We start from the raw sequence: 57,671 nt of genomic DNA, 5'->3' as shown, positions 1-57,671 counted from the left end.
TAAAATCGGAAAGTTCTATATTAAATAATCTAAAATTAGTTATCGAAATCCAAGCAATCCATAGGAACGCCAACGTTCCGAGAACAACCGCCGAAACTTCGGAATTCCCCGACAAAGATAGTAGAATTGCTAAAAAAGAAGAAATAAGTCCGCAGCAAATCGTCGCTGCAAAGAGATAAACGGAATGAAGCCTTACGAAATAGTTCCCTATGAAGATATTTCGAATCAGTATTGCAAGGCATACAAAGACTGAGCCATAGATGTAAGCGCAGGCAGAGTAATATAGAGGACCCGGTTTAAAAATTCTAAGCGATCCTTCCATTTGATACGAACCGACTAACCCTCTGAACGAATACCAAGAGAAGACTACTATAGCTAGGGCATGAATTAGAGTTAATAATGCTGGTGGAGATACCGGCGAATCCGGTCTGAAATAGTTGAAAATTATATATGTTAATAAAATTGGAATAAAGAGAATCGGAATGGAAATTAGATTTGTGAGATAGGATCGAAAGGTGAACGAAAGCGAAAAGTCGCTTAAAGAATAAAGAATACACGACGCGGACATTAGAAGCGCGATAAGTGAAAAAGATAGGCTCAAATAATTTCGTTCCGAACCACGATAAAAATGCACCGCCGATAGAGATGAAAGGACAAATGTTGCGATTGTCAAAATCAGCTCCAAGTCATTTTTGCGAATAAAGGTACAAATAATCTTGAGCCGGCGCACAGGATATGGTCGTTTTTTAAGTTGCAGAATCGAATTAGAATTGTTCTAATCATCAAAGTGCTCGAAATTGCCGTATATTTCTTCACATAGCTGCATAAATCATTAAATTTTGACAACCTTTTATATAAATTATTTATATGATAAAATCATCAGGAGAGCGGGTAAAATTCGTCCGGACAGAGGGTCGAATCGCGGAAATCAATCAGAAAGATTTTGCCGATGAGATTAAAATCACTCAAGCGATGCTGAGCTTAATCGAATCGAATAAGCAACCCCTGTCTTATGCTATCGCGCTTAAGATCGAAAAGGCGACCGGATATAGGGCCGAATGGCTGATCGATGGGGCTAGGCCTGAAAAACTATCTAAAAATTTGCAGGAAGTAAGAACGCCGAAGGATCAGGAAGAACTTCTAAGATTAATTTCCAAAACGAACGCCAGCGATTACGTCGTACTTCTACTTTCAAAGCTTTCTGCCGCCGATCGGGAAGTTGTTTTTAAACTCATTGAATCGTTAGCTAACAAAAGAAAGACTTAAAATCATTTAAAATAACGGCCAAATTGCTTCACATTCTAGATTTTTCATCGCCTTCAAGCGACGTTTTTGCAAATAATTCATTATTAAACTCGATTAATGAACTTGCGATCCGAGATCTGACATCCAATAATTTCTTATTATAATCGCTCGGATCGGCCAAATGGTATACAAGTAGGGAAACGGGCAAACTTATACGAACCGAAAATGAAATCTTTTGCCTCGATAATAATCTGTCCTTTATTTCAAACGCATCGTATTGCAATGTAGCGATCGCCCAAAGGAAGAAAGATATAATGATTCCGATCGATATCAGAAGTGCATGAAAAATCTGAATCAACGGTAAAAAATAAATGAAAATTAGTATGAAAAGCAAAGAAACGGCGATGCCGCTTAGTAAACCTGACTAGAGAGTTCGTTCGACTCTTTTACTCCTAATCCGAATACACTCGATGTAACCCCTACCCGCGCGGGATTAATCAGCCCGTACGCTATTTCAAAATCCTTCGTGATGCAGTAATTTGCAACAACCGCCGCAATCATTTGATGGAGATCAAAGACATTCGAATCGTTTTTTCGTACAATCGATAAATGAACATGCTATTCGATCCCAAAGCAAGTATTTGGACGTTTTCTTTTCGACCTTTTTTTCTAGGGACTGGACTTCACGCGATGTTCGCCATTTTGGTTTGGATAATATTCCAATTTTATAGTTATTCACCGCCGTACACGACCGTAAGCATCCAATTTCATATGTACGAGATGGTTTTCGGTTTTGCTCGCGCCGCAATTCTTGGCTTTATTTTTACCGCAGCTCAGAATTGGACGAGAACCGTACTGTTAAAGGAAAAAAGTTTAATCCTTCTATTTATGCTCTGGCTCGTCGGAAGATTCGGATTTCTCTCGAATTCATATTTTTCCACGATCGCATTCTCGGTAGACCTGCTTTGCGATATAGTAGCCCTTTACTACCTATTGCCTGCCCTTCTAAAACAGGGGCAGGAACACAATCGGATCGTTGCGTTTATCTTTGGAGTTTTTTGCTTGATTCACGCATCGGCAGTTTTCGCCATCCTAAACGTAATCCATTCCTATTTGAGTCTGCATTTAATACATATTTCCATTTTTGTAATACTATTCATTATCATTTTAATCGCGGGAAGAATTATCCCTTTTTTCACGTCCGTAGCAATTCAGGGCGCCTTTCCTCAAAAATTCCCGAGGTTAGAGCAGACGCTTCAATATTTTGGCTTACTATTGTTATGCGAGGAATTCCTTGTGTTTTGGTTTCCTAATTGGCTTCCACTATCCGGAGGATTTTGTTTTATCTACGCCGTATTGAACGCTGCTCGTTGGTTATATTGGAAACCGTGGAGATCGATATCGACTCCGATTCTATTCATTTTGCATTTAGGCTACTTTTGGATTGTTACAGGACTTTTAATGTACGCATCCTCGCGTTTCGGATTCGTTTCAAGCTCCCCTGCATACCACGTTCTCACGACCGGGGGAATCGGAGTGTTCATATATGGAATGATCACGCGAGTCTCTCTCGGACATACCGGCCGACCGATTCGAGCATCTAAGCTCACGATCCTGGGATATATATTCATAAATTTAACGGTGCTATCTCGGGGATTTTTACCGATATTCGGTCGCAATCAAGAAGCATACATTTTATCCGCTTTATTTTGGATTCTTTCATTCTTGCTATTTTCTTTACAATATACTAATATTTTAATTCAACCTAGGGTAGATGCAAAACCGATGCACCCTAACTAGTTTTCCGTTGATTCTCCGAAGAAAGCGCAATTCATCGGGCTAGTTTTTGAATTTCATATGAAAATTTATCCGGGTTAAACGCAAGAATTTACCGAAGCGTCGAGTAGATTGATTTGAATTATCCAATAGATCTCATTCGCCATTTTGGAAGAATATCCGATCTAAACTTTAGCAAAAATACCGTTCATTTTCAGTTTCTTTCGAATTGAAAACCCGTTTAAAAAAGAATCGAGGGAAATACTATGAAATTTTGAGGTTTTATTCTTGATTTGCATCAATGTTAATAGGAAGTTCTTAAGATGTTTTTAAACACTCACTCTAGCTAAATGGTTTTTTAACATTCGATATGCAACCTTTAACCGAAATCAAATCCCTTAGCCCTAATCATTGGAAGACGATTCGTCAAGAGTATCCTGCCCAGCTCGAATCGTTAGAGATTAAAAGGAAATATAAAAAAGGCGAATTAATCTTTAGCGAGAAAGATCTCTATCGCGGATTTTTTACAGTTTCATCAGGTATTTTTAAAGTGTATTGCCTAAACTCCGATGGGCGAGAGGCAATTCTTCGGATCTTCGCAGCCGGCGAGGTGATAGCTGCCCATCCTATATTTTATATGACGGAAACTTGCAATTACCCTGCATTTTGCGAAGCATTGCAGGACGGCGAATTGCTATATTACCCAAAAGACGAATTTACCTCCTTTTTATTGCAAAATACCCGAGCGCTATTCCTGTTCTCCGCCCTAACCGTCGAACATTTGAATTATTTTAGAAAGAAGATGATGGAGAACCTTTTTTTATCGGTGAAGGATAGGATACTCAGTTTCTTACGCGAATCCGGTGCCGAAGACGAATACGTCTCGCTTCCGATCACTAAACAGCAACTTGCGCTATTATTAGGAACAACCCCCGAGTCGATAAGCAGAGCCTTCCGCTCTCTCCTAGAAGATTGTCTTTTGGAGGAAAAAGGAGATTCCTATCGTGTTAAACGAATAATATTATCTCAAAATTAAGTCCGGTAACTCCGGCCCTTATTCAAAAGGTTTTAATGCTAGTGCTCTTCCCTTTTAATGAGAAAAACGAAGGAAGACCGTTTCCGGTCGTCCTTCGTCTCCCATGCGAAAAGCTTATCGAGTAAGGATCTCTAGCCCGTTTCCGTGGGCCCAAACTCCGTCCAAAACTCGCCCTCCTTCTTTTACGGTATAGATGATGGGACTGTTATCTCCCCAGTCTGCATTAACAGTGTCACCGTCTAACATTGCCGTACCTTCTAATCGAATACCTACGGACCAAACCACATCATAGCTTCCTATATCGTTTTTCTTAAAAACGACCGTTCCTTTGTATCTGGTTCCGTTCGGGTTTATGCCGTTCGCTTTGTAAGTTCCGCTTAGATCGAGTTGAGGATCTGCTTTCATTACGCTTACCGATGTCACTAAAGCAATGACCGCAAGGATTGCTAACATTCTTCGTGCATTCATAAACATAGTACTCACCTCCATCGGCGATGCTAAAGGATACTATACCTCGTAGTAAAATTAACAATAGAGAAATTTCAAAATCATAAAATTATTTCGTTTTTATAACGTAATAATTACATTTTAATTACAATATTCTATGAGTTTTGCTCTCATTTGAAAAAGGAAATCCCCTGCCCTACCGAAAATTGCACTTCCTACGATAAACTCGCAATTCAAGAACGATACTCTGCGGTGCATTTGATTGAATACTTCTAACAGGCCCCGGACTATAATAGCGAAATGAGGTTACCTATCGCAACTTTACTCAAAAATTTATCTTTCGAATCGCTGGAGACCTTACATAAGCTCAGCGCTCCGATTGGAATATTAATCAGTAATCCTTAATGTTTAAAACGATAATAATTTATTGATAACAGATGGATATCTTCGTTTTTCCGCCTCGTCGAAATAAATCGCTTTGCTCATGCTTAAAAAATAGGCACTGAAATTCTAATCGTTTAAAAAATTAGGGAGGAATCTATACGCAGATTTTCAGTCAATTCTTCGTCAATTGAACTGTAGATCGAAACTACTCGTGAGGTCGAAATCCGATGAACTACGAAGAAAAGTCCATTAGAAACCTGGAATTTATTTTAGACCAACATCAGAAATTGCAGGTAATAAAGCAGCATCTTTTGGATCAGAGAATGTTCGTAAAAACTCCTCCTTTTACCCAGGAAGTCAGAATAATAAAAGTGTTGGAAGGCGGAAATCGACTAGTCTTAACTGTGCCGGAGACGTTTAACCCCCATCAAGGAAATCGAATTGCTTTCTTCCGAATGTTGGCGGCTTACATAGAAATAAATTGCATATTCGTAGAGCAACTAAACAACGGAAATTGTATATTCAAACTAGAGAGTTTATGTATAGCGAAAAAAGGGCGAAATCTTGAACGCCTTCCCATGCCTATGGAGATTGCCTACGTCACCAATATCCTTTGTCATAGATCGATTATCGATAAAACTAAGTTCGCGTTACCGAATATCGTATTTGAAAGTTTCGAGAAGTATAAAAGAATTCTCCAAAATACGAACCTCGGGGACGTAGTTATAGATATTTTTAGGGGAGGACAAAATAACAAATTCGAAGCGGTAAAGAAGAATCAAAAACCCTTATTCATTGCAGACACTTCCAATCCTAATTGTTTTCGCTCCGAATACATTTCTCTTAACGTTTGCGGGCCGAATACCGACACCGATATTCTATCAAAAATTCGTGAATATAGAGTAAACGGCGTTCTTTCGGAAATAATCGTTCCGATTCTTTATCCGAATGATAACGGAATCCCCGTCTCAATCGGATTTATACAGATGCGCAGCAAATCGATCCAGTATACTCCCGATGATCTTTCGAATATAGAATCATTGTCTCAAGAGATTACCAATTTAATTTTAAGCGCTAATTCGACAAAAATTACCACCCACTTTAAAATTATGGATATCTCCAATTCAGGTATGCGCTTAAGAATCGACGACCCGGCTATCTCCGAAAAACTTTCGAAAAGAAAAGAACTACAGTTTGATATAGTTTTTCGCGGGCAGGCAGGTATTCCGATAACAGGCGCTGTTAGATGGACAGCCTTCGAAAAACCTAGTACTTTATATTTAGGTCTTGAATTCCAGCTTGAAAGCGGGCAGGACCTGAACAGGAAAAGATTGGAATCTAACTTAATCGCGCTTCGAAAAGAGTATTTAAAAATATTAAATAAGCGTGTTTCGTAGTAGTCGGAATCGGATCATTGTTGCTTCGGCTCAAGCTGCGAATACGCGGGAGAACGCCGATCGATATTCCCGGAGGAATTCTTTGATCGAATACCTCCAATGTTCCGTCTCCTTCTACCAAAGCCTCGCCTAAGTTATATCGGTTTATATATATATATCGGACTTTCCTACGCATAAATCGTAAACTCACATTCATTTTCTAACCTTCCTATCGAAAGCCGGAATCATTTTGAATTTCACTTGCGCACTGACACATTTCCGTTTCATCCTCTTGCGGAAATTCTGTAACCTACTATATATGATGCGCTTTACGGATAGCGAGCAATCGGGAAGCAAATCGGTTAAGTAGTTAAATTCCGACGAAAAAATGAAAAATTAGAAACTTACGCCTGTTAAATGAAATCAGTTGAAATCATTTGTTTAGGAATCTTTTACAAACTATAAATAAGACTTCTAACTACTTTAGCCTATATTCGATTTGGAGGATTCATTTATGGACAGCACATTCCAATTTTTCGTTCAAATTATCGGATTCATTTTCTCGATAGTTGCTCTGCTGTATTTAAAGAGACTATTTTCCTCAAAGCATCTTCATGATGAAAACGAGAAACCTGAAGGATTCTAACCTTCAGACGACGGACCCTTTCGGACAAAGGCGATATCCAAAATAAATGCCGCGCTGCCCCACTCGGTTAGAATTATTCAAAATACGATCCAGCATCGCTTTGAAACTCTTACAGCTTCCCGCTTTTAAGTTTGCCCTTCGAACAACATAAAAATGGCAGATATAGCATAATTCCATAATTTGGATAGCATGCAAACTATCGAGAAAAATAATAGAATATGTATTTTGGAAATAAATTTCTTTTGATAAAAAGGAATTTCAAGATATCATTCAACTATAATCGATATCGATTGCTTCAAAGAGCAATGGAACGAATGATTGAAACCTTTACAAGCCGATCAATACCACATTTCGAGGACTGCAATACTGACATGAAATATAAACGCGAACGTGAACGACTAATTTCGAAAGAGCTGTCGGAGCTTTCCACAACGCTCATTTGCGACGATCTATCAATATCCGGATTAGTCGCGAACATCTCTGAGATTGGAATGGGAATTTTAGTGCAGGATAACTCGAAAGAGCCGCCTCCCGTCGGATCATCGGTCTCTGGCAAAATAACCGGAGAGGTATTCGGCGAGCTAGATTTTGAAGGGGTTATCGTCAGAAATGAAAGATCCAACGATTCCGATTCGATTAATTATATTATTGGAATTAAATTCACGTCCGAAATTTCCTTACCTGATCGAGTCATCGCTTTAAGTTTAACGATAGACGAATAAGAATATGATAAAGAACTTTTAAAGCCGATTGATTAGCTAAAGATTCTAAATAGTCGGCTTTAAATTTTATAAAGTTAATTCTAAAATTGCTAATATATGAATTTTCCGTTCCGAGGAAAAACCCGGATTGAATCGCGCTCGCTTTGGAAAAACAAAGGTCAATTTTACCGTATTATTAGAACGCGTTGCTTTCACCTTGTTTGAACGGTTTGAGTAACTTCGAGACCACAAAATTAACGTAATTCGAATTTTTATCTACTGACTACCGGTAAAATAGCGTTGACCGATTGTTTATAGTATTACATAGATTAGGTGTACTGTAGGAACTTTATATCGAGCGATGCGGCCTCAGGGTCTTAATATTGTAAGAACTATCCATCATTGCATCAATATATTCTAACAAGCGAATGCCAAAAAGGCAATTTCGGGAAACTTTCTTAAATCCCGTTCGCGAATAGGTTAGCGGAAAATTGGAAGAAGACATTAAATATGCTTTGGAATTAGTGGAAGAGATTAAGAGAATTCACCTGCAAAACGAAGATGTAATTCCTTATTCCGATACTTTCATTCGGGAAGCAAGCGCACTAATCTATCAAGATGCTTCTAAAGTACGGAAAATCCTAGAAATTCTGCGTGAAGCGAAGTATATTTTTATAATCAAAGTCGTTTTACCGGATCCTCATACTGGAATTAGAAATCAAGATATGGGCGTGGATGCCTACATTTATGCGGATTCTAAGATAGTGGGCGAAATTAGGTCGTATGCGGAAAAAAAAATTAGAGCAAATATACGAAGCAACATTTTTCAAAAAGAAATCGCCGTTTTTAATTACGAGGGAATTGTTTCCGAAAATTAGAGAACATAATAATACCCTTTTGGGACGATACGTAAATGTCACAGTCATGCTCCAAGAATTCCAAAGAGTTCTCAATTCATTCCCCTTTGACTATGAAGATACTCGTCGGAAAGAGATTCTTACTAGTATTATCGAAAGAGTCGAAGTAAAAGAACCTACGGAAATTGACATTCCCGATCGCATTAGCACGGCAGAATATTCCGAATTTCCTAGCGACGATCACATTCTGGAGAGAATGACGTCCGTCGAATCGCAAATAAATCCGAGCAGTCCGTGGGCTAAACTGATATCCAGAGTTCCGGTAACGTTCTTAATCCAAATCCATTTAAGAAAATTTGAATTTGATACCGTTCGGATATTGATACAATCGGGAAAAATATCCGAGATGAATGATCTTAAATGGATACGAAATAGCTTGCGGAAAATGGAAAAGGATGTTCCATTCGATGCTATTGTCGGACGGGCTTCTTTCAAAATAACGGACCTCCGCAGACTAGTTCAAAAGAAAATTAATACTATTGCCGGAGTCGTTGCCCCCCGACTTAAATGATCCTAGCGCGTATTCGACGGGCATTTTATTCGGCGTTTCCATGTTAACACCGACAGGTCCCACATATACCAAAGCGTGGGCATGCTTGGGAGAAGCGACGACTTTCACCGTACTTGCTTCGCAATCGAAGACCGTGTTAAAGCTCGCATTGATTTCCGCTTCGGTCGAATTGTTTCCGCTGGCAACGCCTTTCCTAAATAATCAATACCGAATTTAAAACCGGCGTTCCGGCTCTTTCGAATCAATACCGAGTAGAGGAAGCTAAATTTCTGCTCGTTGAATTTCCGAGCGAAACTACCGCAAATATCGGCGATAAGGCGGATTTAGCTCTCGTTCGGCATTCTACCTCGAGTTTAAGAAAATGACCGGAAGTAATCGCAAGATGTTCCGACGAGGCAATCTGAGTTAAAGGAAAATTCCGGAGATTAGGCAAAGAAAGTTCGCAGAGAAATTTTTATGATAAAGATATCGGGCTTTCAAGGATCGGTAAAGAATTCGTCGCTAAACTGCGAATTCTCCACGATTCGGCTTTCCAGCAGGTTAAAAGCTACCCGCCTAAAATAAGGACGAATCAGTTTTTCGTAAAAATCCTTACTTCTTTCGTGCGCAAAGGGATCGGAAAAATAAATTTCTTTTTTCATACGCGTATAATCTTTCTTAGTCGGGACCGTGAAATAAAGATATCGAACGATCGAATGAAGTTTTCCGAATACTCCTTTCAGTTCGTCCTTCTCAATGTACTGAACGACCGAATTGCAAATCCCCAGGTCGAAAGGAGCTCCCACAAAATATTTCGGATCCATCTCTTGAATCGTGCTATGTAAAAAGGAAAGGTTATAACCTCGAATCCACTTTTGCGATCCGATTGCGTCGATCATCTCTTCGGACGGATCGATCCCGAAAATTCTGCCGGGTTGAAAGGCTTTTACCATTTCTTTAAGGAGTAGCGCTTTTCCGAAACCAAAGTCGGCCAAACTATAGACCGGGATTTGCATCAACTCCATCAGAGATTTAATATACTTCGCATGCTCTCTCGCATTAAACGAAGCGTCTACGTCCACTCCAGTTCCGTAAATCTCCTTCCAATAAGACCTTTCGAACGGTAGGCCGTTTGCCCCATATGCGATATAATCGCTATCTTTTTTATCCTTCTTTCCGGAGATCATGAACGAGGGATCTTCGACGAAGTTATCGTCCCGGTCAAAAATGCGCGAAGGCGATCATAGCCCGAGTCGCTTTCCAATTCTTGCCTGGCGACTACCGACTTATGCTTCAAGGTTTTCAAACTCGCGTCATTCTGTATTCTCTTCCACAAAAGACCGTTGATCAAAATCCGATCCCCCGAAACGAATAGATACTGAGCGGACTTGGACTTCACTTCGCGCTGCAACAGTTTTCTATCTACAGGCCAAATTTCCGAAATTAGAATATAATCGTGATCGGAAAAACCGTCCCTCTCTTGAAAGGATAATTTTTGCTTCGTATAAAAGTACACATACGCTGCGGTATCACCGTTTACGAATATTCTTTCGTTGGTATCGAGAACTCCCCTTCCCCTTAACGAAACAATATCTTTAGATAAAGAATTCAGTTTTACGGAATCCAATCCGACTACCGGCCGAACCGTAAAGTATCCGGACGCAGCAAGGAGAAAAAACATTGCGATCGATGCCGGGAGCGAATTTAACTCCCTCTCGGAACGAAGCAGAAAAGTCCCCGCCCCCAAAATGAAAACGAAAGTTCCGAAACCTAACAAATAGCTCCAAGCCTGACGGCCCATATAAGCAAACGATTGTTTTCCGTAAAAATCCAAATTACCTAAAAGTATTACCGTAACGACAAAGATCGATAGATAACCGAAAAGAAATAATTTCGGTATATTTCTTCGTTTAAAAAAGACGGACTGGTTTTTCTTTTTTTCTCTCAGCCCGACCGTGCCGGCCTTAATTACGAAAATCGTAAAGCCTACCAAAAAGAAGGTAAAATGAGAGAATAATCCGAGTAAAGTACAGGATACAAGAATGAGTAGATCGACTACGGTTTCCATCCTGAACGATAAAAAAAGCAAAAGTAAAAAACTAAAACTGACTAATTCGGGTAGATGCTGAAACGGAACTCCGTATACCATAGGGTTTATCGCCCCGAGGTAACAGAGCAAATATTGGTTGAGTTTCCAGGTTTCCCTCTCGAGCAAATATGCGCAGAGATGGACGGAGACACTCAGAAAAAAAGCGCCAAAAGATACGTAAGCCGGGATATAATTCAAACTTAGGACGGACTTCCACAGAGAAAGCAAAAGAAACGCCAGAGGTTCGTGAGGGGAAAGGAATCTTCCGTCTTCTTGCAAAGACCGAAGTTCTGCTAAGATCCGATATGATTCTCCGTTGCTGGGCTCTCCGTGCCAAGAATAGAGAATCGTCAAAAGTCCGGTTAGAAAAAGGACCGAGACCAAAATAAGGAAGGGATTTGCTTTTCTGTTTCGTTCCAAGTCCATCTTTGAGGTATTTTCATTCTTCCGGATTTCGGAGCAACGTTAAAAATTTAGGTGAAATTATACCAACACATTTTGAACTAAACTAAGAGGCATATTCCCCGAGGACTCAAAGATGGAAAGAAAAGATCACATCCTTTACGATAAAAGTGGGAACCCTAGCAAGGAACCGGCTTGGATTTTCAGAACCTACGCCGGGCATACGAATGCAAAGGAATCCAACGAGCTCTTCCGCGAAAACCTTTCGAAAGGCCAAACCGGACTATCCATCGCTTTTGACCTCCCCACACAATGCGGCTATAGCTCGGATCATCCGATCGCGAGACCTGAAATCGGCAAAGTTGGAGTTCCCATCAACACTCTAGAAGACTTCCGAATCCTATTCGATAAAATTCCGATCGAAGAGATGAACACTTCGATGACGATCAACGGCACTTCGATGTGGTTATTATCACTTTACGTCGCTTTGGCGGAAGAAAGAGGCGAAGATGTTACCAAACTTCAAGGTACGACACAAAACGACATAATCAAGGAATATCTTGCGAGAGGAACATATATATTTCCGCCCGAACATTCGATTCGGATCATCGTGGATATGTACGAATACTGCCTAAAGAAAATCCCGAAATGGAACCCTTCCAATATTTGTTCGTACCATTTGCAGGAAGCCGGAGCCACTCCGGTTCAAGAACTCGCGTTTGCTCTTGCCACAGCCATCGCGATATTGGACGCAATAAAAGATAGAAATTGTTTTACCCACGAAGAATTCGAACAATGCGTCGGACGAATTTCATTTTTCGTAAACGCCGGAATTCGCTTTATCGAGGAAATGTGCAAAATGCGCGCCTTCACGGAAATGTGGGACCGGATCACGGCGAAAAACTACGACGTGAAGAACGAGAAATTCCGTCGTTTCCGCTATGGGGTGCAAGTGAACTCTTTAGGTTTAACGGAAGAGCAACCGGAAAATAACGCCTGGAGAATTCTGATCGAAGCTCTTGGTGTAACTCTAAGCAAAGACGCTCGTTGTCGAGCTCTCCAACTTCCTGCCTGGAATGAAGCTCTCTCCCTCCCCCGTCCTTGGGATCAACAATGGTCGCTTCGTTTACAGCAAGTGCTCGCGTACGAAACCGATCTTTTAGAATATCCCGACTTGTTCGAAGGATCAACGGTCGTAGCAAGCAAGGTCAAGGAACTGATCGAGAATGCAACGAAGGAAATCGAAAAGATCAAAGAAATGGGCGGCGCAATCAAAGCAATTGACAACGGGTATATGAAAACACAGCTCGTGAAATCGCAGGCGGAAAGATTAGCTAAAATTAATAATAACGAACTCATCATCGTAGGAAAAAACAAATGGCAGGAGGGAACTCCTTCTCCTCTTACGAACGATTCCGACGGAGGCGTCTTCAAAGTAGATCCTAAATCGGCGGAGCAAACTCTCAAAGTACTGGCGGATGTAAAAGCGAAACGCGATCCCAAGAGAGTTGCGGAATCTTTAACAAGATTGGAAGAGGATGCTAAGAACGGCAAAAACCTAATGTACGCCTCCATCGAATGTGCAAAAGCCTTGGTTTCTACGGGAGAATGGTCCGACGTATTGCGTAAAGTGTTCGGAGAATACAGACCGGCAACCGGAGTCGAGGGGCAGAAATTAAATTTGGAAACTGATAAGGTCACACGCGTCCGTTCCAAAGTGGAAAAGTTCCTGAAGGATACCGGCGCTCGTCCGAAAATCGTTGTCGGCAAACCCGGATTAGACGGACATTCCAACGGGGCCGAAATGATCGCCGTTTCCGCGAAGCATGCCGGATTCGATGTTATCTATTCAGGAATTCGTCTGACTCCGGAGGATATCGTTCAGTCTGCAGTGGAGGAAAACGCGAATGTTATCGGCGTATCCATTCTATCAGGATCTCATGTTGAGTTAGCTCGGCAGATCTTTGAAGAATTAAAGCATTATAAGGCGGATATTCCGGTGGTCTTCGGCGGAATCATCCCTCATTCCGATTTTGAAGCGCTCACCAAAATCGGAGTCAAAGCGATATTTACGCCGAAAGATTACGATCTAATGGACGTTATGGAGCGTATCATCGATATTCTTGCCAAGGCCCCCGTCGCCGCCTAAACTATGGCGGTGCGGTACACCTCTACAGAACTCAAAAATTTAATTCAGGAAGCCGCGTTGGGGGAAAAATTTCCCTTAGCGAAGCTGATTACCGAATTAGAAAAGCCGGATTCATTCGAATTTCGTAAAATTCTTTTTCAAGAGTTGAGAGAGCAAGGCTTTACCGAAAAAAAGGCTCTGACCGTAGGTTTAACCGGAACGCCAGGAGCGGGAAAATCCTCCTTATTAGGAGAATTCTCCACGGAATTTCTGAAAGCGTTTCCCGAAAAGAAAATGGCGATCGTCGCGGTAGATCCGTCTAGCCATATCAGTGGCGGGTCTCTCTTAGGAGACAGGACAAGGTTGTCTCTTCCGCCCAGGGAAAAGAGGCTTTATTTCCGATCCCAACCGAGCCAATTAGAATTGGGCGGAGTCAATCCTTATACGTATCACGTTATTCGTCTTTTGCGCTGCTTCTTCGATTTTGTTTTCGTGGAGACGGTAGGCATCGGACAAAATGAGATCGAGGTATCCAAGTTAGCGGATGTCTCTTTTTTAGTCCTCGTCCCTCTCGGCGGAGATCAAATTCAATTTATGAAAAGTGGTATCATGGAGGTCCCGAACGCTTTTATCTTGAATAAATGCGACGAAGAATCCTTAGCGTTGGCCAGCTATCATACGTTGACTAATACACTCGAATTCTTGCGAGACCTTACCCCGGGAGGAGCCATACCTCCCGTCTTTATGACCAGCGTTAAGACAAAGCGTGGCATCCAAGAATTACTGCAATATATCGTATCCCAAACTCCCGGATCCAAAAGAGATCTCGAAACCGCAATGCAAGTACGCAAATGGATCAAAAACGAATTTGGAAATTTCGGCCTACAAGTCCTCTCAAACATTCAATTTCCGGAAAACGGATCCTTTGAACATTGCGAAGTTTTGGCCTTAGCGGAAGTGCGTAAAAAATTGAAGGATTAAATTTCAGTGTCTCTTCTCCGGACATCCCTTTAAACCGTTCCTCGGCTTCTTTGCAGGAAATTCCGCTTTAAAATCCTACTTGCAATTCTCGGATTCCGTGTTTATAAATTATTGATAGGGCGGGAAATTGGAAGAGAGTTTCCGGAAATTCGACGAAATATTATACATAGATTTTACACCGATTTGAAAATTTCGTGAACTTATAGACTCATATCTGAATACCGGAATTTTTCCTTGTCCGTCTTGTAATTTCGATTTTTGGGACCGATCCGCTCGATCTTGCTTATTTTTTTCTACCAAATGAATAATTCGGTTTTTACAACTGTTATTATAATCGTATCTGTTAAGGAATCTCACTTGAAATTGAGAGAAGACTGGGTTGGCGGAAAATCGGCGCTATTCCGCGTAAACACGATCAAAAGAATGTAAGACAGAGATGTATAAAAAAATTATCATTCCGATCTTCTGGATCTCTTTTTTAGGAATGGGATGTTACCAAGGACCCAATTCGGGCCCTCTAGATTTTTTAATCTTTTCCCAATTGAGTTCAAACGTAAATACTCCCCTTCCGATCCAAGTGCAAGTTTCAGGTCTGCCCGCCCTTGCTTCGGTAAGCGTCAGCGATTCCCTAGGGGAAGTTCTTACGTTCAACAGTAACGGCATTCAGTCGTTTCCAACCAAGCAACTTCCCGGTACGAATTACGCTTTAAGCATCACTAGTCAACCTGTCGTAACCCCTCAGATTATTTGCCAAATTGTAAACCCTAATAGCCAGGTCCTTTTTCCTTCAACCGTCGTGCAGGTCCAATGCGGAGTGGCATTCTATCCGATCAGCGTAACTGTGATTGGAATCGCCGCAGGTAATACGGATACTTTGATCCTTTCCAATAACGGAGCGGATCAGTTATCGATCACAAACAATGGAACGCACCAATTCGCGACAACGATCGCAGACCAGCAATCTTTCGCTGTAAATATCTTTCAGGCGTTGCCCGACCAAACTTGCGTTTTTCGCCTGGCACCGTCGAACACCGGAATCGTAAACGGAGTCGCTCCTCCGGCGGCCATCTTAAATTGCTTTAGCCCTACTTTGGTCTCACCCGCGGACAACACCGCGATTCTAGTAACGGATACGATTAACATTACGTTATCCGAAAATCCTGTCGTTGGAAGCTGCGTACTCGATGCGACCGTCGCCGCTAACCCTACCAATTTAGGTCCGTATGCGACGATGTCGGTCCTAGGCAACGTTCTTACGATTACTCCTAATGCGGGAAGTTATAGTCCGACTCTTAATCCGCCTTTAAACGTATACTTAAAAATCACTGGATGTACCGATACGGGGGGAAACGCTTTATTAGAGGGAGCTCCTTTACAGGAAAATTATTCCCTTGTGGGAAACCGATATTACGTTTCCACCACCGGAGTCGATGCGGCCGCACCGGCCTGCTCGACGCCCGCTGCGCCCTGCGCAACGATTCAGCAGGGAGTCACTAATTGCGCAGCGACTTCCTGCCATGTTTTCGTATCGCAAGGTACATACACTGTCGCAGCTCCGATCGCTCTTTCTCAAAAAACTTCAATTATGGGGGGATACGCGCCGGGCTTCGGAAAGAGATCGCCTTCAAAATACCAAACGATCATCAATGATGGAACCGGAGCTTGCGGTTTCGCATATGCGACGCCCTGCGCGCCGATCACCGTTTCGCTAGGAGTTTTAACCGCGAACGAAGTCGTAAAAATTTCCGGCTTCGGCATCATCGGATCTGCGGATCCGACAAAAGCGTATACGACGGGTATTTTCATAAACGGCTCGATTCCTAGCCCAGGTTTATTATATATCTTTGAAAACACGATCGTCGGGGGGCAACCTGGATCGGCGGGAGGACTTTTATCCGGGATTCAGATGGTAAACAGTAATAATACGATCGTCGAATACAATACGATTTACGGTGGTGGCGGAGGCGCTTCATCCGCTGGACTAGTAGCCGACGCCTCGTCCGGAATCGTATCTTGGAATCAGATCAGCGGATATAATTCGGTAGGCGCGGTCTTTCCGACCAACTATTCGGCTGGAATCGAAATGCGCAATATGACTGCAGCAAACACGTTGGTGATCAATTCCAATACGATTAATCCTCTTGCATACATCGACCCGAGCGTCAGCGCTTCCAATTTTTTAGGAATTTTCATCCAAGCAAGCAACACTTCCACGAATAACGTTTCCATTCTTGGAAACAGCATCTATGCCGGGAACGGAACTTCGACCAACTCGAATGCGATTCGTTACGGTATGATATCTTCCCAAGTGCGGTTACTAAATAATCAATTGCTTACTCCTAGCCCGGGATTCACCTGTCTATATCATACGACCACCGCGAGCGCTACGTCTTCCATTCAAGGAAATAATTTTTACGGATGCTCCACCTTAGCTTATGAGGCGGGGACGGTGAGTTCATATTCATCTATTTGTCCCGGAGGAATTATCGGAGGTCTTAGCTCTACCGCATGCGGCGTCCCGACATATCTATCCGGAGCCGGGGCAGCGTCGCAAAACTACGCGCAACCTCCCAGCTTTGTCGCGGCGACGGACATATATCATACTTTTATGCTGAGTTCCAATTCCTCCTGCTACTCCGTATACGGAGGAATCAATGATAATGTACTTCCGCCGTTTACTACTTCGGACATAGACGCACATCCTCGAACCCAAAATGTCGTCGTCGCTGCCCCGTCCTTTATTCCGGCAGGCGCATACGGTTATTCGATCGGGGCTTTCGAGTTTAACGGTTCTTGCAAGTAATAGATTCGCTTACCGACATCCCGAATCGATATCGAGACTCTTAATTAGGGCGGCCCCCTTCTCTTCGTTCAGGGTCACGCTGCTCCGGGCTCCGCTATCGCTTCGGTCGCTGCGACGTTTTCTTTCGATGATCCTTAAAAAGGGGTGAATTGTCGCTGCGACTGCTTTGCACCCTACGCATCGTTGCCGCATAAGCAACGCGAATAATTCTTACTCGGTTCCTAATATAACATAAAAGTAAAGTTTCCCCTGCTTATACCCCGCTCCAACGCCTATATCGTTTGCAAATCCAGTCTTCGCAAAGCTCGGATCTTTGACTAATCGATCCGCGTTTACGGAGATTGTATCCGGTCCGATATCTTCCACGATCCAAGCTTCCAATAGCAGGCCTTTGGCCGAATAACCCTGATCCTTTAGGGAAGTATTATAGTCTTTCTTGTCTCCGGAAACCATTCCGATCGCAAGATCTTGCGCAGCTTTCTCAAGCTTAACTGATTTTGCGAGCAATGGAAGTCCAGATTCGAGCCTAACTCCGTTAATCCTTTCCAAAAAGGAGTTCCGAATCCGATTTAAAAAAGAATCCGAGCCGTAATAAGAATCTTCAGGCGCCTCGTCAAGGACCTCCACCTTTACATCCATATCATAACGAATTCCGCGACCATCGTAAGAGGAATAGTAATAAAGATAATTTTGAAGACCGGAATTAACGGCTATCTTGCGATTTCCAGGAAGGGGAACTTCTTCTTTTTCACCGCGATTGAATGATATATGATTTTTATCCATAGAACCGACCGTAGGAACGGCTCCGAACATTGCAGGATCGGCAGGTACCCAACCTTTTTCTGAGATGTAAAATTCAGTCCAAACATGCCAATTCCAGTCGGTACCATTCTTAAGAATTCCCCCGGAAACGAATCTAGTCGGGATACCCTGGCTACGAAGCATGGATTGCAAAACGCGACTTAAAGCGCCGCAATCCCCTCCTCCGTTCGCAAACGTCTGACTGATCGTGGCATATTTTCCGGTATTTTTCCATATTAGTTTTTTCTGAATTTCTTTGATCGATTCCCGGGCAAAATCGAACGGCTTAGACGTTCTTTTCGCCGCGGAAGCCACCAAAGGTCTTATATTGGGATGACTCGGATCCAGTTGTTCGTGTTTACCCGTATAACGCATCACTAAATCGGAAGTCGGATCGTATTTTACATCCGCGCCGAAAAAATCCGGATCCCAGTCCGCCCGATATGCTTTTACTAAATGAGTAATTTCAACTTCGGGAGCGGAATCCTGGGAAGTAATATACAGAAATTTTTGCTGAGAATCGGGCGAAATTACGATATCGCCCGCATTGTATTTTATACCGGAAATTTCTCTAGACTCGTCGTCTTGCGGAATCGGAATTAGAATTTCTATCTTAAACTCGCTCCCGACCGGAATGGAGGGCTGACCGCTCGCAATCCTAAGTTTACGAGTGATTTTAAACCGCTGGGGAAATCGTTTTAATATCGGCTCTCCCGAAAAAACATCTTTGATGCCAGTCCTTCTTGCAGAGGGACCTCCAATTGCGGAGCCGGTATTCAAAAATAAGAATAGATAGACAAGCGAGATTGCAGAAACGAGCCTATCAATCATATATTATGAAATACGTATAAAGCGAATTAGAATCGGAGAAACCTATAAAGCAAACTTCTAAAAAAGCTCAAAATAGTCCCGAGTAGCATTTGCTTTCCGGCCTCGGCATAGATCTGTCCTTGGGTCGGAGCTGCGGGTGCTTGGCCGTAGCCCTGACCGGCGGTTTGCGCGGTAGCGTTCAGATATTGTTTCTTTTGTTCCGGCGTTAGGGCATTCCAAGATTCAGTAGAGAATCCGGTGGGTATTTGTTCGTTTTGCGAATCCATGGAGGGATGTTATCGATCGATTCAAGTTAGTCAACATTTTATCTACAAACTTACGCGATTAAAAATCCCGAAATTTTTTTTCGAACGCGTTAGAACTCGAAAAAAGATACGTCATATCGTACATGAAATTGGTACAGATTTTCATCTATATCTTTTTATTCGGGCTTGCTGTAGCGTTCATACCATCCAATGAATTTTCCGGAGAAAAAGAAAAATTGGAAAGTTCCCACACATCGCAACTTCCTTGAATCTCCGCAACGCTCTCTTGACGGAATTCCTCGATACAGAAGGCTTCTTAAGGTTTTTAATCCCTAAGATTAATCCATTCTATCTATCCCTCCGATAAAATCCCGAAAAAGGGAATTTCAACGAGAGCTGGCGATATCGTTACGCTTCTAAGCGAATTCTAAAAATCAAAAAGGGACATATATTTTTCCCATTCATCGTATTGTAATATTTAAGACGTGTTATAGGCGATTCCGTCGGGCGATTCTATAAATCCTGTCGAAATTGCCGGCCATTGAATCGAAAATTTTTTCAAAAAGTTCCCTCCTTTTTCGCAACAAACCTTAAATCTCGGGCTCGTATAAAGAAAAAGGTACAACCGAGAGGAGCCCTTCATGGCAATCATTCTAAGCTTTTTCGCAGGACATTGGTTTTTAGCGGCCTTTGTGCAGTCTTTTTTCCTGCACCGCTATTCAGCCCATCAAATGTTCAAGCTAAACCGTTTCTGGGAAAAGTTCTTTTATTTCTTTACGTTCTTCGTTCAAGGGTCTTCTTATTTAAATCCTCGCGCATATGCCATACTACATCGTCAACATCATGCATATAGCGATACCGCTAAAGACCCGCATTCACCTATCGCTTCTACCGGCTTCTTGGATATGATGTGGACTACCGCAGTGACGTACGAAAACATTCTAAATCATAAAACGGATGTCGAAAAGGAATTCAGAGGAAACTATCCCGAGATGCCGTTCTTTGATCGATTTGCGGATTCTTGGTTCGTTCGTTTATTCTTCGGAACTTCTTACACTCTATTTTATATAGCGTTTGTTCCGGGAGACGCTCTCTGGCTTTATGCGCTTCTTCCCATTCATTATTTAATGAGTCCGGTTCATGGCGCGATCGTTAACTGGTGCGGTCATATGTACGGATATCGGAATCATGCAAAGAATCCGGATAATTCAAAAAATACCCTGCCGATCGATATTCTGATTCTCGGAGAGTTGTACCAAAACAATCACCATGCTCATCCGAATTCTCCGAACTTCGCGTTTCGTTGGTTTGAAATCGACTTTACTTATCAAGTTATGAAAGCTCTGCATTTCCTAAGAATCATCAAAATTCAAAGAGCCGTTTGGACCGAAAAAGGAAGGCAAGAACTTCCCGGAACTCCTCGCTCTCCCCTTGCCGACGTTGCATAAAAGTTTTTAGGAAATTCCCTCGCGTAAATTTACGCGAGGGAATTTCTTGACTAACGTTTTAGTCGTGATTTTCCTTCCGAAGCTTTCCTAAATCTCCCAACATTTCTTTTTCGTATTCTTCTTTGAGCACCGAGTAAAATTCCGGCTTCAATTCTACTTTTCCGTTTAGAACCAACTTGAAAAGCCTGCGCACCAGATCTTCCTTTTCGAATCCGGTAAAAATCCATTCGATAAGCTCCAGAGCCAGATCCAATCGACCTTCGACGGCGATGGTTTTATGCAAAACCTCCAAGAGCTCTAATTCTTTTCCAAGTTCCAAAAAAGAACGAAACTGACTAGGCATACTCTGTAAAAGCACCTGTTTTTTAGAGTTCGGAGTAAATTGAAATTCTTTGATACCCTGATTTAAATGGGAAAGTATTGCCGCTTCCGTTTCCTGGATAGGAGTTCCTAGCCTCTCCAAAGTTCTACCTAGGACTTCCCCGAGAACAAAGTCCTGCAGTGGGCGAAACGGGTACCCTTGTTTTTGAGATTCCTGCGATTCCATCTTTCTTCCCTCGATATCAGGCGGAAGAAGATATTCCGCTCCGAATTTTTGAAAAGGTTGAAAACCTCGACATCTTATGTCAACTGCATCGACCTTCGCCTAAACGCCAAAATGCGATTCCGACCCGTATTTGTAACGGTATTTTCACGATTCCTTAGTACCGTTGGGATCATTAAAGCGTAAATTTTAGATCTCGTTGACTAAACGAGGAATTACTAGGCTGAAAATTCTAAGCGTTCTCATTCAATTTCTGCAAAGTCAGTTTCAAGTTTCCGGGTAACTTTATGAGTTTTAGACAAAAAATCTTCATTATTTTAGGAGCTAGTCAGCTCCTTCTCGTTCTCATACTGGCTTTTACGTTCATTCAAATGATCGATCGAGTCAAAAACGAGCCGCAGAACAAGAGAGCTCTGGATCGAGCTTTTGAGTTTCGCAAAGAACTACAACATAAAGACGAGGTGATTCGTCTCTTATTAAAAGAAATAGAAAGAAATCAAAAGACTAGATCCATTCTGGAAAGCGGACTAAATAATAATCGGCCTTTGCTCTTAGCCAATTTCGACTATATCAAAGGTATCATGGCGCAATACGATCTATCGATTTTCGAACTCCTGGATACCAAGGGAGTCGTCTTTTTTCGATTTCATCGCCCCAAAGATTTCGGCGACGATAAATCCAAACAAAAAATCGTGCAAGAGGCATTGCAGGGAGGTGGAGCGTCTACTTTGGAAATCGGCCATAGCGGCTTAGGTCTTCGCATCACCGCTCCGCTCCGTGGGGGGTTGATGCTTGTAGGGCAGGTGGTAAACGAAAAATTTCTCAAATCGATCGTCGGATCCGAAGACGTTCATATGGCGATCTTCGAAAAGGGAAAGCTTGTAGCATCCTCCGACACTCTCATCGCAAAATATTTGGAACAAAAAACGCTGGCCTCCCTGAACGACGGAACTCGACTAAAGTTCGAGGATAAGCACCTCTATCTCACGAAAATACCGTACGAAGGCCTAAGCAATTTGAAATTGGAATTCGTATTGATGATCGACGAAACCGATCTATATGAATCTACTCGGAACCTTTGGATCTATTGCGGATTGATCGCGCTCTTCGTGTTCGGAGGAATCCTAATCACTTCTTATTTCTTCTCACGCGATATTATTCATGCCGTCAAAGCGTTGAACTTTGCCATGAAAAACCCCGCGGAAGACGAGTCAAAAATCGTGGATCTAGAAAGGTCGGACGAACTGGGTGAAATGGCGGAAGTCTTCGTGGGAATGAAAAAAGACCTACTAGATCACCAACTCTTTTTGGAAAAGAAAGTCGAGGAAAAGACTCACGAACTTCAGGAAACCTTAACCGATCTACGTGCTCTGAAGGAAAAGCAGGACGGAGATTATTATCTCACTTCCCTACTTCTTCGGCCATTAGCGACGCTAGATTACAACGGGCCGTCCACTAAAATCCAATCTATCTTAAGACAAAAGAAAACCTTTACTTTTAGAAAAAGAGATTCGGACATCGGCGGCGATTTGGTTTCGATAAGCGAAATCACTCTTTACGGAAAAAAATATCTGGTGCTGATGAACTCCGACGCGATGGGCAAGTCGATTCAAGGCGCCGGAGGTGCTTTAGTTATGGGCACCGTATTCAAGGCGATTCTGACTAGAACTCAGCTTTCCAGGACAAACCAACGGAAAACTCCGGAAAAATGGCTGAAAGACTGTTATACTGAATTGCAAAACGTATTCGTAACATTCGACGGGACCATGTTAGTTTCCGCTTTAATTTGTCTACTGGACGAAGAGACCGGCGCCCTTTATTCCCTGAATGCGGAACATCCAAATATGGTGCTATATCGCGACGGCAAAGCGACCTTCCTGGATCCGGAGTTAGCGCTACGAAAATTAGGATTTTCGGAGAACTCTACCGAGCCGTTGGTCAGAGTTTATAAGTTGGAAAAAGGGGATGTGGTTTTTATCGGATCCGACGGTCGAGACGATATTTTAATTACTGATCCTAATAAGGAAGAACCTTCTATGAACGAAGATGAGTTCTTATTTCTTCGATTCGTGGAACTTGCCAACGGAAATTTGCAAGATCTTGAACGATTAATTTCGGCGGCGGGAGAGATTTCGGATGATTTAAGTCTAATGAGGGTCGGATTTAAAGAAGCAACCGTGCCCTCCGAGCCGAAAATCGTACCTGAAGAATACAATCAGCTTTTGCAGGAAGGAATTCGGGAATACAAGAAAGGAAGTTACGAAAAAACTAAAGCGCTATTCAAAAAAGCCCTAACACTGGACGACTCCGACCCGGCGCTTCATAAGCAGCTTGCACGAATTTGCATTAATGCGAAGGATTACGAGGAAGGCGCGAGTTATTGCGAAGCCTACCTCTCCAAGGTACCGTTCGATAACGAATATATCTTTTACACTTCGTATTGCTTAAGAAAAACCAAGGATTATTGGAAGTCATTGGAGTATTCCGAAAAATTACGTTCCCGAGAACCCGAGAACGTTCGCAACCTAAAACATCTAGTGGCCTTATATCGACTGACAGGAAGCCGGACAAAATTCAGGACGACCATAGCCGTTTTAAAGCAAATCGTCTCTCGGAAGGACCCCGAACGCAGCGATAGTACGGAGCCGGCTCTAGTCTAAAAGCGCCGGAGTTTTCTGCCCAAAAGACTTTTTTTCGTTTCCGACCGGCGGAAACCGATTTGATATTGGTAAACGATGCCGCTCGAAACGCTACAACGTTTGCGATCCGTTTTGGTCGTGATTAAACGGACTAAATACGAATTGGATGTGGAAACTTACGGTTCGCTCGAAGAATACAAACGGATCGCCTCGCTCCAAAATAATTCCTTTGATAGAGTTTACGAATCTCACATTAGGCAAGTTAAAAGTCGGGAAGATATAAAGAGGCTATTCCCGAATGCGACTCTGATTTTTCGGGAAGGTTTGGATACGATAGATATCTCGGCATTCGAACTCGTAATCGCGTTAGGAGGAGACAATCATTTCACGTACGTGGCGCACCACACCGTGGAGAACTTAGTCTTAGGTTGTAATTCCGACCCGGCGACTTCCGTCGGAGCCCTGCTTTCTTTCCATGTAAACGATATCGAAGAATCTTTAAGGCAGAACTGGACGGATGTAAAAATCGAACAATGGCCTTTAATTAACGTTAGGATCGAATATCCGGACGGAAGAACCGTTAAAACCTTCCAAGGAATCAGCGAAATTTCGATTCGAAATAATAGCCCGGATTTAACCAGCCGATTCCTAATTTCCCACGAAGGGTCGGTAGAAGAGCAGAAATGTTCCGGTTTGTTGGTTTACACTGGAGCGGGTTCTACGGGCTGGGTTATGTCTTGCGAAAATAGAGACGTAAGTTTTGACAAGCAGAAGCCATATTTCAAAGTGTACTGTAGGGAACTTCGAAAGAAGGAAAACGTAAAATACAAATTGGATCATTTTACGGTAAAGGAATCATTTCGTCTTATTTCCGAAATGTGGGGCGGGATTTCGATCGACTCCTTAGCCGAGCGAATTTATGATTTTCCGCCAGGCGCGAAAGCCGACTTTTCCGTATCTCCCAAACGATTGCAAGTGGTTGTGAAAAAAAATGGATAGTTTAACCATCCTAGAACAAGACGCAGGAAGTTCGATTAAGGTGTACTTAGTTTCCGGTCGTCTGGACGAATCTACCTTTCCCCAATTCAAGGAAAAGGTATTGGAAGTCACACACGCCCATAATACGATATTAAATCTGTCCGATTTGAAATATATTTCCAGTTCAGGAATCCGCGCGATTTTCGAATTAAAGAACCGATTAACTCAGGAAGGCAAAAAATTGATTCTTACGGAAGCGGGAGAAAAGGTGATCCAAATCTTTAATCTCTTAGGGCTATGGAAACCGTTTGCTCACTTCGAAAAAGAAGAAGACGCTATTGCCGCCTGCCTGAAATAATTTAGACAGCTTCACGAACATTTTTTACTTTCCACATACCGGGAAACTTTGTTGTAATAATCGCGATCGTATCCAATCTTACTCTGAACCCGAAATCGATTTTTTTCCGGAATGAATAAAACCTCCTCCACTCCATTTTTCAGGATTCTCTTCGTTTTAGGTTGGGGTTCTTTCGCATTTTTTCTCCCTCTTTTCGGAATCGTTTACTGGGAGAATCAGAATATGGAAGCGGTCTATGCTTCCCTATCTTCGTCCGGACCGAGAGAGTTCGGAGTATTAATGGAAAATACCCGATTGGAGAAATTGGGAAGAACGGTACATCTCTATACGTATCTGGTTCCGGATGAAATAGGTAAAAAACACGAAGTAACGGAAGAAGTCGACGAGATGACTAATCGAAGAATGCGAGTCGGAGATACCATAACGGTACGAAGACAAACCTGGTTCAGTCTAGGAAAGCCCAAGGTAATATCTCGGATTGTCGGGAATAAGGCTCCGATACCGAGCTTTCATTTTTTAGAGGAATTATTCCTGGGCGGAATCCTATATTCTCTAGTTCTGATCGGACTAGGACTTTATTATCGAGCTTTTAAGGCGCAGGCAGAATAGTATTGAACGGATTTTCCTTCTGGAATATCAATTGAACCTGAAACGGCTCTTGTATGTATCTGGACGGATTCATTTCGTACGAAATAAAACAATAATATTTTTCATAAATGATTACATACATATAATCTTTGAATTTTATGTATTTCATTTGATTCCGAATTCCGCGCATCCAGATGGAATCTTCGAAAACCCTTTCGTACCGAACCGCAGCCGAGGTCACTTTCTTTAATTCCTCGGGAGTCATTTTCACGGCGTCACGCTTGCGCAATTCCAACTTTAAATGCCTGATTAAATTGTACTCTAACTTGGCTTTTTCGACAATGTCGGTATTGGGAAGAGTCTTAAAATAATATTCGTAATATTCCCGGTCTAACGATTTGCCGTCCTGATGAATCTCCGCCCCTTCTTCCGCCCCGGAAATTGCTTCCTTGGGATTTTGAGTTTGCGCAAAGATAGGGAACAATCCCAGAACTGCAAATAGAGTAATGATCGATAAAAGCGGTGTCGGCATACCGGTACCAATAAAGATATCGGACAGGGGGGCGTTTTTCCCCCCATTTTTTCCCGCTTTTTATCCTGCGGAAAGTTCTTCCAAAAGAGTACGTTCCCTACGAAGCATCTCGGAAACTTCCTCTTCGCCTAACAACTTGGCCCCTAAAAGAGCCATGTCATAGACCGATCTGGCTAGCAGTTCCGCGCGCTCCGGGCAAACGCCCTTACTCGTACTCAGAATATTACGTATCAGTCTGGACTTGCGGTTGATCAGAAGAGTATGGCTCTTTAATAAATCGGTGGATTTCTGACCGTAAATTTGGCCCATTTCCGCCAATCTACGCAGATGCTCGGGTAATAAAATCACTGCAGGAACATCCTCGGATTTTAGGGCTTCGGTACGGATCTCCACGCCTCCGCGAGCGATCGCTTTATCGAAGATCTCCTTTAATCGCTCCTCTTCGGTTTTGTTTTCCGAATCGGCCAAACTAGGACTGGCATCCTTGTCCAATGTTTGTTCCGCTAGCTCAGAATCGACCCTCTGAAATTTCCAATCCTGATTTTTACTCTCTAAAAACTGTAGGAAGTGATTGTCGATTCTCGAATCCACTAAAATCGCTTCGAGCCCCTGGGATTTTAGAAGATCCATATAAACCGACGATAATTCGGTTTCATTGGCATAATACACCGTTCCAGAATTTTTCTCTTTGTTTCTAGAAACGTAGTCTTCTAATTTCGTGAGTTCTCCGTTTGAAGAACGAAAGAACACCAGATCCTTGGCGGCTTCGTAGAATTTTTCGTCGGTCATTAAACCGTATTTTACAAAAAGGGAAATCTCATCCCAATTCTTTTGAAAATTCTCCGAATCTCTCTTAAATTCCTCCTGGAGTTTATCAGCCACTTTCTTGACGATATGAGCGGATATTTTTTTAACCAAAGGATCGTTTTGTAGATAAGAACGGGATACGTTCAGAGGAAGATCCGGTACGTCTAAAGTTCCTTGCAATACGGTCAAAAATTGAGGAACCAATTCTTTCGCCTCGTCGCTAACGAATACGTGATTACAATAGAGTTTTATCCCCATTCGATTCGCATCCAGCTCATGCTTAAGCTTTGGAAAATATAAAATTCCTTGGAGGCGGAAGGTTGTTCGCTCCAGAGAGGGGTCTTTTTATTGGCCTGCTCCCCTTTTACGAAAATCGAGACCGGTAGGAAGTCACAATATTTTCGGACCAGTTCCTTTAACTTCCACGCATCTAGGAATTCCCCGGAATCACCGTCCAAGAATAAAGTAATCTTGGTGCCTCGACCGGTTTTCTCGTTCGTTTTAAGAGTAAAGTCCGTACCGGATTCGCTTTCCCAAGTAACGCCGACGCTACCCTTCCGATACGATTTGGTTTCTATTCTCACTTTTGCGGATACCATGAAACTGGAATAGAAACCTAGCCCGAAATGACCTATGATTTCAGGTTTGTCGCCTTCACTTTGGTACTTTTTAACGAACTCTTCCGCTCCGGAAAAAGCGATTTGATTGATATACTTGCTGACCTCTTCGTCGGTCATTCCGATTCCGTTGTCTTCGATCGTTACGGTTCTTTCATGTTGATCGAAGTCTATATCGATTTTGTAATCCGTGCCACCGTCGAACTCTTCGCTTAAAGACACTTTTTTAAGTTTGGCGATCGCGTCGCACGCATTGGAAACCAATTCTCGTAAAAAAATATCTTTTTCCGAATACAACCATTTCTTAATGATCGGAAAAATGTTTTCCGTCTCTACGGAGATTCTGCCTTTAATTTCTTCGCTCATAAGGGTTCCTTTTGTTGTACATCGCCAAGGATCAGCTCTGCCGACCGGAGCAGATAGATTTTTGAAACGGAGTCGAGCTTCGGATATAGAGCGACCAAAGAGCTCGATTCGGATTTCCAACCTATCAATAAAGAAGCCTCGTCTTCCGAGATGCCCTTGGCAAGAATCGAATGCTTCAATACCAAACCTCTTTTAGAACCGATCCAGTCGTCAAGCCGTTTCAATAATTCTTCATGCCCCCGAACTTTACGCAAACGGAAAAACCAGACAGTGACCGCTCCGGCAATCCCTAAGAAAAGAGCTACCAGAATTACCGTTTTTACTTTTATAATTTCGGAAGTTTCATGAATAGGTTCCGCAGCCTTCAAAGAAGGCGGGCCTATTTTTACCGCGGGTAACCGAATTGAAACTTCCGAATAGCGGCTCGAGTAAGGATCAAAAAAAACGAAAGGGAGTTTTCCCGGATTCCAAAGTCCTTGTTTACTCGGCAAGGCCGAATATACATAAGAATAGTTTAAGCTAAATCCGTACTCGCCGGGATCTAATTCCTTAAATTCTCTCTGCGGAGAAGATTGAACCAACGTAATTTCCGGAAAACAATCGATCCGACCACACCCTTCTCGAATCGGATCCTGGACAGGCGCGAGGTTTCCCTTCCCCTTGATGACTATTTTGAAAAGAAAAGGCTCCCCTTCCGGCGCTTCTTCGGGTGCATCTTTCGTTTCGATTTGAAATTTTCCGACAGCTCCTCCGAAGTTTGCAAACGACGGACTCGGCAAGGGCCTAACGTGAATCTTACCGGGAATGCTACGCAACGTTCTCATATGAAAATAGGATTGAAGTTGGCCTTCCAAATGAAACGAGGTCGAACCCAAGGAATATTCTCCCGACTTTAAAGGCGTTAATATGAAGAATTCTTTATTGTAAGGGAAAGTCTCGTAAACTAAGCCTTCGTATACCACGGCTTCGGGAATGTTCAAACTCATCCCGGACAGAATCTCGCTTCTGAAATAAGGAAATTCGATCGAACTGGAAGGGTCCCTATCGAAATAGGGACGCACTATATCTCTATAATATAATGTAAAAAATCCTAATACTGGTTGACCTGTCCAGACCTCTTTCTTATCCAATTGGAAGACGACTTTTAGATTTTCATCCGCCGGTCCTTGATCGCTTTCATTCGAGAAAAACCGACTCCAAATGGAACCGGGACCCCGAGGAGACGAACGTTTAGTTCCGAATTCCACCGCAAGGACGCCGGAATGAACTTTTTTCCCGTCCACTTCCAACCCTATTTCCGGTACTTCGTACCTTCCCGGAGCTGAAACGACTAGTCTGTATTTGAGTAATTTCTTCCGGTACGCTTTATAGTTCAAGATGGTCGTATTATCTTCCATCCCCCAATAAACCGCTTTGATTCCCTTTCCTTGAAATTCTTTTTCTAGGATCCGAACCTGTGCGCCTCCCTCCAATTCAAAGACGGCAAACACCGGATCTCCCAACTCTGCGCGCGATTGGCTAAGATAAAATCTAGGTTCTCCCGCAAGTACGGGAAAGGAAAAGAAAATGAACAATAAAATGATACGATATCGGTTCACCAAAAAACCTCCCGATTTCTGGAACCGATGCTTTTTCGTTTCACCGCGTCCAAATCCAAGGAATCCATCATTCTCTCCAGATCCGACTCCGATTTGGATTTTTGATCCCTCTTTTTATCTTTTCTCTTCGCCGATTGACCGCCCGCTCCGTTCTCTTCCGGTTCTTGTTGTCTGCTTTCGCTTTTTGGTTTCCCTTGATTATTTTGATTTCCGGAATTCGAAGACTCTTTCTTTTGCGGAGGAGGAAGCTTCCGCAGCCACTCTAAATTTTTTCTAGCAGCCTCCTGTTTAGGATTTTCCTTCAAGGATCTTAAAAAACTTTCCGCGGCTTTTTTTCGATCACCTAATCGGAGATAGGTGTTGCCTAAATTAAAATAAGCTTTGGATCTAAGTTGAGTGTCTTTCGATTCTAACGCTTTTTCAAAATGTCGTAAAGCAGTATCCAAATCGCCGGTCTTATACTTCGAAGTTCCTCGATTGAATTCTAATCTAGGATCGCCGGGAAAATAAGATTCCGCCTCGTTGTACCTTTCGATGGCTCCCGGAAAATTTCCCTCTTCGTAGGCTTCGTTTCCTTCCTGAATCCTATTACCTCCGGGATCCAATTCCACCGCGCCTAAAGTTCCCGTACCCATCATAAAACCGTAAAGTATCAGAACGACTGACAAAAATTTCCAACGAAGTAATTTGGAATATTTACCCCACGCTTCCAAAACGATAAAATCGAATAATAATAGCAAAAAAGCCGGTAAAAGGAAATTTCTATACCCCTCCGCTCTCCTTAAATCTTTCACTCTCTTACTGGCGTTCTTATCCATGAAACGGACTCTTTCAATCAGATCGGCAGAGCTAGGACTTGTTCTATTCAAGGAAAGAAATTCTCCGCCGTTCGCTTCCGCCAGAGATCTCAGAAACGATTCGTTTGCCTTTGTGCGAACTACTCCGGGAGAATTTTCGTAGGGCGCTAATGAACCGTCTCGGGTTAGATACCCGTTTAAAACGGCCCCCTCTTCCTTATATGCGATCGGACCTCCCTCCAAAGTTCCCACAGACCAAACGATTAAATCGGCCGGGAACCGAAAGACTCCAGGATTTTGAATATCTTCCCCGTCGGTAATCAAAACAACGGCTCGACTACGAAAGACTCGATTGGATTGTAAGACTTCTTCTGCCTTCCGAAAAGCTGCGTCTAAATCCGTTCCTCGATCTCCGACCATATCCACATCCAATCCGCGGACGTAATCGGCAAAGGCGTTTACGTCCGAAGTCATCGGGCAATATACGAACGGGGTTGCAGCAAAGACGATCATGCCGAACCGATTCCCGGACAACCCGGGAAGAATTCTCAAAATCGTTTCCTTTGCCCTAACGAGTCGCGTGGGCGATGTATCTATTGCCTGCATCGAAAGGCTTACATCCACCAGAAAGAGAAAATCCACGCCGTACAATGTCTCCTCTTCCTTAGACTTGGGTCCCGCATTCTGTTGAAAGCTCATAGCGCAAAGAATCAATGCCAAGCCGATACAAATCAGTCTCGATACGATAAGAAATACGGGAGGAAGACTAGCTTCTCTACGTAGTCCCGGATATTTAGATACCCAGTTCCGCCAAAAGAAATAAAATACGACTCTTGCAAGAACGTATATAAAGTAGATAACCCCGATACCGATTAGGAGCCCGCGTAGAATTTCATCGGTCATACGTAATACCTCAGAAACCAAGTTCTTACGAACAAATCCGCGGCCAAAAGCAATAATGAAACGATTAAATAATACAACGCGTCCGTCTCCCTTACCTCTTCCGGAGGAAGTGCCAGAGGATCTTTTTCCAAAGTATCGATGGCGGCAAGGACCTCACGGAGCTGACTCGTATCCTCCGCTCGATAAAACATACCGCCTGTTTTGGCGGACAGCTCCGAAAGAATATCGAAATTAATTTCGTAGGATTGGTCTTCCTTTCCGATTCCGATGCTATAAATTTTTATTCCGATTTCGTCCGCAATTTCGGTTGCCGTGACAGGATCGATCCTTCCCGTGTTGGAAACTCCGTCCGTAATCAGAACGATAATTCTGGATCGAGCAGGAGAACGTCTTAACCGATATGAGGAAAGTATGACTGCATCTCCGATCGCAGTACCTTGCTCGGGAACCGTTTCCTCTTCTACGACCCCGAGGATCTCCTCCAAAGTGGCACGGTCGCTTGTCAAAGGAGATTGCAAGTATGCCCCGCCGGCAAACACGACCAAGCCGATTCGATCGGTCTGTCTTTTTCGGATAAATTCGCGCAGCAATTTTTTCGAAACTCCTAAACGAGTATCCGGAAGAAAATCCCGGCTTCTTGACATCGAACCGGACACATCCAAGGCGAGCATGATATCGACGCCTTTTGTTTCATTCGGGAGAAAGCGATAATATTGGCCCGGACCCGCCAATGAAATCGTCATCAAACTTAGCGAAATAGGTCGAAGTAGAGGGAACCATTTCGAAATCGTTTCACGTAAAAAATTTCGCCTTACCGAATCCATTCCGGGAATTCGCAGTTCCATACTTAGTGCAGGTTTCTTTTCCCAATAGGAGAACGCCGTCCAGAGCCAGATCGGGAAAAGTAGAAAAAGGTAATATGGCGCCTCCCATTCGTTCATTTATCGAGGGCTCCTTTCCAAAAATCCAGAGCCGCGATCGCCTCCCCCTTTGTGAGAGATGATTCTTCAGCGGAATATTGCGTTTTCCGCAAGCGGTTTTCCCAAACACGAATTACTTCCTCGTCCAGTAAAAAAGAATCGAATATCCTTGCGAATAATTCCGTTTCCGTAAGATGCCCTGTAGGCAAACCGAGCTTTTTAGAGACCACTTCCCGAATGTATCCCGAAAGAAGCCTGTAAAACTCTCTTGCGGGAATCGGCGGAGATTCGATCAATTCGCTTAATCGATTTTCGTACCGAAGGATTTTTTGAATCCAAGGATCGGTTTGTAGGATAGCGTCCATCGGATCTTTCGTTCTAGTCTTATGGAGATAATAGGAATAAAGTGCTCCTAAAATTAAGGCGGTGAGTCCGGCCAGCAGACCGATCAATCTCCAGCCGTACGGTCCCGAAAACGAATCCGGAGGGAGGACGTCCTCCGGCGATTTATCTTTTTCTTGTATGGAAGTTTCGACCTGGAGTCCGACTTTAGACGAATTTTCCCTGCCTTCCGAATCCTTCCAGGTGATCGGCAGAGTAAAAGTTCCGCTGGCATAATAGGCCACCTCCAAACGAATCCTACTCTGCCCGATATCGGAGGAGAAAACTTCGAATAAAGGTAGGTCTGGAGCTTCGGGATCGGCATGCATTCCGAGCGCAGGAACCTCGGGTGAAGTAACCTCCCCCTCTATGAAGGTTAGAACGTAAACGGAAGTTTGCCCGATGACTACTTTTTGCGGGTTCCATTCTTCCGAGACAGCAAAGGCGGAGTCGATCGCGAGGAATAGCAGGAGCCAACCCAGAACGACTCTCATTTTTCTCTCCACCAGTAAGAAAGAATTCTGGACGGATCGTCATCGGAGCCTTCAAGATCTAAAATTCTTTCCCGAAATAATTGCTCCAGATTGGAACGACGATGCCTCTCTCCGTTCTCATTCCAAAATGAACCGCCGGTCTCGGGATCTTTTTTTAAGAAAAAAGAAAACAATCCTCGCGGCGGTTCCGACTCCAAAGGATCGATAAACCGAATGGCATGCAAAATATGAAATTTCCGCAATCCGACAAGCTTCCGCAGAGGAGGAATATTATTAAAATCCGATAGAATGTACGAATCGGTATGACGTCTGATTCTATCCTTGAGTAGGACGAACGGAAGATTCGGGTCCGTTTTGCGACTACGAGACGTTCTCTTTCGAATCCGCTCTAAAACCGGAAGTGCTTCTTCCACAGTGCGAACATATCCGGTCTCGTGCTCCAGTTGGTCCGAATACAACAGAATTTTCGCCAAGTTTCCCTTACGAACATACAATAATACTAATAAAGCCAAAACTTGAAATGCGTTTTCCGCCTTTGTCCAATCTCCCGAACTCCAGTTCATCGATTCGGAAACATCCAGAAAAAAAACGCCCAGCCTTTCCTTCTCTTCGTAAAATTCGCGGACGTGAAGTTCTCCTAAACGAGAGGTCACGTTCCAATCGATGAGACGAGTATCGTCTCCGACCGAGTAAGGACGGACGTCCTTAAAATCGAGTCCCCTACCCTTCCTCTGACTGGCCGCGGATCCTTGTCTTTCTCTTTGAGAAAACCCTTTCTCCTTAAATTCCAGGAGTCGAACCAGACTTTGATACTCCTTTCGAAGCATCTTATAAGACCTGGGTGGCCTCCGAAACCGTTTGGATCACGGACTCGATTCCGACCTCTTCGGAAATGGCTTCGAATGTGAGAAGAATTCTATGGCGAAGAATCTCAGGCAAAGACGCCTTCACATCCTCCGGAATTACGTAATCACGGCCTTCCCAAAGTGCGCGTGCCTTTGCAGCCTTTAATAAACTGAGACTAGCCCTCGGAGACGCTCCGTGTTTTACGTATGGAAGCAGATCGGGAATCGTTTTTTCCTCAGGACGGGTATTACGAACCAATCTTACGATATAACTTTTTAATTTCGGCTCTATATGAACTTTATCGACTAAAGAGGAGAGTTTAAGAATTTCGCGAGAACCGGCAACTTTCCGAATTCGTCTTTCACCTGGTGATAAGCGACCATGTTGGTCCAAGATAGCCAGCTCTTCGTTCATCGCGGGATAATCCACAAGAACCTTCATGAAGAATCGATCCGTCTGAGCTTCCGGCAACGGATAGGTTCCGTCCTGATCGATCGGATTTTCCGTAGCGAGAACTAGAAAAGGGCGCTCTAATGGAAACGTATTTTCTCCGATCGTTACGGTCCGTTCTTCCATACATTCCAATAAGGCCGATTGTACTTTCGCGGGTGCTCGGTTAATCTCGTCCGCTAAGAGAATCCCGGTAAAGATCGGGCCCTTTCGGGTTCTAAAATCCCCGTCTTTCGGATTGAATACTACTGTACCCACTAGATCGGCCGGAAGCAAGTCCGGAGTGAATTGCACTCTCTTAAAATCCAAGTCCAAGGCGGCGGACAAGGATTTGGCCAAGAGCGTCTTTGCAAGACCGGGCATCCCCTCCAAGAGCACATGGCCTTGACAGGTTAGAGAAAGCAGTAAACTGCGGACGACCGCATCTTGTCCTGTGATCTCGCGCGAAAGCTCGTCTCGAATTTTATCCAGCGTGTCTTTCGCAAAAACTAAGTCCGCTTCGGTTAAGGAATTATTTTCCATTGGCAGGGATTTTGGCTCCATATGATCTCGTCGGTTCTATCCGAATTTAACGTTCCGCAGTCCAGCGACCAGAACTATTGGTGCCTTGGTAGGCTCCCTGGATTTTTTTGCCCTCGAGCTCTCCCATATACGTTTGGTTAAACGGAACGTTACTGCCTATCTCCGAACAGCGAGCCCCCGTGCAGGATCTAATATATCGAATGGATTTTCCGGTCACTTTAATTTGACCTAAGGACTCGTTTACACCTTTCCCCCAATTGGAAAAACGCATAGTACCTCCGATCCCTCCCGTCTTTCTCGGGAATAAAACCAGCACACCCTTGTGCATTCCCACTTGAAGCTTATAAGTACCGATAAAGCTTTTTTCCGCGTCGCTTAACGGAACTTGGCCGGCTTTTAAGGATTGGGCGTCTTCCAAAAATTCGATCTTTTCGATCGTTTCCAAAGGGATAGTAAAGTCCGGGTCTTTTAAGACTAGTCTCTTTTCATCCAAGGAAATCAGCGTCCCTTCCGTAAAAGATCCGCTGTATGTAACTTTCGCCTGACGGCCGATGGAACCGCAGCCTTTACTCCAATAGCCGAGCAAAAAGAAAATCGATGCGGTAAATAGAAATCCCAAGGCAATTGCCTTGGGACCCGAAATTTCAAACTTAGGTTTTGTTTCGTTCATCTTTCTCCGGGAAAGCAGGATTATTTACAATTCTGCATTTCTCCCATTTTGGAATTTTCCTTTCCGTTGATGAAGTATTTCTTTCCTTGGGGAGTGGACCAACATCCGTTCTTGGCATTTGTCCCGACCATGATAGGCCCTTCTCCCAATTTAGTTCCTGACTCATCATATTCGACGGCCTTATTTTCATCAATGATATCGAAACTCTTCTTGCCGTTTTTATAATATGTAAACGGAAGATCCGGGCGAAACTTCGCGTTCAATTCGTCGTTCTTATCGTCGATGAGAAGGATGGAAAAACTCATCTTTCCTTTCCCAATAATTTGGCCTTCTTTATCGTATGCTTCGGCAGAAGACATCATGAATTCGTTCGACATCGCTCCTTTGTACGCGATGTTTCCGTTACTCCAATAGAATTTCCAATCGCCTTTGCGAGTATGATCCCTCTGGCCTTCCGCAAAAACCTTTCCATTTTTGTAATATTCTTTCCAAGGACCTGTTCTAAGCGATTTTCTATCCGCGCCAGTGCCCTTCGGCGCATAGGCACCGTCCGCCTGAACTTGTCCGTTGTCGTAATAATTCTTCCAATTACCGATCTTCAAATCTTCGGTATAATTACCTTCGGAAGAGAGAGTGTTACCGTCCTTTTGATAATTGATTTCGTGGCCGCTCTTTTGTCCATTCTTGTAATCCGTCACGGACTTTTTAGCCCCGTCTTCCGCATAATACTCCTTCCAGGTGCCTACCTTCTTATCGTCGGCGTACGTGCCCTCTTCTAAAAGAAATCCTTTATCCGATTTAGACCAGTATGGTCCGTTCTTCTTATCGGCTTTGTACGCCGTGCTTTCGGTTTGAGTACCGTCTTTCGTCAGCTTCTTTTCTTCTCCCTCTTTTAAACTGGCAACGTAAGAGGTTTCCCGCAATGTTTCCCCGGTTTCGTAGAGAGTTTTCCAAATTCCTTCCCGCTTATCGTCCTTATAGTCGCCTACGCGAGCGAGCACGCTGAATTTCTTTTTATTTGCGTCTTCCTTCTCCGCGTATTCTTTCCAAGTCCCGTTTCGTTTCAGTTTCTTAATCTGATCCGGAGTCAAGGCCGAGACCAGATCAGGCGTGCAGGGCTTGCCGGAACAATCGAGAGTAACGGGGCCTTCGGCTTTTAAGTTGAATGTTTCTTTAAACTTTTCTACTCGCAGATTCGGATCCAAAATCTGGAACTCCTGGTCTTTGCCTTTATTTTCCGCAATGTTAAGTGAAGAGCACCGAGCGAGAATCGCCGCGGCGAAAAAGAGAATTACAATACGTTTCATGGAATTGCCTTATGAAAAATCTAACTCCCTAACCTAAGGTGTCGCCGGAAACCCGTCAACCTCCTTTCCCGAAGGAGAATGTCGAATCTGCCGCATACGGAGGGAGAAAAAATTTTGCGCCGGATCATTATACCCCGCCCTCGTGGGCGGGGGCCGGAGCGAAGCGGTGGAATTGCCGTATTTCACAAAATCGACAATTCTTCAATTCTTTTTCCTTCTGGCGTGTCGCGGGGAGCTCCCACAAAGAAAGAATCAACTCGATGGAAAATTCGAAAGAGAAGAAAAAATTTATTGAGACGAATTCGGATCATGCAATCGAATAAATCTCAAAAAAGGACGATAGCAATCGATGGCCATGTGACCGCTGTCCGCAAATGCGTTGCAATCGTAATCTTTGGCCTCCGCCATATCGATAAAAGGAATTCCGTAGGACTTATTGATCGGCAGAATTCTTTCCCACCAAGGGGCCGGAATTTTTAGTTCGTCTAAAAGTTTTTCCAAAGGAAGGGACACTTCAGGACGAACGACAAGTGTGGGGATTCGATTTTCTCTTACGAGAGAAAGAATATTCTCATAAAACTTAAATTGCATTTCGGACGGAGCATACTTCGGGTAAATCCAGCCGATCGTACGGATGGAGCTATCCTCCAACTTTCCGAAATCCCGCTCCACAAAAGCTCCCGCAGGAGAAAAAGCGTTCCCCTTGTCCTTGTACAAGGAATCGATCGTCATTTTCTTAATAAGCTCGGCCATTTCGAACTTTTGATTCGTAAGCCGATTCACTACATTAGAGAGATAGGGCTTGTTTTTACTCACACCGAAGAAAGTATTTCCGAGATAATAATTTACGTTTTCTCGGCCTAGGTCCCAGGCGTGAGACAGAATAAATCTCAGGTCGAAGCTATTGGCAAGATTCGATTTTTTGAATGTAGTGCTATTCGCATTAAACTGGAAAGGGTCCGCTTCCATTACTAGAAAGTCGGGCTTAACGCCGGCCTCCGTCATTCTCTCCAAAAAATACAGATAATAAGCGGGAGTCGTTACCGCCGAAGAAAAATTGTAAACGTCCCAGTCCGGATAAAAATCCAAAATTTCCTGGTTTTTAAAATAAAGCATCCGGGAAGAACCCATCAGCACGACTAGCTTCTTCTTAGGTTTTTCGCGGGCTTGATTCCCGTATTCGCGGATCAGTTCTTTTAATAGATCCTGTTTAACGTCGTAGTAAATATATGTGAATTCGGTTTTAAGGTAATCCCGGACCTTTTCCAAAAAGAAAAGCTTATCCACTAAGAATATGAAAAGAAAAAGGAGTACGGGATAGAATAGATACGGTTTCGTGAGAAAATTCTGGATTTCCTCGGATTCAATCTTCCGTTCGGACACGGACTCAAGACTCCCCGATCAAGCCGGGGTGTCAATCCTAAACGGAAAGTCGATTATGCCGTAGCTAAAGTCTCGGAAGACTTTCTACGTCTTTGAACATCGGCCAGCCAATCCTGAGCGCCCTTTTGGTAGGAAACCAAACGCTTAACATACACTCTTCTCTCTGGATCCAGAATTTCTCTGGCTTCGCGAATGATCTCTTCCACGATTTTAATGTGAAAGGAGAAATGGCTCGCAAATAGATTAAAGTGTTCCCTCTCCTGAGACAGCCAATCCTTGGATTGGATATCTTTGAAAAAATCTTCCATGCGACTGATGTCGGCATCGAAGTCGGAGTCGTAAGGGGAGTTCAGGATGGCGATCGTGTCCGTTATGTCAGTAAGACTTTGAAAATAGGAGTCTAAATCTTGATATTCCACCGGCACTACCACCTCAGAAAAGAAATCCTTCACGGACTTTCCTAGGACGGGGTAAAACCCTAAGATCGATTGGAGAGAACCGCGAAGCCCTGTTCACAACAGGTTCAATTGTCATTTTTTTTTAGGGGGTCAAGGCATCAATCGCTTTTTTGCATCCATCGAAAAGAAGAACTCGAAAGACGATCTAAGAAGTCGTTTGGATCTGGGCGGCTCCCTCGCAGGCTCGGGCCACGCTGCTTCAGGCTCCGCTTCGCTTCGGTCCCGGCATGATTTAAACTGAAATACGATCAATCTCGGAAAGGTGCCGTGACTGGTTCCCACCTTTCGCATCGTTGCCGCAGAACAAATACGGTTAAAACACCGGAACCATTTTATGGGAAAATGCGAAGACGTAAAGCCTCGGAAAAAATCGGGAATAACCGCTTCCAAGATACCCCGACAAATTAAGAAAGTACGGGATTCTTCCGTAATCTTCATTTTCGGACTTTATCGAAAAATCAGAAATGTATCGATATGTACCGGGCAAACAGAAACGATCAATCGGCTATTTTGCCATCGATTCGACGGAAACGTAATCCATTCCGAACGCTTCGGAAACGGCTTTGTAAGTAATATTTCCTTGAATGATATTCGCTCCCAGCGATATTTCGTGATTTTCAAGGACGGCTTGTCTCCATCCTTTATTCGCAATTTCTAATATATATGGGAGTGTGGCATTTGTAAGAGCCAACGTGGATGTTTTCGGGACGGCGCCCGGCATGTTCGCCACGGAATAATGCACGATGGAATCGATTATGTAAGTCGGGTTCTCGTGAGTGGTAGGCTTTGAAGTTTCAAAACAACCGCCTTGGTCTATAGAAACGTCCAGAAGCACGGCTCCGGCTTTCATCGTCGAAAGCATATCTTTCGTGACCAATCTCGGAGCCTTCGCACCGGGTAATAGAACGGCTCCGATAACCACATCCGCAATTCGAATCAACTTTCGAATTTCCGAAGGAGTCGATTTTACCGTAATGCAATTCTTCGGCATGATTTCGGATAAATGACGCAATCGCTCGACATTCGTATCCAATATATAAACTCTCGCTCCCAATCCTGCTGCGATCTTAGCGGCATTGGACCCGACAACCCCGGCTCCCATGATGACTACGACGCCGGGTTCCACCCCCGGGACACCCCCAAGAAGAACTCCGTTTCCTCCGTAAGTCATTTCCAGATATTTTGCTCCTTCTTGAGCCGCCATCCTCCCCGCAATTTCACTCATCGGGGTAAGTAAAGGAAGAGAACCGTCGAGCTTTTGAACGGTCTCGTAGGCGAAACAGATTGATTTAGTTTTTATGAGGGCCTTTGTCAGTTCTTCGGAAGCGGCCAAATGCAAAAACGTAAATAATATTTGGTCTTTTCTGATTAGATCGTATTCGGAAGGCTGCGGCTCCTTCACATGCAATAAAATATCCGCTTCCTTAAAAATCTCTTCCCTCTTTCGCACGATCCTTGATCCGTGCTCGGAATATTCCAAATCCGTAAAACCGCTTTCCTGCCCCGCTCCTTCCTCCACGAGGACCTCGTGTCCGTTATGCCCAAGGATCTCCGCGCCCGCGGGCGTCATGCAGACTCGATTTTCGGCGACTTTGAGTTCTTTCAAAATTCCTATTTTCATACTGGCGGGAAAGACACCTTTATCAGAATATTTTCAATCGCAGAACAGAAGATGATAAACGAATAATTAATTGCAATCAATCTTAACTAGGAAAGTGACTGCCGACCGGGATCCTTTCTCACTTTCTTCGTTCGAATTAATTTTATAGCAACCGCTAATAAATCACTCAGATCTCAAAATTCGGAACTTACCGAATTTCCGATGCGCTCAACAATCGAGTGCCCTTGTTTACCGCCGTCGCTTACCTGAACATTTAGCGATAATGGAAAAAAGTTTAGTGCCTCAGTTGCGGCTCAAATACTCCAGCAAATGCATACTTTCCTCGTCCCATCCTTCGGAGGCAGCTTCGATCCAGTGTTCGAATTTTTCCCCTGCAGGATATCCGGAATTCGTTAAGCGAAGAATGGTCGCAGTTTCGCCATCGCGCTGAAATTCCAGTTTCAACTCGATTGCGCCCGCGGGATGATCCTGCCATTCCAAAACTAATTCTTGGAACGGAACGATTTTTTTGTATATACCGTTAGACGTCACCTCCCCTTCCGGACCTAAATTCCAAGTCCAGGAAAACGCAGCGCCTATCTTGGGTCGACCCGTCACCTTATCGGCAAGCCAATGAATGAGTTCTTCGTTCACTGTAACGGCACTCCAAACTTTCTCTAAAGGATATTCGTATCGGAATTCCTTAATTATGCTTCTTGTATCCATACTCAAAGAGGGTTTTCCTTCAATGGAAATCTTTATATAACTTCTTAAACAATACTTTCTCTAAAAAAGAGGGAGAAATATTTCTCATCCACTTTAAAAAAAATCCGCTTCTATCCATGATCACCAACTTTGATTTAGGATTTTCCACCGCAGAGATCATCTTACGCGCAACTTCTGTCGGAGATTTACTCTTCCCTTGATAATGAGATTCGCCCAGACGATTGCCATCGCCGTCCAAACCGTTCGCTCTTAAATTCGTTTTAGTATAAGGAGGGCAGAAAATGATAAACCTTAATCCTTCTTCCCCTAATTCGATCCGAGCAGATTCCATCACTGCGTGCAACGCCGCTTTAGAAGAAGAATATGCGCTTCTCCCGGGAATTCCGTATAACCCGCTCACCGTAGATGTGGCAAGGACTGTTCCCTTCTTTTTTTTAATATACGGCAACAATCGAAGAGTCAAAAGCACCGGTCCGAAAAAATTAACTTCGAAAGCTTTACGAAATGCTTCCATTTGAGTTTGATCAAATCGTGAATGAGCGGTTATGCCGGCGTTATTAAATAGTACGTCGATTCCGTCGGTTATCTTTGCAAGCTTACTCGCTGCTTTGTTGATTTCTTTTTCGGAACTGAGATCCACCGGAATGTGAAAGAGTTCCGCAGCACGACGCTCATGCCCTTTTGCAACCTTTTTGATTAGCTCAGGTTCGGTACGCGAAAGATTAATGATTTTGCACGGAATTTTAGATAGCAATTCCAGGAGAGAAGCTCCGATCCCCGAAGATCCTCCCGTAATCACGATTGTTTTGCCTTTCCAGGCATCCGTCTGCATTGGCGTTTATTTTTCCACTGTCAAAGGTAGATTCAAGGATTTTTTCTTACTTGATCCGTTACGATCTCTTCTCTTTCGCAGTCGGGTTGGAAATCCCGTCTGAACCAACTTCGTCTTGGATCAGCCTCGCTTCCGCTCGGAAAGTGAGATAGGACCAAAACCAAGTAATTAATATTGAGACCTTATTTTTAAAACCGACTTGATAAAATAAATGCACGAACAACCAAGCTGCCCATCCGAAAAAGCCTTTCAATCTCCAAAGCCCGACTTGTGCGACCGCGTCCTGTCTGCCGATGGTAGCCATACTTCCCTTATCAACATATTTAAAGATAGATCGTTTCTTACCTTTCAAATCCCCGAAGATCAAGGAAGCCGCATAACGTCCCTGCTGCATCGCAACGGGAGAGACTCCCGGCAAAGGTCTCTCCAAATTTTTGGTAAAATTGGCGATATCGCCTATAACGAATACTTCCGGATGGCCCTCGATATTACAGTATTCGTCCACCATCACGCGCCCGGTCCGATCCAACGGAACTCCTAACGCTTGACTGATCGCGTTCGCTTGAACACCGGCAGCCCAAATGATATTCGAAGAACGAATCGTACACCCGTCCAAATGAACGCCTTCCTCGTCAATATTAATCACTTTCGTCCCAACTAGAACTTCCACTCCCCTCTTTTCTAAGCGGGTCTTGGCGAACTCGCTCAGATTCGGATGGAACGCCATCAACAACCTGGGTGAAGCTTCGATTAAGGTAATTTTAGATAATGCCGGGTCTATCGTATGAAACTCGTTTCGAACTATCTCGTGGGATAGTTCGGCAATGGATCCTGCAAGTTCCACACCGGTCGGGCCGCCGCCGATGATTACGTAATTGAGTAGAGACTTAGCGATCTCCTTATTCTCTTCCAATTCCGCACGCTCGAAGGAAAGAAGCAATTTTGTCCGAATCTCAAGCGCGTCCTTTAGGTTTTTCAAGCCGGTGGTATATTTTTTCCAATGATCGTTTCCGAAGTAGCTAGTGCGGGCGCCTGCGGCAAGTATCAGAAAATCATAATTTTCTGAATGATCCTGGAAATAAACTTTTCGCTCTTTAAGATCGACTTTGTCGACCTCTCCTAGATAGACGGTAACGTTTTCCTTATCTCCGACCAAGGAGCGCGTCGGAATTGCGATATCGGCTGGACTTAAAACCGCGGTCGCAACCTGATAAAGCAACGGTTGAAATAAATGGTGGTTTTTTTTATCGATTACTGTGATATCCAGATCTTCATCTCTGGAAAGTTTTTTTATGGCCTGTAAGCCTCCGAATCCGGCTCCGATAACGACTACTTTCTTTTTTGACTTTCTATTAAGGGGCATTCTTCGCTCCGTTTTTATCCAAGATAAATTCCAGAAACCCTTCGGAGGCCTCCGAAACGATATTCAAGACTTCTTCGAAGTCTTTTAAAGTTCCATAATATGGATCCGGCACTTCAAGATCTCTTACTTCCCCTTTTTGAAATTTACGAAAAAGATGAACCTTCTTTCTGTCCTCATCTCCGGAGGTTAAGCTTAATAAATCTCTAAGGTTAGATCGATCCATAGCTAAAACAAAATCAAAATCCTCGAAATCGGATTTCCTAAACTGTCTTGCTCGATGAGTAAGTTCGACCCCTCGCTTTCTTGCCGTCTGGCGGGTCCTCAAATCCGGCAATTCGCCGATATGATATTGCGACGTCCCACAGGAATCGATTTCAAAGAATTCCCGCATTCCCCTCCTTTGGACCAAATTTTGGAACATTCCTTCAGCCGCAGGAGAACGGCAGATATTTCCTAGACATACGAATAAAACCCGAATTTTATTTTCAAAGCCCAGTTCTTCTGAAGACGCCATCGCGTTCCCCTATTTATATCCGATTTTCTCCCAGAGAAATTCAGGTACAATCTTCATTAACACACCTACCGGCGCCCATGGAAACCAAGGCACCGTTGCCGAACGGGCGCCTGACTCGATTCTATTATAAATTTTTTGTGCGCCTATCGAGACCGGAATCACAAAGGGCCTAGATTCCATTTGTTGATTGATGGGCGTATCGATAAAGCCCGGATGAATCACGGTCACTTTGATTCCGTATTTTCTGACTTCTCCGCGTAACGCTTCCAAATAAATGGAAACTCCCGCCTTGGATGCGCAGTAGCTGGAAGACCCGGGCAATCCTCTGAAAGACGCTACCGATGAGATCCCTACGATCTGGCCGCTCTTCTGTTTTTTAAAAGTACCGATCAGCGCCGAAGCCCCGGCCATTAAGCCGATCAGATTCGTTTCGATGACTTTCTTGTCGGCCTGAAAGCTTTTCTCGCCGAAAGAGGACGTCGTTGAAATGCCTGCATTAGCGATAAAAAGATCCACGCCGCCCAGCTCTTTGACCAAAGTCGGCAGGACCTTGAAGTTCTGTTCCGAGTCGGATACGTCAAGCGCCTTAACAACGACCTTGCCGCCCGAACTCCAGGCTTTAATTTCCTTCGCAAGATCGTCCAAAGCTTTCTTTCTGCGAGAGGTTATAGCCAAATCGTGCCCCGATTTTCCGTAAAGAAGAGCCAGTTCACGCCCGATACCGGAACTTGCTCCGGTAATAATAACTTTTTTACGAGTACGGCTTTCCGACATTTTTAGAAACGCCCTTTTTCTTCATTTAATTGGTTTACCAGCTAGATGGGAAAGGAATTATTTTACCAGTAAAATACCCCGAAAAAAATAGGCATAGGAGCTCCCCCCGTTGCCTGGGACTAAAGCAACGGATCGGTTGCGTATCCAAGAATGCGAAATTCAGAAGATGAAATAAACTCGAAAGACCAAGAGATCGAACGACTCAAAAAGCTTGTCGAGTTATACGAACGAATCTCCAAGCTCGGCGAGCAAGAGCTCAAGGAAGCCGAGAATATTCTAAACGCGCAGGAAAACGCGGCGAGCCTCGCTAGGACCGAACTCCTGGAAATGCGGGATCGATTTAAAGGCCTCGGCCCGCTTTCTTCGGAACGCAAATCGGCTATCCTGGAAATCGTAAACGACAAGCAAACTCCATTATCCGGATTGGCGAGTAAATTCGAGGAAATGGGGAGGAAGCACGATTTCTTCTATTCCGATTTCTTTAGAATCGTCGCAAACTTAGATCTACCCGAATCGGAAGCCCGCGTTTTATGGAAGGAAATTTATTCCCATGCGGAAGATATCAGCCGCAAGTTAGGGCGAAGTATGAATTTCGTTGTAGCCTTGCTCGATTATATTTATCTCAAAAATCGCCTCATCGAGAATCCCAAAATCGTGGACATGTATTCCTTCGAGGAAATCATCCTAAACGCGGTGATCGACGAAGGCACGGGCATTTACAATCGACGTTACTTTAATCTCGTCCTAAATAAGGAAATAACTCGAAGTAAACGCTACAAACGTAGTTTTTGTCTTTTTCTATTCGACCTCGATGATTTTAAAAAGATCAACGATTCGAAAGGTCATGCATTTGGAGACGATATCCTAAAGCTTGTTGCGGGAACCCTTATGTATTCGTTCCGGACGGAGGATATCAGTTGTAGGGTCGGAGGTGAGGAGTTTGCAGTCATCCTTCCCGAAACGACTCGGGAAAATTCCAGCGTTGCTATAGAAAGGTTCAGAACTTATCTTCGAAATTCTTCCAAAAATGATTTCGGGATAGAAGTCACCGTCTCCGGGGGCGTATCGGAATACCCCGCAGATACGGAAGAAAGCAATCGACTTTACTCGATTGCCGACTCTCGATTGTACGAAGCGAAGGCCGCCGGCAAAAACCGAATCACTTACTAGTTAATTATAGTTAGGCGGCCCCATGCCGATCCACCTAAGGAAAAAATTTCCTGATAGTTTCTTCAATCCTGGATTTGGTACTCTATTTCTTTAGTAGTAATTTCGTTTAGTTTCGAGATTAAAAGCTCGTTCGTGTTCGCCAAGCGATCCGCCAGAATACGCACCATTTTAGCGGCAAATTCCGGATTTGAAAGAAGATACTTTTCCAATTGCTGTTTACTCTCGATAGCGGCTAATTCAGTGGCTAAAACTGCTCTCGCAGTAGCTGTCCGCGGCTTGGCACGGAACAAAGCCATCTCCCCGAAAAAATCCCCTTTTTTCATAAGCGCTAGCCGAGTTGCTGTGTTTTTGTGCGTAAAGAAAATTTCTACCGTACCGGAGAGTACGATATACATCGCATTGTTGTTTTCTCCTTCCCGAAAGATCACTTGTCCTGCTTGCACGGCGATTTTATTCATTCGATTCCTGCTTTCTCTCCCTAACTTTTCCGATCTAGCTTGCCAACTCTCTATTAGAATAGACTATTCGTTTCGATGAATTCTATCCTTTCCTTAAGCTTAGAGGGTCTCGGATTGCTATTCCTAGCGATCCTTCTCCTTTTTATTCCTTCTTTCCGTTCCCTATTCGATCACCGCGCCAATCAACCCCATACAAAACCAAAATCCAGGAGTGCAGTCGTCGATTTTATCCGGGGAGTTTCCATCTCCGGCATCGTTGCTATCCATCTAGCATCCTATTACAAATATTTCGGTCCGAACGAACCTTTTTCGACTTGGGCATTGTCCGTGTCCAATTTAGCTCGGTTTTCCGTTCCCGCCTTTCTAATATCATCGGGAATCTACCTCTCGTACTCGAGTCCTTCCTCATACTGGAAACCCAAGTTTTCCGGTCTTATTTTACCCTACACCTGTGTATTTCTCCTCGGAGCTACCGTAAAATTCGGATTTCCTCCGGACTGGAGGGAATGGATTTTAGCCTACCTAAAAGGCTCTCTATTTGCCCCGTTTTATTTCGTTCCCTTGATGGTACAAGCGTACGTACTCTTTCCATTTATCCTTCGATCTCTTCATCGGACTTCTTGGGTGGTAATCTTCGTTTCCTCGCTAACGATTAACATAATCTCGAATCATATTTTCGATTATGTCGACCTCGGATTTAAAACCTGGGAACCCGTTTTATTGACCCACTTTATATTCTTTTTTATGGCGGGAATACTTTCCGCAGCAAAATTTCGTCATCCGCCAATACTAGAAACCATACTCGGAGCTATTCCGAAGGGAAATCCGTTTTGGAAATTGCTCTGCTTCCTCCTATTCGCTTACGCTTTCGCTAGCATCGCATTAACGTTCGGATTCGGTTTCGAGATTTCAAATCATCTGATTTTTTACCCATTGGGAATGTTTTTGATTCTATTTCATTGGGGGACGAATATAGAAACAAAAGGACCACCTCCCCTACCCTATCGTATTTTTTGTTCTTTAGGAAAAGGAAGTTTAGGAATCTTTCTTTTGCATCCTGTGCTGATTCATTTTTTTCATTCCCAAAACCCGTTCGATCCTTGGTGGATCCAAGTCCCCTTCTACTTCTTCACATGGATCGTAAATTTAGCCTTACCATGGTTAATTTGGGATGGAGGGGCAAGGATATTACGTCTCTTTAAAAAACCATAAGCGCCGGAGTAACTCTAAGACATCCCGTTCTTAAATCGAGGGTCTTCCGTGACTCCCGATTCCCGGACTTCGGACAGGGCTTCCGCATACGCGATCAAAACCTTAAGTGCAAAGGTGCTTCTTTCACGTATATACGAATCTTCTTGAGAAATCGGATCACCGGGATTGACCAGGTGTTCGGCCTCGCGGAATAGTAATTGTTCGGGAATATAGCAAAGTTTGCTATTCTTATAACTGCTTGAGCGAAGCTCATCCACCGGAAAAGCTCCTCCGCGACCGGCCGAGACACCGGCCAATAGCGCAGGCTTATGGCCGAGCTGAGGCAGCCCTGCATATAAAAAGAAATTCTTTAGAGCCGGACTTGCCATCCCGGCGTATTCGGGAGTCACTACTACAAAACCGTCGCAGCTCCTAAGTTCCGTATCGATCGGTTTCCAGAGAGAATCCCATTCTAAGCCGCCGTCCCAAAAACTTTCATCCCAAATCGGTAGCCTCGTCTTTCCTAAATCGAAAGTCCAAGTTTGAACCGACATCTCCTTCAATTTCGAAGCAAGGAACCCTCCCACTTTTGCGGATTGAGATTCTTTACGATGCGATCCTACGATAATTCCTATTTTCATTTTATCCCTAAGCGAACGGATTCTGCTTTAGGGGAATGCTTTTTTGTGCCGCAATTTATCCAATTAGAAAATTTATTCTACGAGGGCCAAAATCATCAAAACTGAAATTACTGTTTCTCAACTCAGTCCGTATTTTTTCTTTAAAACTGCGAGATCTCGCAAAAAAGAATCTCGAGTTTTGGCCGGGAGGGACTTTAAATCCAAGGTTACCCTCTCGACTGTTTTCCGGGGTGAAATCATTTCACCCCCTCGGCCTTCCTTACGTTTTAACAGACTTTCCAAATTCTTTATCGAAGCGTCCTTTCCGCTACGTAATAGATCACCGACGGATTTTTGATCCAGCCTTGCGATAGAGCTCAGTTGTTTTACATACCGCTCCGTATAACCCAACAATTTTGCGACCTCGTCTGCGGTTTTCTTTTTTTCTTTTCGAAGGTATTGAATCGCGCGCCCGACTTCCCAGGGATTCAAGCTTTTACGTTTTTCATTTTCCGCCAAAGCCATCTCGTAGCATCGATCTTCCGAAGCATCCGTTTCCACCGCAGCAATGGATTTCCATCCCAAGATTTTGGCCGCCTGATAGCGCCTTTCTCCCGCTACGATTTGAAACTTCTTCCCGACCTTTCTAACTACAATCGGCTCGATCAATCCAAGTCTTCGCATCGATTCGGTCAAATCGCCCACCTCTTCTTTTCCGAAAACCCTCGGCTGCTCGGGGTTAGGAAGAATATCTTGAATCGTGATTTCCTTTCGAGAGGAATCTTCCCCGCCAAAAGCCGTCAAAAGATCCATTCCTGCAAATTCAGCTCTCTTTGCCATTTGCCCTCCTTACCACCTCTTCGGCTAGAGCCGAAAACATCTGCATCGCCTTGGGGTCATATTCCGAAAGCAGTTTCCTCTTGGCTTGCGATTGCGGAATTGCTTCTCGACGGTAAACTACCGAATCGAAGACGGGAAAATATTTACGAATAGCATCAGCTAATCCCGATAAGGCCCGCGAATCTTCGTACTGATTCAATACGGCCCCTAGTAATCCAAGATCCGGATTTGCCTTTTTGCGAATTTTTTCGATCGTACCGTGCAGATCTTTTAGGCCTTGCACGCTAAAAGCACGAGTTTGAATCGGAACCAGTACCAGATCGGACGCTATCAAAGCATTTTCCAAAATCAATCCCAGAGACGGCGGGCAATCTATTATAATATATTCATAGGAGGATCGAATTGGTAAAAGCGCGTCCTTGAGCAGTTCGAAGTCGTCCCTTTCGTAGGGCGTTGTGAAATTTGCAAGGTGAATGGAGGATGGAACTAAATCCAAATTCGGAGCGAGACTGACGATAATCTCCGACATCGACAGGGTTGCGTCCCCCCGATAACCCAAGGTATGATATACTGACTTTTCAACCTGGCCGACGTATAACTGAGTTATATTTGCCTGGGCATCCCAATCTATCAAAAGCACAGGACGACCGGACTTTGCCAATGCTTCCGCTAGGCATATAGATACTGTAGTTTTACCCTCTCCGCCTTTCTGGTTTGAAACGGCAATCACCACCGATTCAAACCCTTTTGTCTTTTTCTTGCGAAAGTATTTATCCAACACTTCTTCCTTGTATTTTCCTTTTCCCTGAACGGGGATTCCCCAAGCTTCCGCCTTTTTTTGAAACTCTTCTCCGGAGCTTATCGCGTATTCCGAAAGAATTTCATGAACTTCTAACAACCTCGCTTTCATTTCAATCGAGACCTTTGCTTCTTGTTCCCCCTTTCGACTTGTTTTGTCAACCAAACCTATGTCTCATTATTAGCTTAAGCCCGAAAAAACGAGATTGCTCGAGGGCGGGGAGGGGAGGATCCTAGTATTTCCATTTCCCGGGTTCGTACCGGGGTGAAATCGTTTCACCCTCCCGGATTCGGACACAAAATGAAAAAACGACATTTTTCGACAGCCGGACTCTTACTCCTCTCGCTGTTACTGTTCCCGCAATCGGCTATATACTCACAGAAAATCGAAAAAAAAGGCTCAATCCAATCAACGGAAAACTCTGAGGTCGGAGCGCCTTCACAAAAAGAACAGGCCATTTCACGGAAAGTCGGATTTTGGGAAACATTTTGGGCAAGGTCTTCCGCGACTTTACTAATGGGGGAAAACGGAGGAGAGCATATCTTCGAATCAGGAACAAAATATCCGAATCTTTCCGGAGCAAAGGCGGGATCCAGAATTTCCTATAATCGAAATTTCGCATACGGAGGAATCGAGCTCAGGCATTGGTGGCAGAAATGGGAAATCAGCTTCGGATACAGAAGTAACGGCCGGTACCAGAGGGTGGGGCAGGGCAAGGATGAGGATTTTGCTCTGGCGGATTTTTCTATCGAGAGGGGGGCTAAGTTTGGATTTCGGGAATGGAGTTTTTACGACACTCCGTATACGTTCAGCGGCTCTAAAAACTTTGCCGACGGGCGGGGAAAACTAAAAATGAAACAAGATCGCCTGAGCCTATCCGTCCGAAGATATTTAGGCTCCAGCGATCCTGACGCGCGCAAAAATGGCCAAGGTTTTTTTGTGACGGGGGGAATTCATTACACTTATTTTAAATATTATCTTTACGATGTAAATCAATGGATCGCGTCCGATCCTATCTTTTACGGACCTATCGGGATGGGGCTAAGTTTCACCAACACTACTTGGGAACTCCCGATAGGAATCGGATATAGATACTCCGACGGAAAATGGATGTTTGAAGGAGCGTTCTTGGGAAGCACATGGTATTCTCATTTCAGAGATTATCATTATCAACGAAGTTTGAATTTCATTGGAGACGCAGCAGGCTACGGGATAGAGGCGAATATCGGGGGAGGGGTGATCGTAGATTCTTGGCTATTCTTTCTACGATTGACCGAAAATAGGCTGTACGGATCGGGAAGCTTCCAAACCAGGGGTGGAATCAGCTCGAATGATATTTTATCAAATGCGGCAGGTCATTATAGAAATTATCTGAATACGAAACAGTATAATATAGAATTCTCTGTAACGAACTACTTGGAATGGATCGCAACAAAATAGCGCTATCGGAGGCCACTTGAAAAACAGACTCCTTCTTTTAAATTTAGGCGGACCTAGAAGCGCCGCGGAAATCCCGAAATTTTTATTGGACCTTTTCGAAGACCCGTTCGTTTTCGATCTCTCCCTTCCGGAGTTTTTAAGAAAATGGATAGCCAAGAAAATCGCAGTCTCTAGAGCCAAAACAGTCGCAGAGACATACGCCTCGATGGGTTTCGGAGGAGGATCCCCTCTAGTATCCGAAACGGAAAACCAAGCAAACGAATTGCGTAAGCTTCTGGAAGAATCCGGAGAAAAATGGGAAGTCCGGATAGCGATGAGTTGCGGCTTCCCGGACCTGAGGGATCTAGGAGAAGATTGGACCGACCCAAGAAAAGGTGTTATTATTTTACCTTTATATCCGCAGTATTCGCGATCGACCGTCCTTTCAACCGCGATGTTGTTAAAGAAAAAATTAGGATTTTGTCCATCCGGTCACCCGGGTTGGGTGCCTCCGTTCTCCACTCGCCCTGAATATCTAGAATCGGTAAAGAATCTGATCCTAGATTATTTCAAAGGAAATTTGAAGCCCGAGACGTTTCTTCACTTGCAAAGCGGCGGTGTACAAAATTGGCAAGAAATAGATCTTGTTTTCAGCGCTCACGGAATTCCCGTTAAATTAATTCAAAAAGGAGACGTATACGTTCGAGAAATTGAGCAAAACGTTTCGGATTTAGAATCTCTATTACGGGCTGACGGGTTTCACGGTAAGATTCATCTTTCGTTTCAAAGCAGAGTCGGGCCGGCAAAATGGACGAGTCCTAATACCCTAGACAAAATTGCTGAACTCGCCGCAAAAAATGTTAAGAGAATTGCTATCTACCCGATTAGTTTTGTCAGCGATCATTTAGAAACTCTGGAGGAAATCGGAGTACAAATAAGGGACCATGCCCTTGCCCGGGGCGTGATGGAATATTACCGAATTCCCGCCCCCGGAACTTACCCCGCCTTTTTAGAAGCATTAAGTAAATTCGTTTTCGAGGCAAAAATCGCAGTAGAGAGGGGAGGGCAGGGCGCCTGTCTATGCAAATCTTGCGGCGGGTTCGATCCTAAGCGCCAAGCGACCGTTTGCTTAGCACGTTGATTCGCAATCGAGAATATTCTTTCCTATTGAGATTGTTCTTTTTTTAAAAAATGCAGACTTAAAGGGTATTCCCATTTGATACCGCTATTCGCTTTCACCGCCCCGATAATCGGGAACAAAGCATAGCATACGCCCAATATAAGAATAAATGGAATTCCTATCAGAACGATACATAGAACTCCAAAAATTACTCCATATATCAGCGAGCTGATAAGCCAGTTAACGACGATCTTTCCGTGGGCATCGACCTCCGGGTCCGAATCTTTTTCGATCAACCAGAGAACTAACGGCACCAACATACCGACGACCGGAAATACGAATACGGAGTATAAAGACAAATGCAGTAGCATGCAATATTGATTCACTGTCATTCCCAAGCGATCATTCTGATTCGAATAAGGAGTCTCTAAAATCTTCTTTTTCTCTGCCTCATATTCTTCTTGAGAAATCGCACCTTTTTCTTTCAGACCGTTTAATTTTTCTAAGTCTTCGTATTTCATCGCCAACCTCTTTTATGAGACATCTAATTACCTGCAAAAGCCCTTTCCAAAATGGACTTTAAACCGATACCTTGTCTAAAGTTCCCTTCGACTTTGATATCCGGAGGAAGAATCCTATCCAAATCCTTATTAAACGCGTAAAGTTGCGGACCATATACCGGCAACGCTTCCTTCCACACAGTAACATAATGATTGATCGGATCGAGACCGTCGGGAATCAATTTTTTTCTATCATCCTCGACGATATTAATGATTTCATCCTCCGATTTAGTTGCGATTTCCCGATCTCCGGCTCCGCCGTAGATGTAGGTTTCGGAGTGAATTCCTTTTTCCGCCCGAGTAGGCCAGATAAAATCGTTGAATAAAATTCCCCTGACTCGCAAGCCCAATTCAGAAGAAAAAGATTTATGATCTTTAGGAAAAAGTATTCCAAATCCTTTCTTCCCCTTCAGAACGGAATCCTTACCGAATCTAGTAACGCTTACGATCGGCAATAACTCCAGCACTCCTTGATATGTTTTTAGTTCAGGGAATTCGCTCTTTAAAATTCTCAAACTCGATGCGAGACCAGTAGCAATCGTAATCTTGGCCCCCGGGAATCTTTTTTTAAGTTCACGTAAGCTGGATATATCTTCATCATACAGAATCTTTCCGTCTTGAGTCACTCTCGCTTCCAACGCACGGACTAAAGTACCGATTCCGCCCCTAAAGCTTACCGTGCCTCGTCGCGCAGGCGAAAGCCTCGGTCTATTCTTTAAGGATTTTGAATATGCTCTTAAATTTTTCCAGAGAGTTTGATCTTCCGGCAAAAACTTACCGAAAACAAATTCGGCGGACATCAGATCCAAATCTCCGGCGTAAATTCCACCTAACGCCGGTTCGACGATTTTGGATACCGTACCTTCTCCTAAAATCCGCTTTCCCCAACGGAGTACGGACTCTCCCGGTTCCGGCTTGGACGGTTTCGAGACTGCACCGTAAACTAATCTAATAATTTCTCCCAACTTCAGCGGTAATCGTCTCGGCTTTCCATCGGAGAATATATATCTTCTTCGAGACGCAGAATCCGGAAGTAAAACGTCTAAGCCCAGTCGAGAAGCAAGCCTCTCCAATTCCCAACAATTTAGAATTCCGTTTGCGGCTGTTTCCACGATTCCGTACTCGGTACGAACCGAACGTATTAATCCTCCGGTCCCGTCCCTTTTTTCTAAAACTAAGACGGATTCTCCTTTCTCGATTGCGAGAAATGCATGGACGAGGCCCGTAAATCCGGCACCAATAATAACTCGATCTGGAATGGGTTTTGCCACGGTTACATCGTAGAACCCCCGATCGTTCTGGCAATAAAATACCCTAAATGAAAAGTTGAAAGGTAGTTTATTCGAGGATAAGAAAAATCAAGTTTTCTTGTTTAAAAACTGAATCTATAACCGAACGAATATTTGGTTTCCAAAAAAGAAGCTGAGGAAGATCCGGTGGAGCTTAAATTCGCTTGGCCGACATTCGAAGGTAACACCGATAAGACGAGACCGGAATTTGTGCCGTCGGAAACTTTCACTAAATTCCTACCAAAGTTGGCAAAGAAATAAGCATCGACTAAATTAAGTAAATAAATAGCGCCCAAAGCGTATAGAGCTTCTTGATAATGCTGAAAATCCCGATCGGCCTCCGCCCTTTTTTGGCGGATTAAATTGTAGTTCTTATCCAGAATGTATTGAGTCAACGGGTCCGAAGATGTCGGAGGCGTGTATACCGCATTAATACCTAGAGCAGTTCCTATGATCGCAGTTTGTGAATAAGGATTTCCTAATGTCCCGTAATCTCGAACCGCATTACGGTAGACCCTATATTTATCATAAGAAGCAAAGCCCGCAGCTGCTATCAGAGTCGGCCACAGTACTCCGAAAACTTTTCGATCGCTATAAAACTGTCCCCACCCGGGTAATATTGCGGAACGAAACAACGCTTTTCCAGGCTCTATCGCGTCCTGCTTAGGGACTATTGGAACGACTTTGCGCTGCTCTTCCTCTCTTCGAAGTCGATCGGCTTCATCCTGTTGCAGTTGCAATTGCCGTGCCTGCTCTTTTTCGACGACTTCTCGCTTGGTATTGGCGATCTTCTTCTCTTCGGCAGAGCGAATTTTCTCTTCTTCGTCGTCGCTGACGTCCTTATACAAGACTTTTAAGACTAACTTTTTATTGATTGCTCGTTTGCCTGATTCGGTCTGGATCACTATCGATGATTGATTCTGCGTGACTAGATCGCCTTTTACTTTGCCACCTTCGCGCAATAGAATGGTTACCGGAAATATCGCCGCCGGTAATAAAAACAGGATGAGAACCATTATAATCGATCGAAACGCTGATGAAACCATTCTATAACTTTAACAATTCTTAGTACTAAATCCTAAAAAATGAGAAGTTCCCCCGATAATATTAGACGAGAAGTAATTTATTTCCAAAACGTTCATTTTGTCGCTTTCACACCATTTTATCAAACAATCGAGTCGTTTCGTTTGTTCAAATAGATTGCGAGAAAACCTTACTTTCGGGACTTTTTCTTCTCAATCGTAGGTCCAGACCTGTACAGGCGTTTCGAAGAAATGGCTTACCGAGGTCCGTAAGAACAAGGGTATGGCCGTCCCACCTAATTAAAGTATCGTCCTCCATGGAGGCTAAATAGAGCCTGACTTCCTCGAAAATCTCAGCGGGAACGTCCACTCTACCCGTAGTGGAAAGCCTTAGAAGCAATTCGCGCTGACGTAAATCCTCGCCGGTAAGTTTATGTCCTCTAAGCAAAGCATGGCCGTCTTCCTGAATTCTTCTCTGATATTTCTTCAGAATTTTTTCATTCTGATAAAAGCAATCCCAACTATCCGAAATAGCCGAAACTCCCATACCTAAGAGTAGATCCGTAGAGCGAGTGGTGTACCCCATAAAATTACGATGAAGAGTTCCGTCCAAAGAAGCCGTATAAAGTGAATCGGTTTCCAGAGCAAAATGATCCATGCCGATCTCTTTGTAACCTGCGTTTAGGAACATTTCTCGCCCGATTTCATATAGCTCCCTTTTTTCCGATCCTTTCGGAAGATCATCCTCGGTAAACAATCTCTGAGCGGCCTTAATCCAAGGGACGTGGGCATAACTATAAAACGCGATCCTATCCGGACGTAATTGCAACGTTTTTAATATAGTATCCCGTATACTCTCTTTAGTTTGTCTAGGCAGGCCGTATATAAGGTCGAAATTTACTGAAGTGTAGCCTAATTTCCTGGCACCCTCCGTAATACCGGCAGTAAGTTCATAGGGCTGAATTCGATTTACTAGTCTCTGCACTTCGGCATCGAAATCCTGAACCCCTAAACTGATTCTCGTAAACCCGAAATCCTTTAAAACTTCTAGCTGGGTCAACCTGGTTCTTCTAGGATCCACTTCCAACGAAAACTCGGGCCTTTCCGCAGTTTTCCAGGAGCTAAGAATCGGAGTCAGTAGAGCTTTTAAATTGGATTCGGAGAGGTAAGTGGGAGAGCCTCCTCCTAGATGCAATTCTCTCAATTCGCGTTTAGGTAATTCCGGGATAGACTTAACGTAGTTCGCAAACTCTTCCAACAGAGTTTCGATATACGGTTCTTCCACCGTATGATTTTTGGTAATCGAAGTATTGCATCCGCAAAAAGAACAAAGCGTTTCACAAAAAGGAATGTGCAAATACAAAGCAACCGAAGAATCTTCAGGAAGAATTCTGTTTCGAACCGCATTCAGCCATTCCGAACGTGTCGGATTATCCTCCCAATAAGGAACAGTAGGATAACTAGTATAACGCGGAGCGGGAACATCATATTTTTCTATCAGATTTATTTGTGATTTCATGCAAATACATCCCTCACAGTTTTTACAAAATTGCGCACATTCGCTTCGGGAGTTTTAGGAAGAACTCCGTGCCCTAATCCGCAGACCCAACCGGACCGTTGATCGGGTGTCAGTCTTAAAAAAGGATCCAACCATTTCATTAAATAACTTCGGAATTCGTCAGGCTCCAAAAAAAGCATGGCCTGATCGAAATTCCCTTGGATAAACTGCTTTCGTTTTCCGAAGAGTTCCGTAAGTTCTACTCGGTGATCCACTCCGAAACCCGCAAGTCCGACTAGGGACCGGATCGATTCCAAACTTTGAGAGGGGATTCCTTTCGCATAATAGCCTATCTTTTCCGGAAACGCTTCCACCAGCTCCCGCAGCGGGGGAAATATCGCATCCATAAAGAAACCGGGAGAAGCGTCTCCGCCTGCAGTATCGAAAATCATGACGATCTCGGCGCCGCCTTCCAATTGAAGTCGAATGTTCTCACGCAATAAAGGTAAAAGTTTTTTATAAAACCCTTCCCTTAATACTGGTGAAACTTTCGGCAAAATCAGATTTCCATCATGTTTTCCTAATGTCGCGTAACAAAATAAGGTCCACGGGCCTCCGATAAACCCGATCAAGGATCGATCTTCGGGAATCCTTTTACGCGTCAAGGCCACCGCGTTCTTCTGGAAACTCATAAAATCGACGGCATGCTCCAAAGAATGCATTCTTCCCAAATCGCTATACTCGGCCAATTGCCAGCCGAGTTTGGGTCCGTCGTCTCCAAACTTTAGACCCATCCCGAGCGCTTCTAGGGGAAATAGAATATCAGAAAACAGAATTGCAGTATCGAATCCGAAATCGTTTACAGGGCCGTACGCGACTTCCGCAGCCAGTTCGGGAATTTTACATAGTTCCTCGAATGTATGTTTTTTCCGTAAATTTTGGTAATGAGAATGATATCGACCCGCTTGGCGC

The 57,671-nt window shown here is 43.9% G+C and carries 53 protein-coding genes and 2 pseudogenes (2 of these 55 cut by a window edge); 19 read left to right on the top strand and 36 right to left on the bottom strand.

Annotated elements, in window-relative coordinates:
- Positions 1–730 carry the 5' portion of a histidine kinase N-terminal 7TM domain-containing protein gene (locus LEP1GSC050_RS04960; RefSeq protein WP_269571998.1) on the bottom strand. 242 nt of this gene lie to the left of the window's left edge, so the window shows 730 of its 972 coding nt (coding positions 1–730); it begins with the start codon at positions 728–730; its stop codon lies off the left edge, out of view.
- Positions 731–867: 137 nt separating this feature from the next.
- On the opposite strand from LEP1GSC050_RS04960, the gene LEP1GSC050_RS04955 reads away from it, so the two are divergent.
- Positions 868–1,266 carry a helix-turn-helix transcriptional regulator gene (locus LEP1GSC050_RS04955; protein ID WP_010568311.1) on the top strand — a complete coding sequence of 133 codons (399 nt, stop codon included), beginning with the start codon at positions 868–870 and terminating at the stop codon, positions 1,264–1,266.
- A 28-nt stretch (positions 1,267–1,294) separates the two neighbouring features.
- Here the strand turns inward: LEP1GSC050_RS04955 and LEP1GSC050_RS04950 are convergent, their stop codons facing one another.
- Positions 1,295–1,639 carry a hypothetical protein gene (locus LEP1GSC050_RS04950; RefSeq protein WP_010568312.1) on the bottom strand — a complete coding sequence of 115 codons (345 nt, stop codon included), beginning with the start codon at positions 1,637–1,639 and terminating at the stop codon, positions 1,295–1,297.
- A 221-nt stretch (positions 1,640–1,860) separates the two neighbouring features.
- Here LEP1GSC050_RS04950 and LEP1GSC050_RS04945 point away from each other — a divergent pair, with 221 nt between their 5' ends.
- Positions 1,861–3,045: an NnrS family protein gene (locus LEP1GSC050_RS04945; RefSeq protein ID WP_010568313.1), complete on the top strand. Its 1,185-nt coding sequence runs from the start codon at positions 1,861–1,863 to the stop codon at positions 3,043–3,045.
- 346 nt (positions 3,046–3,391) lie between these two features.
- Positions 3,392–4,057, top strand: a complete 666-nt coding sequence (locus LEP1GSC050_RS04940; RefSeq protein WP_010568314.1) for a Crp/Fnr family transcriptional regulator — start codon at positions 3,392–3,394, stop codon at positions 4,055–4,057.
- Positions 4,058–4,171: 114 nt separating this feature from the next.
- Here LEP1GSC050_RS04940 and lfb1 read toward each other — a convergent pair whose 3' ends face one another.
- On the bottom strand, positions 4,172–4,525 hold the full coding sequence (lfb1, locus tag LEP1GSC050_RS04935; protein ID WP_232225655.1) for an LIC10280 family protein: 354 nt from the start codon (positions 4,523–4,525) through the stop codon (positions 4,172–4,174).
- Positions 4,526–5,115: 590 nt separating this feature from the next.
- Here lfb1 and LEP1GSC050_RS04930 point away from each other — a divergent pair.
- From LEP1GSC050_RS04930 to LEP1GSC050_RS21075, 4 genes are all read left to right on the top strand, one after another.
- Positions 5,116–6,285, top strand: a complete 1,170-nt coding sequence (locus LEP1GSC050_RS04930; protein ID WP_010568316.1) for a DUF1577 domain-containing protein — start codon at positions 5,116–5,118, stop codon at positions 6,283–6,285.
- Positions 6,286–7,281: 996 nt separating this feature from the next.
- Positions 7,282–7,632, top strand: a complete 351-nt coding sequence (locus tag LEP1GSC050_RS04920) for a PilZ domain-containing protein (RefSeq protein WP_020987149.1) — start codon at positions 7,282–7,284, stop codon at positions 7,630–7,632.
- 470 nt (positions 7,633–8,102) lie between these two features.
- Positions 8,103–8,489, top strand: coding sequence for a hypothetical protein (locus tag LEP1GSC050_RS21080; RefSeq protein ID WP_020987093.1), 387 nt, complete (start codon positions 8,103–8,105; stop codon positions 8,487–8,489).
- Entirely contained in the window at positions 8,473–9,039 is a 567-nt protein-coding gene (locus LEP1GSC050_RS21075) for a hypothetical protein (RefSeq protein WP_232225654.1), read from the top strand. Before LEP1GSC050_RS21080 ends, LEP1GSC050_RS21075 begins: the two co-directional genes overlap by 17 nt.
- Positions 9,040–9,069: 30 nt before the next feature.
- Here the strand turns inward: LEP1GSC050_RS21075 and LEP1GSC050_RS21290 are convergent.
- The 3 genes and pseudogenes from LEP1GSC050_RS21290 to LEP1GSC050_RS04895 form a co-directional block, all read right to left on the bottom strand.
- Positions 9,070–9,237: pseudogene (locus LEP1GSC050_RS21290) on the bottom strand (hydrogenase-4 subunit G); the annotation flags it as partial.
- Positions 9,238–9,515: 278 nt separating this feature from the next.
- Positions 9,516–10,205, bottom strand: a complete 690-nt coding sequence (locus LEP1GSC050_RS04900; protein ID WP_010568320.1) for a class I SAM-dependent methyltransferase — start codon at positions 10,203–10,205, stop codon at positions 9,516–9,518.
- A complete protein-coding gene (locus LEP1GSC050_RS04895; protein ID WP_010568321.1) occupies positions 10,202–11,533 on the bottom strand; it encodes a hypothetical protein in 1,332 nt (443 codons plus the stop codon). The genes LEP1GSC050_RS04900 and LEP1GSC050_RS04895 overlap by 4 nt, the downstream gene beginning before the upstream one ends.
- A gap of 112 nt (positions 11,534–11,645) precedes the next feature.
- Between LEP1GSC050_RS04895 and LEP1GSC050_RS04890 the strand changes: the two genes are divergently transcribed.
- The 3 genes from LEP1GSC050_RS04890 to LEP1GSC050_RS04875 all read left to right on the top strand — a co-directional run bounded on the left by LEP1GSC050_RS04890 (position 11,646) and on the right by LEP1GSC050_RS04875 (position 17,421).
- The gene (locus LEP1GSC050_RS04890) at positions 11,646–13,658 is read left to right on the top strand and encodes a protein meaA (protein WP_010568322.1); all 2,013 of its coding nucleotides are present in this window, start codon (positions 11,646–11,648) and stop codon (positions 13,656–13,658) included.
- 9 nt (positions 13,659–13,667) lie between these two features.
- Positions 13,668–14,618 (top strand): P-loop NTPase family protein, encoded by a 951-nt coding sequence (locus LEP1GSC050_RS04885; protein ID WP_040911134.1) that lies wholly within the window; start codon positions 13,668–13,670, stop codon positions 14,616–14,618.
- Between the two features lie 436 nt (positions 14,619–15,054).
- Positions 15,055–17,421 carry a right-handed parallel beta-helix repeat-containing protein gene (locus LEP1GSC050_RS04875; protein WP_010568325.1) on the top strand — a complete coding sequence of 789 codons (2,367 nt, stop codon included), beginning with the start codon at positions 15,055–15,057 and terminating at the stop codon, positions 17,419–17,421.
- A 210-nt stretch (positions 17,422–17,631) separates the two neighbouring features.
- Here LEP1GSC050_RS04875 and LEP1GSC050_RS04870 read toward each other — a convergent pair whose 3' ends face one another.
- Entirely contained in the window at positions 17,632–19,053 is a 1,422-nt protein-coding gene (locus LEP1GSC050_RS04870) for a transglutaminase-like domain-containing protein (protein WP_010568326.1), read from the bottom strand.
- A 26-nt stretch (positions 19,054–19,079) separates the two neighbouring features.
- Entirely contained in the window at positions 19,080–19,319 is a 240-nt protein-coding gene (locus LEP1GSC050_RS04865; protein ID WP_010568327.1) for a hypothetical protein, read from the bottom strand.
- 620 nt (positions 19,320–19,939) lie between these two features.
- On the opposite strand from LEP1GSC050_RS04865, the gene LEP1GSC050_RS04860 reads away from it, so the two are divergent.
- Positions 19,940–20,746, top strand: a complete 807-nt coding sequence (locus LEP1GSC050_RS04860; RefSeq protein WP_010568328.1) for an acyl-CoA desaturase — start codon at positions 19,940–19,942, stop codon at positions 20,744–20,746.
- A 58-nt stretch (positions 20,747–20,804) separates the two neighbouring features.
- Here the strand turns inward: LEP1GSC050_RS04860 and LEP1GSC050_RS04855 are convergent, their stop codons facing one another.
- Positions 20,805–21,293, bottom strand: a complete 489-nt coding sequence (locus LEP1GSC050_RS04855; protein WP_010568329.1) for a hypothetical protein — start codon at positions 21,291–21,293, stop codon at positions 20,805–20,807.
- A 284-nt stretch (positions 21,294–21,577) separates the two neighbouring features.
- On the opposite strand from LEP1GSC050_RS04855, the gene LEP1GSC050_RS04850 reads away from it, so the two are divergent.
- The 4 genes from LEP1GSC050_RS04850 (at position 21,578) to LEP1GSC050_RS04835 (ending at position 25,874) form a co-directional block, all read left to right on the top strand.
- Positions 21,578–23,950 carry a SpoIIE family protein phosphatase gene (locus LEP1GSC050_RS04850; RefSeq protein ID WP_010568330.1) on the top strand — a complete coding sequence of 791 codons (2,373 nt, stop codon included), beginning with the start codon at positions 21,578–21,580 and terminating at the stop codon, positions 23,948–23,950.
- Between the two features lie 75 nt (positions 23,951–24,025).
- On the top strand, positions 24,026–24,928 hold the full coding sequence (locus LEP1GSC050_RS04845) for an NAD(+)/NADH kinase (RefSeq protein WP_010568331.1): 903 nt from the start codon (positions 24,026–24,028) through the stop codon (positions 24,926–24,928).
- Positions 24,921–25,265 carry an STAS domain-containing protein gene (locus LEP1GSC050_RS04840; RefSeq protein ID WP_010410078.1) on the top strand — a complete coding sequence of 115 codons (345 nt, stop codon included), beginning with the start codon at positions 24,921–24,923 and terminating at the stop codon, positions 25,263–25,265. The genes LEP1GSC050_RS04845 and LEP1GSC050_RS04840 overlap by 8 nt, the downstream gene beginning before the upstream one ends.
- Before the next feature lie 111 nt (positions 25,266–25,376).
- The gene (locus tag LEP1GSC050_RS04835; RefSeq protein ID WP_010568332.1) at positions 25,377–25,874 is read left to right on the top strand and encodes a hypothetical protein; all 498 of its coding nucleotides are present in this window, start codon (positions 25,377–25,379) and stop codon (positions 25,872–25,874) included.
- On the opposite strand, the gene LEP1GSC050_RS04830 is transcribed toward LEP1GSC050_RS04835, so the two are convergent.
- From LEP1GSC050_RS04830 to LEP1GSC050_RS04735, 18 genes and pseudogenes are all read right to left on the bottom strand, one after another.
- The gene (locus LEP1GSC050_RS04830; protein WP_010568333.1) at positions 25,855–26,385 is read right to left on the bottom strand and encodes a hypothetical protein; all 531 of its coding nucleotides are present in this window, start codon (positions 26,383–26,385) and stop codon (positions 25,855–25,857) included. The genes LEP1GSC050_RS04835 and LEP1GSC050_RS04830 overlap by 20 nt on opposite strands.
- A gap of 60 nt (positions 26,386–26,445) precedes the next feature.
- Positions 26,446–28,175 (bottom strand): annotated as a pseudogene (locus tag LEP1GSC050_RS04825) (Hsp90 family chaperone protein).
- Positions 28,172–29,773, bottom strand: coding sequence for a BatD family protein (locus LEP1GSC050_RS04820; protein WP_010568334.1), 1,602 nt, complete (start codon positions 29,771–29,773; stop codon positions 28,172–28,174). The pseudogene LEP1GSC050_RS04825 and the gene LEP1GSC050_RS04820 overlap by 4 nt, the downstream one beginning before the upstream one ends.
- On the bottom strand, positions 29,770–31,473 hold the full coding sequence (batB, locus tag LEP1GSC050_RS04815) for a VWA domain-containing protein BatB (RefSeq protein WP_010568335.1): 1,704 nt from the start codon (positions 31,471–31,473) through the stop codon (positions 29,770–29,772). Before batB ends, LEP1GSC050_RS04820 begins: the two co-directional genes overlap by 4 nt.
- On the bottom strand, positions 31,470–32,414 hold the full coding sequence (gene batA, locus LEP1GSC050_RS04810; RefSeq protein WP_010568336.1) for a VWA domain-containing protein BatA: 945 nt from the start codon (positions 32,412–32,414) through the stop codon (positions 31,470–31,472). Before batA ends, batB begins: the two co-directional genes overlap by 4 nt.
- Entirely contained in the window at positions 32,411–33,268 is an 858-nt protein-coding gene (locus tag LEP1GSC050_RS04805) for an LB_053 family protein (RefSeq protein ID WP_010568337.1), read from the bottom strand. The genes batA and LEP1GSC050_RS04805 overlap by 4 nt, the downstream gene beginning before the upstream one ends.
- Positions 33,265–34,095: a DUF58 domain-containing protein gene (locus LEP1GSC050_RS04800; RefSeq protein ID WP_010568338.1), complete on the bottom strand. Its 831-nt coding sequence runs from the start codon at positions 34,093–34,095 to the stop codon at positions 33,265–33,267. Before LEP1GSC050_RS04800 ends, LEP1GSC050_RS04805 begins: the two co-directional genes overlap by 4 nt.
- 1 nt (position 34,096) lies before the next feature.
- Positions 34,097–35,107, bottom strand: coding sequence for an AAA family ATPase (locus LEP1GSC050_RS04795; RefSeq protein ID WP_010568339.1), 1,011 nt, complete (start codon positions 35,105–35,107; stop codon positions 34,097–34,099).
- A 25-nt stretch (positions 35,108–35,132) separates the two neighbouring features.
- Positions 35,133–35,756, bottom strand: coding sequence for an LIC20036 family protein (locus LEP1GSC050_RS04790; RefSeq protein WP_010568340.1), 624 nt, complete (start codon positions 35,754–35,756; stop codon positions 35,133–35,135).
- 20 nt (positions 35,757–35,776) lie between these two features.
- On the bottom strand, positions 35,777–37,063 hold the full coding sequence (locus tag LEP1GSC050_RS04785; protein ID WP_010568341.1) for an LIC20035 family adhesin: 1,287 nt from the start codon (positions 37,061–37,063) through the stop codon (positions 35,777–35,779).
- A 288-nt stretch (positions 37,064–37,351) separates the two neighbouring features.
- The gene (locus tag LEP1GSC050_RS04775) at positions 37,352–38,446 is read right to left on the bottom strand and encodes a DUF1574 domain-containing protein (RefSeq protein ID WP_010568342.1); all 1,095 of its coding nucleotides are present in this window, start codon (positions 38,444–38,446) and stop codon (positions 37,352–37,354) included.
- 53 nt (positions 38,447–38,499) lie between these two features.
- Positions 38,500–38,865, bottom strand: coding sequence for a hypothetical protein (locus tag LEP1GSC050_RS04770; protein WP_040911130.1), 366 nt, complete (start codon positions 38,863–38,865; stop codon positions 38,500–38,502).
- A gap of 544 nt (positions 38,866–39,409) precedes the next feature.
- The gene (ald, locus tag LEP1GSC050_RS04760; RefSeq protein ID WP_010568345.1) at positions 39,410–40,525 is read right to left on the bottom strand and encodes an alanine dehydrogenase; all 1,116 of its coding nucleotides are present in this window, start codon (positions 40,523–40,525) and stop codon (positions 39,410–39,412) included.
- A 282-nt stretch (positions 40,526–40,807) separates the two neighbouring features.
- Positions 40,808–41,230 carry an SRPBCC family protein gene (locus LEP1GSC050_RS04755; protein WP_010568346.1) on the bottom strand — a complete coding sequence of 141 codons (423 nt, stop codon included), beginning with the start codon at positions 41,228–41,230 and terminating at the stop codon, positions 40,808–40,810.
- 19 nt (positions 41,231–41,249) lie between these two features.
- Positions 41,250–42,062, bottom strand: a complete 813-nt coding sequence (locus LEP1GSC050_RS04750) for an SDR family NAD(P)-dependent oxidoreductase (protein WP_010568347.1) — start codon at positions 42,060–42,062, stop codon at positions 41,250–41,252.
- 58 nt (positions 42,063–42,120) lie between these two features.
- Positions 42,121–43,425 carry an NAD(P)/FAD-dependent oxidoreductase gene (locus LEP1GSC050_RS04745; protein ID WP_010568348.1) on the bottom strand — a complete coding sequence of 435 codons (1,305 nt, stop codon included), beginning with the start codon at positions 43,423–43,425 and terminating at the stop codon, positions 42,121–42,123.
- On the bottom strand, positions 43,415–43,939 hold the full coding sequence (locus LEP1GSC050_RS04740; RefSeq protein ID WP_010568349.1) for a low molecular weight protein-tyrosine-phosphatase: 525 nt from the start codon (positions 43,937–43,939) through the stop codon (positions 43,415–43,417). Before LEP1GSC050_RS04740 ends, LEP1GSC050_RS04745 begins: the two co-directional genes overlap by 11 nt.
- A gap of 9 nt (positions 43,940–43,948) precedes the next feature.
- Positions 43,949–44,713, bottom strand: a complete 765-nt coding sequence (locus LEP1GSC050_RS04735; protein ID WP_010568350.1) for an SDR family NAD(P)-dependent oxidoreductase — start codon at positions 44,711–44,713, stop codon at positions 43,949–43,951.
- Positions 44,714–44,863: 150 nt separating this feature from the next.
- Here LEP1GSC050_RS04735 and LEP1GSC050_RS04730 point away from each other — a divergent pair, with 150 nt between their 5' ends.
- A complete protein-coding gene (locus LEP1GSC050_RS04730; RefSeq protein ID WP_010568351.1) occupies positions 44,864–45,883 on the top strand; it encodes a GGDEF domain-containing protein in 1,020 nt (339 codons plus the stop codon).
- 62 nt (positions 45,884–45,945) lie between these two features.
- Here the strand turns inward: LEP1GSC050_RS04730 and LEP1GSC050_RS04725 are convergent, their stop codons facing one another.
- Positions 45,946–46,341, bottom strand: a complete 396-nt coding sequence (locus LEP1GSC050_RS04725; protein WP_010568352.1) for a Crp/Fnr family transcriptional regulator — start codon at positions 46,339–46,341, stop codon at positions 45,946–45,948.
- A 75-nt stretch (positions 46,342–46,416) separates the two neighbouring features.
- Between LEP1GSC050_RS04725 and LEP1GSC050_RS04720 the strand changes: the two genes are divergently transcribed.
- Complete coding sequence (locus tag LEP1GSC050_RS04720; RefSeq protein WP_010568353.1) at positions 46,417–47,553, top strand: acyltransferase family protein; 1,137 nt, start codon at positions 46,417–46,419, stop codon at positions 47,551–47,553.
- A 14-nt stretch (positions 47,554–47,567) separates the two neighbouring features.
- Here LEP1GSC050_RS04720 and LEP1GSC050_RS04715 read toward each other — a convergent pair whose 3' ends face one another.
- The 3 genes from LEP1GSC050_RS04715 to LEP1GSC050_RS04705 all read right to left on the bottom strand — a co-directional run bounded on the left by LEP1GSC050_RS04715 (position 47,568) and on the right by LEP1GSC050_RS04705 (position 49,902).
- Entirely contained in the window at positions 47,568–48,173 is a 606-nt protein-coding gene (locus LEP1GSC050_RS04715) for an NADPH-dependent FMN reductase (RefSeq protein ID WP_010568354.1), read from the bottom strand.
- A 117-nt stretch (positions 48,174–48,290) separates the two neighbouring features.
- Positions 48,291–48,992 carry a ParB/RepB/Spo0J family partition protein gene (locus LEP1GSC050_RS04710; protein WP_010568355.1) on the bottom strand — a complete coding sequence of 234 codons (702 nt, stop codon included), beginning with the start codon at positions 48,990–48,992 and terminating at the stop codon, positions 48,291–48,293.
- The gene (locus LEP1GSC050_RS04705; RefSeq protein WP_020987151.1) at positions 48,976–49,902 is read right to left on the bottom strand and encodes a ParA family protein; all 927 of its coding nucleotides are present in this window, start codon (positions 49,900–49,902) and stop codon (positions 48,976–48,978) included. The genes LEP1GSC050_RS04710 and LEP1GSC050_RS04705 overlap by 17 nt, the downstream gene beginning before the upstream one ends.
- A gap of 189 nt (positions 49,903–50,091) precedes the next feature.
- On the opposite strand from LEP1GSC050_RS04705, the gene LEP1GSC050_RS04700 reads away from it, so the two are divergent.
- Positions 50,092–51,231 carry a putative porin gene (locus LEP1GSC050_RS04700; protein WP_010568357.1) on the top strand — a complete coding sequence of 380 codons (1,140 nt, stop codon included), beginning with the start codon at positions 50,092–50,094 and terminating at the stop codon, positions 51,229–51,231.
- Between the two features lie 16 nt (positions 51,232–51,247).
- Entirely contained in the window at positions 51,248–52,351 is a 1,104-nt protein-coding gene (hemH, locus tag LEP1GSC050_RS04695) for a ferrochelatase (RefSeq protein ID WP_010568358.1), read from the top strand.
- Between the two features lie 23 nt (positions 52,352–52,374).
- Here hemH and LEP1GSC050_RS04690 read toward each other — a convergent pair whose 3' ends face one another.
- From LEP1GSC050_RS04690 to LEP1GSC050_RS04670, 5 genes are all read right to left on the bottom strand, one after another.
- The gene (locus LEP1GSC050_RS04690; protein WP_010568359.1) at positions 52,375–52,851 is read right to left on the bottom strand and encodes a DUF4870 domain-containing protein; all 477 of its coding nucleotides are present in this window, start codon (positions 52,849–52,851) and stop codon (positions 52,375–52,377) included.
- A gap of 23 nt (positions 52,852–52,874) precedes the next feature.
- A complete protein-coding gene (gene hemG, locus LEP1GSC050_RS04685) occupies positions 52,875–54,161 on the bottom strand; it encodes a protoporphyrinogen oxidase (RefSeq protein WP_010568360.1) in 1,287 nt (428 codons plus the stop codon).
- Between the two features lie 101 nt (positions 54,162–54,262).
- Entirely contained in the window at positions 54,263–55,195 is a 933-nt protein-coding gene (locus LEP1GSC050_RS04680) for an LA_0442/LA_0875 N-terminal domain-containing protein (protein WP_020987156.1), read from the bottom strand.
- A gap of 175 nt (positions 55,196–55,370) precedes the next feature.
- Positions 55,371–56,720 carry an oxygen-independent coproporphyrinogen III oxidase gene (gene hemN / locus LEP1GSC050_RS04675; RefSeq protein WP_010568362.1) on the bottom strand — a complete coding sequence of 450 codons (1,350 nt, stop codon included), beginning with the start codon at positions 56,718–56,720 and terminating at the stop codon, positions 55,371–55,373.
- Positions 56,717–57,671, bottom strand: the 3' portion of a protein-coding gene (locus tag LEP1GSC050_RS04670) for a uroporphyrinogen decarboxylase family protein (protein WP_010568363.1). It continues 68 nt past the right edge of the window; 955 of the gene's 1,023 nt are visible here — the last part of the coding sequence; its start codon lies beyond the right edge, outside the window — the gene reads right to left on this strand; its stop codon occupies positions 56,717–56,719. The genes hemN and LEP1GSC050_RS04670 overlap by 4 nt, the downstream gene beginning before the upstream one ends.

This window comes from Leptospira broomii serovar Hurstbridge str. 5399, assembly GCF_000243715.2.
Classification (GTDB): domain Bacteria; phylum Spirochaetota; class Leptospiria; order Leptospirales; family Leptospiraceae; genus Leptospira_B; species Leptospira_B broomii.
The sequence above is the reverse complement of the archived record's forward strand: the minus strand, read 5'-3'. Positions and strand labels throughout refer to the sequence as shown.

Coding starts and splice junctions, on each gene's coding strand:
- LEP1GSC050_RS04955 (WP_010568311.1), top strand. CDS start 868: ATGATAAAATCATCAGGAGAGCGGGTAAAATTCGTCCGGACAGAGGGT.
- LEP1GSC050_RS04945 (WP_010568313.1), top strand. CDS start 1,861: ATGCTATTCGATCCCAAAGCAAGTATTTGGACGTTTTCTTTTCGACCT.
- LEP1GSC050_RS04940 (WP_010568314.1), top strand. CDS start 3,392: ATGCAACCTTTAACCGAAATCAAATCCCTTAGCCCTAATCATTGGAAG.
- lfb1 (WP_232225655.1), bottom strand. CDS start 4,525: ATGAATGCACGAAGAATGTTAGCAATCCTTGCGGTCATTGCTTTAGTG.
- LEP1GSC050_RS04930 (WP_010568316.1), top strand. CDS start 5,116: ATGAACTACGAAGAAAAGTCCATTAGAAACCTGGAATTTATTTTAGAC.
- LEP1GSC050_RS04920 (WP_020987149.1), top strand. CDS start 7,282: ATGAAATATAAACGCGAACGTGAACGACTAATTTCGAAAGAGCTGTCG.
- LEP1GSC050_RS04900 (WP_010568320.1), bottom strand. CDS start 10,205: ATGATCTCCGGAAAGAAGGATAAAAAAGATAGCGATTATATCGCATAT.
- LEP1GSC050_RS04895 (WP_010568321.1), bottom strand. CDS start 11,533: ATGGACTTGGAACGAAACAGAAAAGCAAATCCCTTCCTTATTTTGGTC.
- LEP1GSC050_RS04890 (WP_010568322.1), top strand. CDS start 11,646: ATGGAAAGAAAAGATCACATCCTTTACGATAAAAGTGGGAACCCTAGC.
- LEP1GSC050_RS04875 (WP_010568325.1), top strand. CDS start 15,055: ATGTATAAAAAAATTATCATTCCGATCTTCTGGATCTCTTTTTTAGGA.
- LEP1GSC050_RS04870 (WP_010568326.1), bottom strand. CDS start 19,053: ATGATTGATAGGCTCGTTTCTGCAATCTCGCTTGTCTATCTATTCTTA.
- LEP1GSC050_RS04865 (WP_010568327.1), bottom strand. CDS start 19,319: ATGGATTCGCAAAACGAACAAATACCCACCGGATTCTCTACTGAATCT.
- LEP1GSC050_RS04860 (WP_010568328.1), top strand. CDS start 19,940: ATGGCAATCATTCTAAGCTTTTTCGCAGGACATTGGTTTTTAGCGGCC.
- LEP1GSC050_RS04855 (WP_010568329.1), bottom strand. CDS start 21,293: ATGGAATCGCAGGAATCTCAAAAACAAGGGTACCCGTTTCGCCCACTG.
- LEP1GSC050_RS04850 (WP_010568330.1), top strand. CDS start 21,578: ATGAGTTTTAGACAAAAAATCTTCATTATTTTAGGAGCTAGTCAGCTC.
- LEP1GSC050_RS04845 (WP_010568331.1), top strand. CDS start 24,026: ATGCCGCTCGAAACGCTACAACGTTTGCGATCCGTTTTGGTCGTGATT.
- LEP1GSC050_RS04840 (WP_010410078.1), top strand. CDS start 24,921: ATGGATAGTTTAACCATCCTAGAACAAGACGCAGGAAGTTCGATTAAG.
- LEP1GSC050_RS04835 (WP_010568332.1), top strand. CDS start 25,377: ATGAATAAAACCTCCTCCACTCCATTTTTCAGGATTCTCTTCGTTTTA.
- LEP1GSC050_RS04830 (WP_010568333.1), bottom strand. CDS start 26,385: ATGCCGACACCGCTTTTATCGATCATTACTCTATTTGCAGTTCTGGGA.
- batB (WP_010568335.1), bottom strand. CDS start 31,473: ATGACCGATGAAATTCTACGCGGGCTCCTAATCGGTATCGGGGTTATC.
- batA (WP_010568336.1), bottom strand. CDS start 32,414: ATGAACGAATGGGAGGCGCCATATTACCTTTTTCTACTTTTCCCGATC.
- LEP1GSC050_RS04805 (WP_010568337.1), bottom strand. CDS start 33,268: ATGAGAGTCGTTCTGGGTTGGCTCCTGCTATTCCTCGCGATCGACTCC.
- LEP1GSC050_RS04800 (WP_010568338.1), bottom strand. CDS start 34,095: ATGCTTCGAAAGGAGTATCAAAGTCTGGTTCGACTCCTGGAATTTAAG.
- LEP1GSC050_RS04795 (WP_010568339.1), bottom strand. CDS start 35,107: ATGGAGCCAAAATCCCTGCCAATGGAAAATAATTCCTTAACCGAAGCG.
- LEP1GSC050_RS04790 (WP_010568340.1), bottom strand. CDS start 35,756: ATGAACGAAACAAAACCTAAGTTTGAAATTTCGGGTCCCAAGGCAATT.
- LEP1GSC050_RS04785 (WP_010568341.1), bottom strand. CDS start 37,063: ATGAAACGTATTGTAATTCTCTTTTTCGCCGCGGCGATTCTCGCTCGG.
- ald (WP_010568345.1), bottom strand. CDS start 40,525: ATGAAAATAGGAATTTTGAAAGAACTCAAAGTCGCCGAAAATCGAGTC.
- LEP1GSC050_RS04755 (WP_010568346.1), bottom strand. CDS start 41,230: ATGGATACAAGAAGCATAATTAAGGAATTCCGATACGAATATCCTTTA.
- LEP1GSC050_RS04750 (WP_010568347.1), bottom strand. CDS start 42,062: ATGCAGACGGATGCCTGGAAAGGCAAAACAATCGTGATTACGGGAGGA.
- LEP1GSC050_RS04745 (WP_010568348.1), bottom strand. CDS start 43,425: ATGCCCCTTAATAGAAAGTCAAAAAAGAAAGTAGTCGTTATCGGAGCC.
- LEP1GSC050_RS04740 (WP_010568349.1), bottom strand. CDS start 43,939: ATGGCGTCTTCAGAAGAACTGGGCTTTGAAAATAAAATTCGGGTTTTA.
- LEP1GSC050_RS04735 (WP_010568350.1), bottom strand. CDS start 44,713: ATGTCGGAAAGCCGTACTCGTAAAAAAGTTATTATTACCGGAGCAAGT.
- LEP1GSC050_RS04730 (WP_010568351.1), top strand. CDS start 44,864: ATGCGAAATTCAGAAGATGAAATAAACTCGAAAGACCAAGAGATCGAA.
- LEP1GSC050_RS04725 (WP_010568352.1), bottom strand. CDS start 46,341: ATGAATAAAATCGCCGTGCAAGCAGGACAAGTGATCTTTCGGGAAGGA.
- LEP1GSC050_RS04720 (WP_010568353.1), top strand. CDS start 46,417: ATGAATTCTATCCTTTCCTTAAGCTTAGAGGGTCTCGGATTGCTATTC.
- LEP1GSC050_RS04715 (WP_010568354.1), bottom strand. CDS start 48,173: ATGAAAATAGGAATTATCGTAGGATCGCATCGTAAAGAATCTCAATCC.
- LEP1GSC050_RS04710 (WP_010568355.1), bottom strand. CDS start 48,992: ATGGCAAAGAGAGCTGAATTTGCAGGAATGGATCTTTTGACGGCTTTT.
- LEP1GSC050_RS04705 (WP_020987151.1), bottom strand. CDS start 49,902: ATGAAAGCGAGGTTGTTAGAAGTTCATGAAATTCTTTCGGAATACGCG.
- LEP1GSC050_RS04700 (WP_010568357.1), top strand. CDS start 50,092: ATGAAAAAACGACATTTTTCGACAGCCGGACTCTTACTCCTCTCGCTG.
- LEP1GSC050_RS04690 (WP_010568359.1), bottom strand. CDS start 52,851: ATGAAATACGAAGACTTAGAAAAATTAAACGGTCTGAAAGAAAAAGGT.
- LEP1GSC050_RS04680 (WP_020987156.1), bottom strand. CDS start 55,195: ATGGTTCTCATCCTGTTTTTATTACCGGCGGCGATATTTCCGGTAACC.
- hemN (WP_010568362.1), bottom strand. CDS start 56,720: ATGAAATCACAAATAAATCTGATAGAAAAATATGATGTTCCCGCTCCG.